We start from the raw sequence: 56,700 nt of genomic DNA on the forward strand, positions 1-56,700 counted from the left end.
ACGGCCAGGAGGCTGAAGTCGGTGAGGTTGTCGAGCTGTTGGAATGCGGTGGCGTACGTCTGAGCGGTCACCGAGGCAGTGGAGTCGATGCCGGGTGTGATAGCCGTGACAACTGTGTCTTTCGCCGCATCTCCGATCTGTACCGCGTCGGCATTGGCCGGCCTGCGCGGCGCCGTACCGTCCTGGTACCAGCCGAGCGCGTCCCCGAGCTTGAGCGCACCGGTCGCGTCGTCGGCAGTTGCGGGCTGCACGCGCACTGAGGATCCAGCGGAGTCTGTGCCCGACTCAAGGCGCAGCCTGACCTGTTTTCCTTCCTTCTGCACAGTGCACGTGAAGCCGCTGAAGGCAGCGTCGTCCGTCGTCGTCTTGTTCTTGGTCAGTGCCAGTTTCTGCACAGCGTCCTTGATGGCTGTCGCCACGTTCTCAAGATCGGTTGCGGAGCCGGCTTCAGGCGGGAGCGTTACGGACTGGAACCCGTCGCCGTCGAGATTGATCTGGAAGCTGACCTTGGACTGAAGTGGCAGGTCCGGGTGCGGGCCACCCATGTGCAGGCCTGACTGAGTGCTGGTGTTGCTGTCAAGCATTTGGGCGTCGATCAGGTTCGATTCGCGGGCGAGCACACTCCCGACGAATCGGGGGGCGGAAGGGTCGACGCTCAGGTTGTCGAACACCTCGACGGGTGCTTGGTCCCGGTAGTCCGTTGGAAGGACGGTTGGGTCCGCCTGTCTGCGGACGCTCACCTTGAACTCGTTGTGGGGGTTCTGGGTGCCGTCTTCGATCTGGAGGACCAGCGAGTTGCCCCACACACCCTTGTTCTTAGCCGAGAAGGTGACGCCCGGTACTGGCGACGCGTGGCGGTTGTTGACGGTGACGCTCGCCAGGGCTGCATCCGCAGGGAGAACGCGCACGATGTAGCACTGCCGCCCGCCGTTGTTGAAGTACTGGAAGACGCTGTGGGCCAGATGACTGCCGTCGATTACAGTGCCGTAGAGCCGTTGGAATTCGGTCCAACTGGTCACGCGGGTGGCCTCACTCGGACCCATTTCGGCCAAGCCCACAAAGGCCGCCGTCGAGGTACTGGCAACCTGGAGCGGTCGCACACCGCCGGAGACTTCCTCGACATACACGCCCGGATATGTCGGTGTCGGCATCCCATCTCCTCACGAGTCGATCAGCTGGATTCGAACGGAGGGCAGGGCCCGCCACTCAGACGACTACAGGACGCTGCCCATCTCGCGTCACCGATCCGTCACCGTCGCGTCAGCAGTCGGGGGGGCAGTACGAGACCACTTGACCTTCGGCTCGAATTCCGAGCTGTGCGCGCTGGCCGAGGTCTACGTGAGCGACAATGTGAAGCAGAAGTTCACGAAGAACTTCGTTGCGGCCTGGGGCAAAGCCATGAACGCCGCCGGTTCGGCCTGGTCTGAGCATCCTGATGTGACACCGGCGTCGCCCGGGCCAAGCCGTACGGGGCAGCCCGGGCGTTCGCGTTTTCGGGAATGCCGTCACCGAGGACTTGGCGGCGGACCGATCTCGACCACCAGTGCCACTCGGGCGCCGAGTTCGATACATGGTCGGGGTTGTCGCGCTCGGACAGGCCAGATGGAACGTCCGACAAAGCCTTGTCAGGGCTTCGACGGCACAGTCTTCAGCCATCCTTCCGACTCGAGCCGGGGCCAACCGATCGGGTCGGCCGTCCCTACGCAGCGCGGCGAGGAGGTGGCGTTGACGACCGTGATCTCAGCTTCATAGGCAGTGAGCGAGTCGCCGGTGGGCTTCTTCAGTTCGATCTTGTAGGTGATCTTGGCGAGCCGCAGGCTGCCCGGGTGCGCCCATGTCTCGGTCGTCATGATCACGTCCACGTCGGAGGCCTTCTGCGTGAACAGGTCGCTGATGGCCTGCTCAATGCCGCACTTCTGCAGCTCCTGATTGACCTCCTTGGGTGCGTAGCGAATGCCTCGCGCGCTCTCCGCCCCGGTGATATTGCCCTGGCTGTGCGCCCGCTCCCAGCCCGGCACGTTGACCTCCACGCTGGACGGCAGCAGATTCTCCGTGCCCCGTCGGCCCGATGGGCGGCCGACCCGGCTACGGATCACCGTGGCGCCATCGGCTGTGGTCCCCTCAAAGAGCACCTGTCCGCCAGCCGGGGCCGTGGTCTTCTTCGGGCTCCCTGCGCCGCCGCCCTTGGTCTGCAGCGTTTCCGGCGGCAGGTCCGGTATCACCATACCGTCCGGGGTGACCAGCCCCAGATTGAGCCCCGGCAGCTCTGGCGAGGCCAGCATCCGCCTGATCACGCCGGTGGTGCCCGTGCCGACCCGGTGCAGCAGGATGCCCACTACCACATCGACGGTGAGCTTCGTGACGGCGATGGCCAGGTGGTCGGCTGCAGAGTCGAAGTCGGATTCCGAGCTGGCGTTCAGAGCGGTCGACATGAATGCCGCAATGTGCCGGATGATCTCGAGCGCCTCCATGCCGCCCATCACCAGGCCAGCGACCACCAGGCCAGCGACCAGGACGTCGGCCACCCAACCAGCCGGGGTGAGCTGGGAGGCGACATAGACCGTGGTGAAGGCGGCCATCGCCGCGATTGACTCGGGCGTCTTCAGCTCCTGGAGCCTCGCCCTGTACTGGGGGCCTAGGTGCGGGTTCCTCAGCGTGGCGTCCAACGCCTTGACCAGTTTGTCGGCCGCCGACATGTCCGCCACCGTCGCGGGCCGGCCGACATCCCAAGGCGGCGGAGTGGCAGGGAACCGGCTCGTCCACGCCCGCTGCAAACCCTGCCGGATCGCCTCCGCGTCGTGCACCTCGGCCTGGCGGGAATGCGAGATCAGGGCCCGGAGAATCTCCTCGGAGACCTTCTCACCGGTCAGTGCGATCTGCTCGGGGGTCCTGCCGTCGAGCAGCCGGAACGAGCGGGCGACCGCCAGTGGCAGCAGCAGCGGTGCAAGCCCAACGTTCTCAAAGTAACCGGCGATGGACTCCGCGTCGCCGCCTCTGGCCCGCGGCACGGCTGCCAGCACCTCCTGCTGCTGGTCGCTTGGCAGACCGATCTCCGCCATCTTGTTCCTGAGCTGAAGCAGGTCGTCGGCCGTCGCTCTCCCCACCATGGCCCGGTCGGCGGCGACCAAGGCGATCTCGATCCGGGCCCGGCTGTGTGGCCCCAGTGAATCGGCGGCGGAGACGTTGGCGACCAGGTAAGTGTGCCAGGCGCGGCCAAGCCGGGTGAGCCGGGTGAGCATGCCCGCCATGCTCATGCCGTTGAGCATGGCGAAGGCGGTGCCGAACTCGCCCTCGGCCAGCTTGGCCTCAAGCCCGTCGCCGACCGCGGACCCGGGCCGACGGAGCAGCGCCTCCAGGTCGGCCCGCTGGTCGACGGGCAGTGCGGCGGCGTCCATCAGGAGCGCCAACTGCATTCGGTCACTGTCGGTCGGCCCCTTGGCCTGGAACTGCACGGCCCGGATCGCCGCCTCGATACGCTTCACGCCGGCGGGGCCCAGATGTGCCTCGTCCCCGGTCAGCCCGGTGAGCATGGCGGGTAGCAAATCCCGAGCTCGGGCGCGCTTCAGGATGGCGATCAGGGCGGTCATGCTCTGACCACCGAGCCAGCCGAGCGTCGCCGGAAGCTCCCCGGCCGCAGCCTGGTCGAGAGCAGGGTCACCGTAGGCAGCAGGCGGGTTGGGTGCTCGGGCCACGACGGGCGGGCTGAATCGCTGTTGCACTGTATGGGCCAGCTCGTGTGCCAGCAGCCGGGATCCGGCGAGCGTGAGGGGCTGGTACTGGCCACGGCCGAAGGCGATGTTTGAACCGAAGGTATAGGCGCGGGCCTGAAGGGCGTGGGCGGCGCTCATAGCTCCGGGCCCGGTGTGGACGAGCACGTCGCTGAGATCGAGTCCCAGGCGCGCCTCGTACGGTGCTCGTACGGAGAGCGGGAGGGAAAACCCCTCGCCTTCAACGCCCGCTCGCGCCGTCTCGACGGCCGCTCCCGGGACAGGCCCCGCGCCGACGGCCGGAGCGGGGGGAGGACCGCCGACGGCGAACCGGTCTGCGGCGTGCTCGGCTCCGATGTCGGACGCTGCGGGCACAGAGAGATCAGCCGCCCGTACGCGGCTCAGGTCGGTCCCGAACTCCTGCTCCAGCACGCGCTGCAGCTGCGTGGCGGGCTTTCCCAGAAGCTCCCTATCCCGCAGCGTGGCCTCGCGGTCCGCGCTGCGGGTCTTGCCGGCGAGCAGCTGACCGACGGCCGCATTACCCAGTAGCCGCGGCAGGCGGGCGGGGGTGGCTGGATGTGCCCGGACTATGTATTCGCCCCGCTCAGGCGTGCGACTGCGCTCCGGCAGCTTGGCGTATATGAGGGCCACGGCATTCTCCCTGGATCCCGCTCCGATCAAACGTTCGGTGTCTAGGTCGGCAGTACCTGGCGGAATGAGTCTGACGATGGGGGTTTTCGTGCAACGCGACGCATTCGTGTCCCCGGCTCACCGCAATACGGGGGGACCGCTTCCATGCCGGAACAAGAGTCTGCCTGCTCAGGCGACCCTGCGTGTCGATCGTGCTATCGCTGTGCTGGCTTGGTCCAGTCCAGATCGGCCCAGCGGCACGGCGTTGCCGGGTCAAGAAGTTTCGGATGGTATTCGGGGTTCCATTCCCGACGGAAGCGGATGCTCGCGTCAAGCAAGCCGTCCTTGGGTATGTGGCGCCGGCACGGAAGATCAGGTCCTCGCAGGCGCCGTCGGTGATCCACTTCAGGGTGATCATGGGGAGTAGGGGCCCATTGCTCTTGCATGGGAAGGTACCGCCGACGTCGGAGTGCACGTCGACGAACCAGACTTCCTGCCCCGTGTCGCACAGAGAAGCTGATCGGAGTGTTTCCGGAAACTCACGGAATGGGTATCGCTTTCCGTCTAGGGGCACAGCGTGCCGGATACAGGCGACGTTGGGGAGCTGACGGGCGTGAGGCCGCCGCAGGGAGTTCAGCCGGAGGACGTCTGCTGTCTTTACGATGCCGCAGACACTGAGGTAGGCGACGGGCAGCGCTTTGCGGGAGACCTGCTGTGGATCGTTGCGCTTGATATCCGGCCGCAGCGGCTCGTGCTCGGTACACCGACAGAAGGCGTGCGGGAAATAGGTCACTCCCTCTTCACCCTCGCGGATACCGGGAATGGCAGCGCACTTTGCCACCGCATAGGGGAAGAGATTTTTCGACCCTGATCTCATGAGGCCGGGCTCGTTGAGCATGCCGACCAGGGCACAGGCGGTGTAAGTGTTGCGGCTGAAACTGAAGACGTATACGCGAGCGCCGGGCTCCCAGTGCTGCATCAGGTAGGTGCAGGCCTCGGCAAGATTGCTCCGCGGGGCAGTACCGAAGGCGAGACCGGACAGCTGCGACATCCGACGATCGACTGGACCGCGAGTCTGGGCCGACGAGATGGTGCCGACGCTGGGGCCGTAGGGGGTCGGATCATCCACTTCCAGCATTCCGAACAGGTGTACGATTTTGGTGGGGCTCTTTGCGCCCGCCTGACTGCCCGCTCCGTCGAGGCAGCCGATGATTCTGCGCGGCATACCGACCTCCTCGGGTTACGCTCTACGATCTCCGAGCGCTCCCACGTACTCGGTGTGCGGCCAGCGGACCAGCTGAAGCTCAGGCTTTACGGCCTGCTCGCCACACGCCTGTTTCGCGTTGCCCCACCAGTCAGCGCCCGGGTTTCAACACCCCGACCAGAATGTGATCCTCACTCTTCGCAGATAGATCACGCTCCGATGTCCGATTTCGGGTGCCCGCACGTGTCCCTTGTATCAAGCGAAACCCACACCTTCCGATCCTGCAAAGGCTCACCATGCCTGGTAAGCCGGCCTGTCCAGCGATTAGCCCGGGCGTACATCCGGCGGTAGCGCCGAGTGAACCTGCATGCGCGGAGTAATAGCCGCTGGTCGGCTCGCAAATGATGCCGCCAGAGCCTCTCGAACACAGCCATTCGGAGGGTGGCGCCAAAGACTAGGCGTACCCCCTCCAACCTGCAGCGGAAGCCTTCAAGGACGGCTTTCGGCGATGTGACGTTCCGTTATCGCCGGATGTGAGCCAGACCCGAACGATTTGCAGTCCCCATGTCAGATGCGGGCTCGCGAGGCCTGGCAGCGATGGACGCGTGGCTGGAACGAGACCATCGACGCTAAGTCCCTCAGAAGTCCCTACTGAGGGGCGAGCCACCGAGATCAGCATGAAACCGCAGGTCACGCGCTTGATCGCCACGACAGGCCGCATGTACATTCCTTGCATGGTGGTCCGTACGGCGGCCCGGCAGCAGGTCACGGCGTGGCGGCCGCGCGTTCCCGGGGTCGTGGAGGTGTTCCACGCCCGTTTCACCGAGCACGCGTACCCGATGCACGTGCACGACGTGTGGACCCTGCTCATCGTCGACGACGGCGCGGTCCGCTACGACCTCGACCGGCACGAGCGCGGCACTCCCGGCGACACGGTGTCCCTGCTCCCGCCACGGGTCCCGCACAACGGCTCGCCCGCCACCTCCGACGGCTTCCGGAAGCGGGTCCTGTATCTGGACCTGACGCAGCTGGACGAGAGCTTCATCGGTCCGGCGGTCGACGCGCCCGACCTCGTCGACCCGCTGCTGCGGCGCCGCGTCGGGCAGTTGCACACCGCGCTCGCGGAGCCGGGGGACGAGCTGGAGGCGCAGAGCCGTCTCGCCCTCATCGGCGAACGGCTGCGCGGCCATCTGCGGCCCCGGCTCGTCACGCCCGCGCGGGGAGCCGATCCCGGTGTGGCGCACGGCCTGCGGGAGCTCCTCGACGCGCGTCTCGTCGAGGGAGTGACCCTGGAGGAGGCCGCCCGGCTGCTCCACGCCCACCCCGCCCATCTCGTACGGGCGTTCAGCGGCGCCTTCGGCATCGCGCCGCACCAGTACCTGACGGCCCGCCGGATCGACCGGGCCCGGCGTCTGCTGCTCGACGGGCGGCCGCCGGTCGAGGTGGCGGCCGCGACCGGGTTCTACGACCAGTCGCATCTGAACCGTTCGTTCAAGCGGATCGTGGGCACCACCCCGGGGCGCTTCGCCCGGACGCCCGGGAAACCGTCGCCCCTCTCGTGAACCGCCCCTCCCCAGGGGACCCGGCGGCCCGGGAACCCCTTCCCACCCCACGACGTTATACCCCCCGAGGGTATAGGGAGGAGAGGTTCCGTGACCACGAGAAAACTGACCGCGAGAAGACTGACCGCGCTCACCCCCGAGCAGGCACCCGGCCGCGCACGCGAGCTGCCGACCGACGTCGTCGAACGACACGGCTCCGTCGGCGAGACGGTGTCCACGATGGCGCACTCGCCCGCCAGGGCACGTCGTCCGACCCGCGCGAGGCCGCCCTCATCGGCCTCGCCCTGCGGGTCCTGGCCGAACCGGGTGCGCTCTCGGACGAGGACGTCGCCGGGGTGCGGGCGCACGGCTGGAGCGACCGGGTGATCGCCGAAGTGGTCGGCGTGGTCACCCTCAACCTCCTCACCGGCGCCTTCAACCTCCTCGCGGGCATCCAGCCGCGGCGCGAGGACTGACGGGCGACCGGCCCGGCATCGGGCGCCGCGAAGCCGACCACGACCCGCCGGACAGGCCCTCATGCTGCAACGGTGCTTGCCCCCACCCATCGGGCCGCAGAAACCTTCAGCCTCGGCCGATAGCCGGCCCCACTCCCCCCACACCCGCCAGCCGCCCACGGCGCGGAGGGCTATCCAGCCCCGCGCAGTCGCACCCGACGCCCACCAGAACCGGCCACCCCCAGGGCCCGGACCTGGAACACCCGCCGCATTCCGTGCCCATGGCGCCGACACTTGCTCTAGTTTGGTTCGCCTACCGATCAACGGGGGATCGTCACATGACCAAGGACGAGATCGCGCGCATCCGGACTGAACGACCGACCCCGGTCCTCGCGGCGCTCGCCGTCGAACGCGGCCTGGGCGACCGGGCCGCCACGCTCGCGACGAAACAAGGTTCCGCATGGAGGAAGTCGCGGGACTCGCGGCTCCACTTCTTCGCCGGGGACCTGATCGTGAAACTGTGCAGCCACCTCAGCCCCCGCGTGGAGGGTTGACCCCGCCACCGTGAAGCAGCTGACGGGGCAGGACCCCACCCACATCGGCCCCTACCGTCTGATAGCCCGCCTCGGCGAAGGAGGGATGGGCCTGGTCTACCTGGGCCGGTCCGACCTCGGCCGTACGGTCGCGGTGAAGGTCGTGCAGGCCGAGCATGCCCAGAACCCCGAGTTCCGCAGACGGTTCAGCCGCGAAGTCGCGGCGGCCAGGCGGGTGGGCGGCGAGTGGACGGCTGCCGTCCTGGACGCCGACACCGAGGCGGCCGTGCCCTGGGTTGCGACCCAGTACATACCCGGTCCCGACCTGGCCTCCGTGGTCGGCAGGGACTTCGGTCCCCTGCCCGAGCCCTCGGTCCGCACGCTCGCCAACCGCCTTGCCCTCGCCCTCCAAGCGGTGCACGAGGCGGGTCTGATCCATCGCGACCTGAAGCCCTCGAACGTCCTGGTGACCGTTGACGGCCCCCGGGTCATCGATTTCGGTATCGCGCGGGCACTCGACAGCACCGGCGGAGACAGCCTGCTCACCCGCACCGGCATGCTGATCGGTTCGCCCGGGTTCATGTCTCCCGAGCAGGCCCGGGGGCAGCGGCTCACGCCCGCCAGCGACATGTTCTGCCTGGGGGCCGTCCTCGTGTACGCGGCCACGGGCCGCCTTCTCTTCGGGGCCACGGACACCGGTCTGAACGCGCATCTGTTCCGGATCGCCGAGGAAGAGGCGGACCTCACCGGCGTGCCCGATGCGCTCCTCGGTCTGGTGCGCGCGTGCCTGGAAAAGGACCCGGCGAAGCGGCCCACGCCCGCACAGGTGGTCGCGTACACGTCCACCGACCTGGCCGCGGAATGGCTGCCCGGCCCGGTCCTGGCCCAACTCGGGCGTAAGGCGGCGGAGTTGCTGGACTTCGTTCCGCAGGTGCGGGACCCGCTGCCGGGCCCACTGCCGGACCCGCGGGCCGCGGCCGCGCTGTCCGTCGCTCCGCCGCAGCCGACGTCGTACCCCCTGTCGCCTGCCACCCCACCACCGGCGCCTCCACCGCACGGAGCCTCGCGGCCCCCCTCGCCCTCCGAGCCGGCCGACGACGACGCGGGCCCGCAGGCCGGGCGCGGCTGGGCGCTCGCGATGGGCATGCTGGCGCAGTTGGTCGTGCTGACGGACATGGCGGCTTTCTCGTTCCTGTCTCCCGCCCTCGTTCCCAGCCACCTCTCCCTGCAGTGGATGTTCGCCGGCTACGCCATGGCCTTCGGCGCCCTGCTGTTCGTCGGCGGACACCTCGCGGACCTCGTCGGCCGCAAGCCGACGCTGCTCATCGGCCTGGGCGGCTTCGCGGCGTGTGCCGCCGCGCTCACGATCTCGACCAGCCCCGGCGTACTGGTGGGCGGTCAGGTCCTCAAGGGTGCCTTCGCGGGCTTGATCACACCGGCTTCCCTTGCCCTGGTCGCCGGCCAGTTCACCATGCCGAAGGGGCGCAGAAGTGCCATCGGGCTCTACGCCGCCATCGGCGTGGGCGGTTCCCTGCTCTCCCGCTTCCTGTTGGTACCGCTCGACAGCGTGCTGTCCCCGGAAGCGCCCTCGCTCGTCACCCTTCCGACGGCTCTCCTCGCCCTCATCGGCACCGCCGTCCTGGTCCGCGACGCGTCCCGACGCCGGGAGCCCGCCCGCTTCGATCCGGTCGGCGCGCTGCTGAGCGCGTTCGGCATCGCCGCCCTCGTCCTCGCCTGCGCGGAGGCCACGTACACGGGCTGGAGCCCCTTTGCGGGGCTGTTCCTCGTGTGCGGCATCGCCTTGACCACGGGCTTCGCCCGGCGGCAGTCGAAGGCCCGGGGCACGATCCTGCCCGCCTGCCCGCGAGAGTCCCGCGACAGGCGGGGCGCTTCGCTCAGCCTGTTCCTGATCGGCCTCGCGCTGCCGGCCATGGACTTTCCCTTCGAGCGCTTCGTCTTCTCCGGCTACGAAGAGCCGCTCACCATCGCGGGATCCCTGCTGACCCTCGTCTCGTTCCTCGTCGGCGCCCTGGCGGTCTCCGCCCGGCTGCTGCCTCGCGTGGGGCCACGCGCTCTGCTGACGACAGGTCTCGTGATCTCGGCGGCCGGGCCGCTCCTCGAGCTCGCCGCAGGTGACAGCATCGCCCTCGGCATTCCCGGCATGGTCTGCGTCGGGATCGGGCTCGGAATCGCCGGCACGGTGCTCTACTCGACCGTGCTGAACGGCATCGCCGCACAGGACTCCGGCGGAAGGTCCGCCCTCGTCCTGGTGAGCCAGCACGTGGGCGCCGCGCTGGGATTCGCCCTGCTCTCCGGATTGCTTCCAGGACTCGGCCCGCACGAGCCGTCGAACCAGTACCTGGCGGCCGGGGCCCTGCTGGCAGCCGCGCTGATCGGCGGACTGACGATCAGGGCGAGGCCCTCGGACGAGGAGACAGGCAGCACACCGGCGCCGTTCCGGGCGCCCGGCTCCGCCCCCGCGACCCGGACGGCACCCGGCCGCACGGGCACGAGCGGACTGCTGCTCGTGAAGGACGGCCGCGTCGGACGCGTTCCCTGGGCGCGCAGCGGCTTGGACCTGGTGCATGAGGTCAGCCGCCTGCTCCAGGCCGAGGACCTCACGATGGTGAAGCTCGGCACGGACCTGACCCTCTGGCACGGCGCAGCGGGCACCGGGAGCCCCAACCCAGCCGCGAGCCGTCTCATGGCCGCGTACGGCTTCCAGGCGGTCACCGGGCCCGTGGTCGTGGCCGGCCGCTGCATCGGCCACGACCCGTTCCCGCTGGGCGCCGACGAGATCGACGGCGTGGCACGCCGTCTGGAGCACTGACGTGCCCTCGAGGTCCTGGACGACGTGCGCCAGTACGTCGTGGAGAATCTCGGCGACCCGAACGCGGTGCTGATCGTGGACGGCACCGGTTTCCTGCGCGGTGCTGATCATGGACGGCACCGGTTTCCTGCGCGGTGCTGATCGTGGACGGCACCGGTTTCCTGAAGAAGGGCGACCGCTCGGCAGGTGTCCAGCGGCAGTTCTCCGTCCGCCTGGGGGCTTGTTCCTGGATAACTGTCAGGGGTGATCTTTCTGGTGGTTCGCGCCAGGAAGGCGGACTCGGAGCTGTTCGAGGGTCCGGGCGGGCGACCCGGGCAGTGGTGTGACGACGATGCGGTGCAGGTCCAGGAGACGGTGACCGTCCTGGAACTGGTGGGAGCGGCCTCGGCCAGGGCATTCCCGTACGGCTCGAAGACTGCCACCAGGCGTTCGAAGCCGGCCCGTGGCATGCCGGTCAGGGCAGGGTCGCTGAGCATCTCGGTCGGGCCGGGATCGATCCGCCGGGCGGCCGGCAGTGCCTGCGGAGGTCGCGGTGGAACGGGGGCGAGGGTGTGGTTCCAGTCGCCGTGGAACGCGTCGGGCGTGATCGGCAGGGCCTGGAACTCGGCAGCGGTCACCGTAGAGCCCAGGCGGTAACTGCCGGTGTCCCACTCGGCGCCGATGGTCAGTGCGGTGCGTGTGGTCGTTGCCTGGACCCCGGCCGAACGGTCGCCCTTCTTCAGGAACCCGGTGTCGTCCACGATCAGCACCGCTTCCGGGTCGCCGAGGTGCTCGACCACGAACTCCCGCACATCGTCCAGAACCTCGTCGGCGTCCCAGTCGATCCGGTTCAGCAACCGGTGGATGCGATCCGGAGCTGCGTGCCCGGCCTCCTCCGCCAGCGTCCAGCCGTTCTTCCGCTCGAGCGGGGCGACAAGCCCCCGCATGTACGCAAGTGCCGTCTCACGCGGCTCCGACCTGGAGAAACGGGGCACAAACCGCTCGTGCAGAGCCTTCAGTTCACCAGCCCATGACCGGGCCTCAGCAAGTTCCCCACCCACGACCAGCCCGACGACCCACCTACCCAACCGTCACGACAAAGACCGTTGCAGTACTAGTCGTGCGCGCGGCGAGCCCTACCTGCTGACGCGGGAAACGGGTCGCGGATGACGGAGAGCCCGGACGGTCGGGGCCGGGGCCGGACGCGCCCGGACGGCTCGCGGGTGATCCCTCGTTCCCCCTTGGTTGTCGAGCGGGCATGGGCCGTCGATTCCAATCGGTTGCGGGTCCGGTTGTGGGGCGTGCCGAGTAGGGCCTGAGTGGTTTTCTAGTGGTTGGTGAGTTCCTCTGAGAGTGGCTTTCCCTACCTAGGCGGTGGGAAAAGCTGCGCGAACCGAAGGCGGAGTCCGGCCCGTCGGCTCCGCCGATCACTTCCGGAGGATCACATGAGTCCAGTTCGTGAGCGGTACACGGTGGCCGTCGTCGGTGCGGGGGCGGCCGGGGCGCTGACCGCCGTCCACCTCTGCGAGACGGCCACGCGCCGCCGGACCCCCATCGACCTGGTCCTGATCGACCCGGCCCCCGAAGCGGGCCGTGGCACCGCCTACTCCACGCGGGATCCCGGGCACTGGCTGAACGTGCCCGCGGGCGGTATGAGCTGCTATCCCGACGACCCCGGCCACTTCATGCGCTGGCTGTGCCGGCACGGGGAACCCGGCGTCACCGCAGGCGAGTTCTCGACCCGTTACCGGTACGGCGCCTACCTCGCCGACACCCTCGCCCAGGCCATCGTCCGCGCGCACGGCACCGTAGCCGTGCTTCGGCTCGCCGTTCGTGCCGAGCACATCGCCGGTGCGCCGGGGGGCGGGGTGGTCCTTCGGCTCGCCGACGGGACGCGGGTCGACGCCGACGCTGCGGTGCTGGCCACCGGTCCGGCCGCGCCGACCGCGGGCTGGGCGCCCGCGGAGCTGCGCACCGCCGACGGGTTCATCGCCACGCCCTGGGCCGTCGGTGCGCTGGACGGGCCCCTCGCCGACGACAGTGACGTCCTGCTCGTCGGCTCCGGGCTGACCTCCGTCGACCTCGCCCTTACGCTCGAACGTCCCGGCCGCACCGTGCACACCGTGTCCCGCAACGGCCTGCTGCCCCAGCCGCACACCCTGACCCCGGCCGCCCCCGTGCCCGCCCCCGAGGGCATCCACGACGCTCCGTACGAGCGGCTGCGCCGCATCGTCTACCGGCACGTCGCCCGCGCCGTGCGCCTGCACGGCGACTGGCGCCCCGCGCTCGACAGCCTGCGCCCGCACACCGCGCGCCTGTGGAGCCGCCTCACCCCCGAGGAGTGCGCCGAATTCCTGCGCCGCGACGGCGCGTTGTGGAACACCCACCGCCACCGCATGGCGCCCGCCACCGGCGAGTCCATCCTGCGCGCCCGCACCGCGCGCCGACTGGCGCTCCACGCCGGGACCGTCACCAGCGCCGCCGTCCGCGCCGACGGCTCGCTGGACGTGGGGCTCTCCGACGGGCGCGACCTGCACGTGGGCTGGGTCATCGACTGCACGGGGCCCGGCCCGGTGCTGGAAGACCCCCTGTGGCGGTCCCTGTTCGAGGCCGGCGCCGCGGTGCCGGGCCCGCTCGGCATGGGCGTCGCCACCCTCGACGGGCGCCTGCTCGACGGGCGGGGGGACACCGGCCTGCCCCTGTACACCCTGGGCGCCCCGCGCCGCGGTGAGCTGTGGGAGACCACCGCCATCCCCGAGATCCGTGTGCAGGCGGCGGCCCTGGCGCAGGACCTGCTCGCGCCGCTCGCACCGCGGCGCCGCACCACGCGCCGCCCGCTCGACGGGCACGGCCTCGCCCTGTCCACCCACGCCGAGGCGGCCGCCGCCTACCGCACCGGACTCGACCGGATCCTGAAGGTACGCGCCGGCGCCGAGGACTCCCTGACCCGCGCGGTCCGCCTCGACCCCGGCTTCGCCCTCGGCCACGCCGCCCTCGCCCTGCTGGGACACGAGTGCGGAGCCGCAGTCGACGTACCCAGGGCCCTGGCGGAGGCACAGCGCTGTGCGAAGGAGCGCGCGTGTGAACGCGAGCGCTCCTTCGTGGAGGTCGTCACCCGCCGCGTCCACGGGGGCGACGGCGACGCGGCCCTCGTACGGCATCTGGAGCACCACCCGGCTGACGCGCTCGCCCTCGCCGTGGCCGTGCCCACCATCGCCTTCTCCGGCGTCGACGACCTCGACGACGACTACGCGCTGCGCCTGGTCGAGGGGACCTCGGCGGCGTACGACGGCCACTGGTTCCACACCTCGCTGCTCGCGTTCCTGCGCCAGGAGCAGGGCCGTCTGCACGAGGCCGGCGAACTCGCCCACCGCGCCCTGGCCGTCGAGCCCGCCTCCGGGCACGCCGTGCACGCGCTCGCCCACGTCCACTACGAGAGCGGAGCGCACCGCGCGGGCCGCGACTGGCTGGAACGCTGGGTCGCCGGGCGGGGCCGCGGTGCCGTGCACCGGGCCCACTTCTCCTGGCACATCGCCCTGCACGAACTGGCCCTGGACGACCCGGCCGCCGTACGCAGGCGCTGGTTCACGCAGCTCGCCCCCGGCCGGGTGACCGGCGTACGGGCGCTGGTGGACTCGGGCTCGCTGCTGTGGCGGGCCCGGCTCAGCGACAGCTGGCGCGGTGACCTGCCCGCCGCGGACGTCTTGGACGCGGTGCAGGCGGAGGTCCTGGAGCGGCCCGCTACCGCCTTCACCGCCATGCACTGCGCCATCGCCCTCACCGCCGTCGGCGACCTGGCCGCCCTGCGCCGCCTGCGGGACCACGCGGCGGCGGCCGACGAGGTCCAGCGCGAGGTCATCGCCCCCCTGTGCGACGCGTTCGCCGCACTCGTCGAGGAACGCTTCCGCGAGGCCGCCCGCGGCCTCGACGCGCTCCTGCCCGTGCTGCGCCGGGTCGGCGGCAGCGCGGCGCAGCGCGAGGTCGTCGAGGAGACCCTTCTGTACGCGCTGACGGCGGACGGCCGCTGCGACGCGGCGGCCCGCCTCCTGGACGCCCGCCTGGAACGCACGCAGGCCCCCCGGGACCGCCGGATGCGGGCGGGCCTGCCGGCCTGAGTCCGGGGGCCTTGGTCCGGAACGGTTGGACCCGTCGCCGTGAGGGGCCGAGGTGGGCCGCCAGGGCGAGGGCGCTGAGGGTGAAGAGCAGGGCGTCCAGGGGGGACGTGGAGGGAGGGGACGTGGGCTGCGCCCAGGACCACCTGGGCCGAGGCCAGGGGGAGGAAGAGCGTGGCGAGGCGGGGGTGGGTGCGGGTGTGGTGGCGGTCCGGCGCGGGGGCGGAGTCGGGGTCGTCGGCGAGTGCGTGGCCACCGGGTCCTCGTGTTCGGGTGGGTGGCGTCCTGCGGGGTCAGGACACCGGGTGGCGGGTCAGGGTGTGACACGGGCATGGCGCTCGGTGTGGCGCACGTCACCCGGTCGGGTCAGTCCGGTCGCCGGGGGTGTGTGGACGGCTCGGTGCGGGGCGGATGCAGGGCGTCGCGCAGCAGCTTGAGCGCTTCGGCCTCCCTCCGCTCGCGCAGCAGCGGAGGGACGGTCGCCGCCACCATGCGGACGACGAACAGACGCGGCGGGATCCGTCCGCCGAGCAGGCTGCGCACCTGGCTCTTGGAGTACCCGACCTCGCCGGCCAGGACGGCGAGGGTCTTGCCCGAAGGTCCACTTGGCGGCGCAGCGTTTCCGCGAGCTGCCCTGCGTGCTCGTCGACCGGATGGACGGGTGCCCACCGCCGCCCGTGCCCCCTCCGGCGTGCCCGGCACCGGCCGGCTGTCCCGGACAACAGCCCCTCCGTCCGGAACCTACCTGCATTGTCCGGCCGGGACGGCCCGGACGAGGCGACTCCCGGCGATCGTCTGCCCGTCGGACGCGACCGGGCGGCCGGCCACCTCCGTGAAAGGCGGACCACGTCCTCTCCGCGGCCGCCGACGTCCTCGCCGCCGTAGGCGCCCTCCTGAGCGTCACCCTCGAAATCCGCCGTACCCGCCGGGACGCCCGCAGGCCCAGGCACGACGACGGACAGCCGGGGAGTGACGGCCCAGGGGCGGCGGCCCCCTAGTACTCCAGTGAGAGTTCTCCATTTGCGCTGGTCAGCGGCCTGGCGGCGAAAAGTGTAGCGGGGCTGGGGCATGGGTGGGGCGGTCTTTACCGCCCGCTCCCACCAACGAATGGCCACGCCGCATGCAGTGAGAGTGGCGGGCGTGTGCCTGATGGCGACGCCGCCACCACTACCACCGCCTCCTGGCAGCGCTTTTACGCCGACGCAGGGCGATCACCAGCACACTCCCGGCCCAGCTGCTGGGCGTCACCCGCACCCACCTCTCCCACCAGGTCCAGGACGGTCACCGTCTCCTAGATCTGCACCGCATCGTCGTCACACCACTGCCCGGGTCGCCCGCCCGGACCCTCGAACAGCCCCGAGTCCGCCTTCCTGGCGCGAACCACCAGAAAGATCAACCCTGACAGTCATCCAGAAACAAGCCCCCGGGCGGACGGAGAACTGCCAGGTCGGGGTCTTCCTCGCCTATGCCGCCGGCCGCGGCCACACATCACCCGAACCTGCCCAACCATCAGGAAAAACACCGTTGCAGTACTAAGCCCGCCGAGGGGCCGTGAAAGTGACGTCGGCGGCCGTGACGGTGGTCTCGGCGTCGCTCCCGAGGGCGTACGCCGCGACGCGGGAGACCGTCGCGGCCGGCACGGCCTCGCCGATGCCCGGCGCCGCCGGGATGTCCTGCGTCGCGTGGGCGTCGTGCGGGACGACGACCCGGTAGCCGAGGGCCAGGGCCGTACGGGCCGTCGCCTGCACGCACATCTCCGACATCACGCCGCAGACGACGACCGCCCGTACCCCCGCGCCGGTGAGCACGGCCTCCAACTCGGTCTCCTGGAAGCCGTCGTCGTGGGGTTTGCGGATCACGACCTCGGTCGGTCCGGGTTCCACCGGGTGGTGGAGCTCCCAGCCGGGCGTGTGCGGTTCGTCCTCGGCGCCGGGCGGCCCGTCGTTCTGCAGGTGGGCGATGAACGCCCCGTCCCGCCGGGCCCGGGCGATCAGGTCGGTCGTCCGGTCGACGAGGCGGACGGCGGCGGGCACGGCCCCGTCGCCGGTGACGAAGGCCGACTGCACGTCGACGACGACGAGGGCATCCACGGGCTGCGCGCGCTGGGTCATCCGGTCATCATCACGTCCACGGGCCCGGCCTGCCACGGGATTTCGGCCCGCCGGGGGCCCGGGAAAACCCCCGCGCGCACGCCCCGGGCCTGCGGATAGCCTCACGGGTCGGGAACAAGGGGAGGATCCGCATGACCGAGTCGACGACGTCCGAGTGGTGGGACCTGCTGCCGGACGGCATCCGCGGCGAGGTCGACGGGTACGTCCTCCAGGACCGCCGGCTCCAGGCGGTGCGGGTCGTCCTGGAGACGTGCCGGAGCCGTGGCCTGGGGCTCCACGAGGCGGAGAGGATCGTCCACGACCGGTACCTGCACCACGGCGACCGGATCGCGCGCACCCCGCTCAGCCCCCTCGACCCGGAGTCGCTGGCCGCCCGGGCCTCCGGCTGCCCCGGGCCCGTGGCCGCGATCGAGGCGATCTGGGACGGCGACACCGTCCACGACTGGTTCGTGATCCTCCTGGCCGTCTCCACCGAGCCCGCCGGCGAGCAGCACCTCGCGACGATCCACCGGGAGACGGCCGTACGGTACCTGGGCGAGGCGCGGGCCGCGGAGTCACGCCGTCCGGAGGCCGCGGCCGCCGAAGCGGCGGGCCGGGCGCTGGCCGAACACCTCTCGGTACCCTTCCACTTCGCGAGCCCCGACACCCCGGACGACGAGGCGCCCCGCTGGCGGCCGTGAGCCGCTGACGGGCCGGCTCCGGCGCCCCGTTCGAGCCGCAGCAGCGGAGCGGTCATACGGAGGAAGGCGAGGCCGCGCCTCCGGGGTCAACCGGTCGGTGACAAGTGGCCACCGGCGGGATCAGGGCTCCCGGCTCTCCACCCACTGCCAGAAATCGACCATCATCCGCTCGTACCGGATGCCGAACTCCAGCGCCTCGCGCTGCCCCCGCGTCAACAGCTCGCCGACGCCCCGCGCCAGCCCCTCGTACTCGTCCAGGGTCCTGCGGTGCTCGTCGATCTGGACCGGTGCGTGGACGCGCGGGCTGGCGCCGAACCACAGCTTGAGGATGCCCCGTTCGCGCGCCTCGACCGGGACGAAGGCGGGATCGGCCAGCCAGCCGCGCAGCGCCGCCGTCCCCGCCTCCGTGAGGCTCATCAGGCGCCGGTTGCGGCCGCCCGGCTGCCGCACCTCCGACAGCAGCCCCGCCTCCAGGAGCCGGTCGCACTGCGCGTACACCTGTGCGTGCGGCATGGACCAGAAGGGGGCCACCGTCCGCGCGGCCTCCGCCTTCACGTCGTACGGACTGGCCTCGCCCAGCTTGTCGATGATGCCGAGCACGAGGAAGGAGGGCGTGGTCAACCGGACTTCAGACATGCGGCGACCGTATCCTCTCCTCCAGAAGCTCCGGCTGCGCGACCGGACCCAGGCGGTGATCGCCGCCTACGAGACGGGTCTCGTCACGCCGGGCTCGGCCGGCAGCGGAACCACCGGCCCGGGCGGGACGGGCTGACCGACCGGCCGCGGCGGACCGAGGGGGTCCAACCGGGCCGCCGGGTCCGGCTGCCCGAGCGGATCCGGCAGACCGGCGACCGCGTCCTGCTCGTCGGGGAAGTCCGGTGGTCCCGGCTCGGGGTGGAGGACGTCGGTCAGCGCGGTCAGCCGGATGAGCCGCAGGATCCACGGCTGGTCGCACAGGAGCCGCCAGGGCGCACCGCGCCGGTGCATGCGCCCGGCGCAGTGGGCGAGGAGCCCCAGTCCCGTGGCGTCGCAGAAGGAGAGGCGCCGGATGTCGACGGTCAGGGCGTCGGACTCCCTGACGAGGGCGTCGAGCTCGGGCCGCAGGTGCCGCACCAGGACGAGGTCGAGCTCGCCCCGGAGGGCGGCGACCGTGAGGCCGCCGGTCGAGCGGACGACGAGGTACGGGTCGTGACGGGGAATCAGCTGCATCGGACGCTCCACAGGGTGGCTCCATGTGTCACGTCGAGCGTGGCCGCCCCCTTGCCGGGAGGGACGTTTCGCCTCGACCGCTGTCACCTGAACCGGTGAAGATCCTCCCCTCTTTCTCTCGTTCGGGCGCACGTGGCCCGGACGAGCGTCCGGGCCACGGCAGGCGACCGGAACCTCAGCCCGCGAACCGGGCCATCCACGCCTCGACCTCGGCCGAGGAGCGCGGCAGACCGGCCGACAGGTTCTCGTGGCCCTCCTCGGTGACGACCAGGTCGTCCTCGATCCGGACGCCGATGCCGCGCCACTCCTCGGGCACGGTCAGGTCGTCCGGCTGGAAGTACAGGCCGGGCTCGACCGTGAGCACCATGCCCGGCTCCAGGACGCCGTCGACGTACTCCTCCGTGCGGGCCTGCGCGCAGTCGTGGACGTCCAGACCGAGCATGTGGCCGGTGCCCGCCATGGTGAAGCGGCGCTGGAGGCCGAGCTCGTACGCGCGGTCGACGGGGCCCTCGATGAAGCCCCACTCGACGAGCCGGGCCGCCAGGTGGCGCTGGGACGCCTCGTGGAAGTCGCGGTACGGGGCGCCCGGCTTCACCGCGGCCATGCCCGCCTCCTGGGCCTCGTACACCGCGTCGTACACCTGGCGCTGGACCGGGGTGAAGGTGCCGCTGATGGGCAGCGTGCGGGTGACGTCGGCGGTGTAGAGGGAGTGCGTCTCCACGCCGGCGTCGAGGAGGAGCAGCTCGCCGGGGCGCACCGGGCCGTCGTTGTCCGTCCAGTGCATGATCGTGGCGTGGTCGCCGGCGGCACAGATCGAGCCGTAGCCGACGTGGTTGCCCTCCAGGCGGGCGCGGCGGAAGAAGGTGCCCTCGATCCACCGCTCGGACGAGGCGATCGCCCGGGAGAGTTCGGCGACGCAGTCGGTGAAGCCGCGCACGGTGGAGTCCACCGCCTTGCGCATCTCGCCGAGCTCCCACTCGTCCTTGACGAGGCGGAGCTCGCTGAGCGCGCCCTCCAGCTCGATGTCGCGCTCCTCGTCGGTGGTGACGGCGGCCTCCAGGGCCGGGTCGACGCCGCGGACGATCCGGGTCGGCAGGCCGGAGCCGGCGGCCAGGTCCTCGGTGATGGTGCGGACGTCTCGGCAGGGCAGCCCGAGGACGGTCGCGGACTCGGCGAGGGAGCGGCGGCGGCCCATCCACAGCTCGGCCGTGTAGCCGATCCAGAACTCGTCGTTGTCGCGGCTGTCGCGGGGCAGCTGGTAGCAGTAGGCGTCGTGGCCGCCGTCGGCGCGGGGCTCCAGGACGAGCGCGCCGTCGCGGGCCTGGTCGCCGGTCATGTGCACGTAGCCGGAGTACGGGCGGAACGGGTAGTTGTCGTCGTTGGAGCGGTACTTGAGGTTCCCCGAGGGGACGATCAGGCGCTCGCCGGGGAAGAGCGCGGAGAGCGCGGCGCGGCGGAGGGCCGCGTACGGCGCCTGCTCGGCCGGTTCGAGATCGTGCCGCTCGGTGTCCGCCCATCCCGTCCTCATCAGAGCGGAGAGCTCCTCGGAGACGCCGTTGTAGAGGCCGTTCTTGCGACCCTTCGCCACGTCCTGCACCTTCTTCCCAGTACGTTCTCGGCCGCCGCACGTCGACGGCACCCGGACGGTACTGCGCCGCGGGCCCGCCGGGTGCCTGGATCGGCCAGTGGCACGGATCGGCCACGCCCCGGGCGGCGGGGGCTGCCGGGGCGGGTCGATAATGCGGTCCATGGCGAACGCGAAGCTCGGTGAGGCGCTCCGGCTGCTCGGGATCGGCGACGAGGCCCGCCGGGTCTACATCCGACTTCTGGAGCTCGGTCCGGCGCCGCTGAGCGCCATCGGTTCCGCGGCCGGTCTCGACGGTGCGGAGCTGGCCACGGCGTACGGGGAACTCGTCGACGCGGGCCTGGCGAGTCCCGCCGGGCAGGACCCCGACCCGGTGGCTCCGGTGCCGCCCGCCGCGGGTCTGGAGATCCTGGGGCGGCACCGGGCGGCCGAGCTCGACGAGTCGCGGATCACCGTCGGCGGTGCCTTCGAGTCGTTCCGGCGGCAGCGGCTCGCCGCGTACCACGACGATCTCGTCGAGGTGGTGACGGGGGAAGCGGTGGGTCCCCGGATGCGGCACGCCTGGGCCAGCGCGCGCGAGGAGATCCGGCAGCTGGACTCTCCCCCGTACTTCCCGCTGCCGGGCGCCACCGACGACGCGCTGGCGACCCTGGCGCGCGGGGTGACCCAGCGGGTCGTCTACTCGCAGGCGTCGCTGGAGTATCCGGGGCAGCTGGAGGAGGCGATCGAGCCGTGCGTGGAGGCGGGCGAGCAGGCGCGGGTGCTGCCGTCGGTACCGGTGAAGCTGGTGATCATCGACGAGGCGTACGCCATGGTCTCGCTCTCCATCAAGGAGGCCGACGTGCACAACAGCATGCTGGTGGTGCAGCCGTGCGGCCTGCTGTCGGCGCTCGTGGCGCTGTTCGAGCAGGCCTGGCAGAGCGCGCTGCCGCTGCACGGCCGTTCCGTGCGGCCGGCCGGGCTGCTGCCGGCCGACCGCCGGCTGCTGCGGCTGCTCGCGGGCGGCGCGGGCGACGAGGTCATCGCCCGGGAGATCGGGGTCAGCCGCCGCACGCTCTTCCGCCGGATCCAGGTGCTCATGGCCCGGCTCGGCGCCACGAGCCGCTTCCAGATGGCGCTGCAGGCGCAGCGCCAGGGCTGGCTGTAGGGCCTCAGGCCAGGTGCCGCCGGAGGAAGGTGTGCACGAGGGCGCTGTTGTGGGCGGCCTGTTCGTTGTCCCCGGCGCCCGCATGGCCGCCGCCGGTGTTCTCGTGGAACAGCACGGGGTGGCCGAGTTCCCGTAGCCGCGCCGCCGTCTTGCGCGCGTGGCCGGGGTGGACGCGGTCGTCGCGGGTGGAGGTCATCAGGAGCACCGGCGGGTAGGTCCGGTCGGCGGCGAGCTGGTGGTACGGGGAGAGTTCGCGCAGGTGTGCGAGGTCGGCCGGGTCGTCGGGGTCGCCGTACTCTGCGATCCAGGACGCGCCCGCGAGGAGCTTGTGGAAGCGGGTCATGTCGAGCAGCGGGACCTGCGCGACGATCGCTCCGAAGAGCTCCGGGTACCGGGTGAGCATGGCGCCCATGAGCAGGCCGCCGTTGCTGCCTCCCGACGCGGCGAGCCGGTCCGGGGTGGTGACGCCCCGCGCGACGAGGTCCTCGGCGACGGCCGCGAAGTCCTCGAAGGCCCGCGGCCGCCGCGCGCCGAGCGCGGCCTGGTGCCAGTCCGGGCCGTACTCGCCGCCGCCCCGGATGTTCGCGATGACGTACGTGCCGCCGCCCTCCAGCCACGCCCGGCCGGTGACGGCGCCGTAGTAGGGGGTGAGGGAGACCTCGAAGCCGCCGTAGCCGTAGAGCAGGGTGGGGCCGGGGCCGGTGACGGCGTGGTCGGGGCCGATGACGAAGTAGGGCACGCGGGTGCCGTCGGGGGAGGTCGCGAAGTGCTGCTCCACCGTGAGGCCGGTGGTGTCGAAGCGGTCCGGGGCCTGCTTGAGGACCTCCGTGTCGGCGCCGATGTGCCCGCGGTGGAGGCTGGAGGGCTGGAGGAAGCCGGAGACGTCGAGGAAGTACTCGTCGGAGACGTCCGGGTCCGTGTCCACGACGCCGACGGCGGACAGCGGGGGGACGCCGACGAGCGGGGTGCGCGTCCAGCCGGCTCCGTCATGGCCCGGGGTGAGGACCTCGATGTGGGCGCTGACGTCCCGCATCGTCTCCAGGATCAGGTGGTGCCGGGTCCAGGAGTGCCCGGCGAGGGCCGTCCGCGCGTCCGGGGTGAAGAGCACCTCGGGGGTGCGGTCGCCCGCGAGGAAGGCGTCGAAGTCGAAGGCGAGGAGGGAGCCGGTGGGCTGCCCCAGCCAGTCGGACTTCAGGGTGACGAGCAGATGCCCGCGGTGGGCCTCGACGAGCGCGTCGTCGGGGACGTCGACACGTACGGTCGTGCCGTCGGGCTCCAGGAGGTACGTCTCGCTGCGGAAGAAGTCCAGCGAGCGGCCGACGAAGTCCCGCTCGAAGCCGGGGGTGGGGTCGTGGTACCCCCAGGCCGACACGTCGGTGTCCTCGGCCTCGTAGACGAGTTCGGACTCCTCGATCGGCGTGCCGCGCCGCCACCGCCGGACGGTGCGCGGATAGCCGGAGTCGGTGAGCGAGCCGGGTCCGGTGTCCGTGCCGACGAAGACGGTGTCGGCGTCGATCCACCCGATCCGCGTCTTCGCCTCCGGGACCGCGAAGCCGTCCGCGACGAACTCCCGGGCCTCCAGGTCGAATTCGCGGACCACGACGGCGTCGCCGCCGTCCCGGGAGAGCCGCACCAGGGCCCGGTCGTACGCGGGGCGGCGCACCCGGGCCCCGTCCCACACCCACTTCTCGCCCTCCGCGGCGGCGAGCGCGTCGACGTCGAGGAGGACCTCCCAGGCGGGTTCGTCCTTGCGGTACTGCTCCAGGGTCGTGCGCCGCCACACCCCGCGCACGTGCTCGGCGTCGCGCCAGAAGTTGTAGAGGTACGCGCCGCGCCGCACGGTGTACGGGATGCGGTCCGAGGCGTCGAGCACCTCCCTCAGGCGCGCCTTCAGCGGGGCGAACCCGTCGTCGGCGGCCAGCACGTCCGCCGTTTCGGCGTTCCGCTCGGCCACCCACGCGAGGGCGGCCTCGCCGGAGATGTCTTCCAGCCACAGGTACGGGTCGTCATCGCTCACCCCCGTATTGTGCAGGTTCGGCCGCGTCGGGGTGCGGCGCGTGCCGCAGGGAGGGCCGGAGCACCGCGGCGGCGAGGACACCGGCCGCCAGGCCGCAGGTCAGGGCGGCCGGGATGCCGTTGCCGAGGCCGGCGGAGAAGGAGAGGAGGCCCTGCTGGGGGCCCGCCCGGACCACCGCGATCCGCAGGAGCTGGCCCGCGAGGAGGCCGAGGAGCGTGGCGCAGACCGCGCCGGCCGCCATGGCCGGGAGCGTGGCCCGGGTCAGGAGCCCGGGGAGCCGGCGCAGGGCCCACCAGACGACGGCGAGGAGGAGGACGTCGGAGGCGCGGTAGAGGAGCCAGTCGAGGATCGGGCCGCCCGCCGGGACGTCCCAGGCGCCGAGCAGCAGCCACTGGCGCAGCAGGTCGCCGGGTTCGGAGAGGAGTCCGCCGGCCGGGGAGTACGTCTGGAGGGCTGCGGCGACCGGATGGTACGAGAGGACCACCACGGACAGTGCGATCACGGCGGTCCCCGCGGTGGCGGCCAGGCGCGCGGCGCGGGCCGGAACGTCCGTGCGGGGCAGCGGTCCCGCGCCCTCGGCGGTGATCCGTGCGACGAGGACGGTCGCTCCCGCCGCGACGAGTCCGACGGCCACGGGGAGCTGCTGTCCGCCGGCGATCACGTTCGACAGCTGGGGCAGGAAGCGGTAGCTCCCGTGCCCCGAGGAGGCGATGAGCCAGGGCGCGGACACGGTGAGCGCCAGGGTCCCGGCCGCGATGCCCCAGGTCCAGAGGGCGAGGAACGCCGCGGTGGTGCGCCCGCGCACCGGCGGCAGGCGGCGGACCAGGAGGAGGGCGCCCAGCACGAAGAACACGAGGACGGCGCCGTACCGGATCTGGAGCCCGGTCGTGTAAAGGCCATTGTAGTAGCCGCGGTTGTCGTCGCCGGTGTCCCCGACGTGGCCGGAGACCTGCGCGCCGGAGTCGAGGAAGGCCGGGGGATCGTACGACCAGGGGGCCAGCCAGCGCTGGAGCTCGGCGACCGGCTCGGCGCCGAGCGTCCCGCCGCTGCCCGGCAGGTGCAGCGCATCGGCGCTGGCCCCGGCCCACCACAGGAGTGCGGTGAGCAGCAGCCCGCCGACCAGTGCGGGTATCACCGCGCGTCGGTATGTCATGTCCTGTCCCCCGTCGTGAACGTGCCGTCCGCATGCTCCTGTCGGAGGCTAGGACAGGGTGATCACGGGCGGGGCACGGACTCGCGTCGGTTCGGCGGGCGAGGGCCGCGCCGGCCGGGACGGGAAGAACCGGACCCCCGCCCCGGTTGGTGGAAGCGTGAACGATTTCGGGTTCGAAGAGGTCAGGACGGTGGACGTCGTCGTCATCGGCGCCGGACAGGCGGGGCTCTCCGCCGCCTTCCACCTGCGGCGCACCGGCCTGGAGCCGGACCGGGACTTCGTCGTCCTGGACCACGCCCCCGAGCCGGGCGGCGCCTGGCAGTTCCGGTGGCCCTCCCTCACCTACGGCAAGGTGCACGGGATGCACGCGCTGCCCGGCATGGAGCTGACCGGGGCCGATCCCTCGCGTCCCTCCTCGGAGGTGATCGGCGCGTACTTCGACACGTACGAGCGGACGTTCGACCTGCGGGTCCACCGGCCCGTCGACGTCACGGCCGTCCGGGAGGGCGAGGGCGGCCGGCTCCGGGTCGAGACCTCGGAGGGCGTGTACGCGACCCGGGGCCTGATCAACGCGACGGGCACCTGGGACCGTCCGTTCTGGCCGCGTTACCCCGGGCAGGAGACCTTCCGGGGCCGTCAGCTGCACACCTCCGGCTATCCGGGCCCCGGGGAGTTCGCCGGGAAGCGGGTGCTCGTCGTGGGCGGCGGGGCCTCCGGCACCCAGCACCTCATGGAGATCGCCGAGGTCGCCGCGGAGACGTTCTGGGTGACCCGGCGCGAGCCCGTCTACCGCGAGGGTCCCTTCGGCGAGGTGGAGGGCCGCGCGGCCGTCGCGCTGGTCGAGGACCGGGTGCGGCGCGGACTGCCGCCGCAGAGCGTGGTCTCCGTCACCGGCCTTCCCCTGTCCGACGCGATCCGCGACGCACGTGCGCGCGGGATCCTGGACCGGCTGCCGATGTTCGACCGGATCACCCCGACCGGGGTGGCCTGGGGCGACGGCCGGACTGTCGACGTGGACGTCATCCTGTGGGCGACCGGTTTCCGGGCGGCGATCGACCATCTGGCGCCGCTGCGGCTGCGCGAGCCGGGTGGCGGCATCCGGGTGGAGGGCACGCGCGCGGTCCGCGACGAGCGCGTCCACCTCGTCGGCTACGGCCCCTCGGCCTCGACGATCGGTGCCAACCGGGCCGGGCGGACGGCCGTCTCCGACATCCGTCGCCTCCTCGGCCGCGGCCGGATCGCCGCACCGACCGCCTGAACCACGCGGCACTCCCGGTCTCCGCGCGGTCCCGCGCACGCGGCGGCGCCGCCGGCCCCCTGGGACGGGGGGCCGACGGCGCCGGGCACTGCGATCGTCAGACGAGCCAGCCCAGGAAGTGGAGGACGCCGGCGAGCAGGTTGGTGATGACGTTCATGGTGGTGCTTCTCCTCGTACAGGTACATCAGTGGGACGTGTGCGGTCGCGGTCTGCAGCCCGCCGCTCGCACTCCGTAATCTTCCGATGCCGTAAGGGAGTTGGGCAACGAATCCCGGAACGATCACACGTTCTGGGGAACAACCGCTCCCACGTTCGCCTGTTCGGTGCGGGCGTCCCGGCGGACCAGGGCCGCGTACCGTCCGTCCCGGGCGAGCAGCTCCTCGTGCGTCCCGCGCTCGGCGATCCCGCCCCCCTCCAGGACGACGATCTGGTCGGCGTCGCGGACGGTGGAGAGCCGGTGCGCGATGGTGATGGTGGTGCGCCCGGCCGACAGGGCGTCGATGGCGCGCTGCACCGCGTGCTCGGTCCGGGTGTCGAGGGCGCTGGTCGCCTCGTCGAGGATCAGCACCGGCGGATCGCGCAGGATGGTGCGAGCGATGGCCAGGCGCTGCTTCTCGCCGCCCGAGAAGCGGTAGCCGCGCTCGCCGACGAGGGTGTCGTACCCCTCGGGGAGCGAGGCGATGTGCTCGTGGATCTGGGCGGCGCGCGCGGCCGCCTCTATCTCCTCGTCGGTGGCGTCCGGCTTGGCGAAGCGGAGGTTGTCGGCGACGGAGGCGTGGAAGAGGTACGTCTCCTGGGAGACGACGCCGACGGCGCGGGCGAGGGTGTCGAAGTCCAGGTCGCGCACGTCGACCCCGTCGAGGGTGACGCGGCCGCCGGTGACATCGTACAGCCGGGGCACGAGGTAGCTGAGGGTGGACTTGCCGGAGCCGGTGGGACCGACGACGGCCAGGCTGCCGCCGGCGGGGACGGTCAGGTCGATGCCGGTCAGGGTCGGGCGGTCCTGCCCCTCGGGGTCGTAGTGGAACTCGACCTTCTCGAAGGAGACCTCGCCGCGGACCTCCGGAAGCCGGACCGGCTCGTCGGGCTCGGTGATGTCGACGGGCAGGTCGAGGTACTCGAAGATGCGCTGGAAGAGCGCGAGGGAGGTCTGCATCTGCACGCCGGTGGAGAGCAGGCTGACGGCGGGCCGGAAGAGGCCCTGCTGGAGCGAGACGAAGGCGACGAGCGTGCCGAGCGAGATCTCCGAGCCGCCCGGGCCCAGGGCGATGCCGGCGGCCCAGTAGATCAGGGCGGGCATGGCGGCCATGACGATGCCGATGGTGGACATCCGCCACCGCCCCGCCATGGAGGAGCGCACTTCGAGGTCGACGAGGCGCTCGGACTCCTCGGCGAAGGACCGGGTGAGCGAGTCGGCACGGCCCATGGTGCGGCCGAGCAGGATGCCGCTGACCGAGAGGGACTCGGTGACGGTCGCGGCCATGGCGGCCATCTGCTTCTGGCGCTGGGTGGTGATCTTCTTGCGCTCGCGGCCGACGCGCCTGCTGATCCAGACGAAGACCGGCAGCAGGAGCAGCGAGACGAGGGTGAGGCGCCAGTCGAGGGCGAGCATGGCGACGACGGTCGCGACGACGGCGGTGAGGTTGGAGACGAGGGAGGTGGCCGTGGAGGTCACCGTCGCCTGCATGCCGCCGATGTCGTTGGCGATGCGGGACTGGACCTCGCCGGTGCGCGTGCGCGTGAAGAAGGCGAGCGGCATCCGCTGGAGCTGCTCGTAGACCCCGGTGCGCAGGTCGTGCATGACGCGCTGGCCGACGGTGGTCGAGATGAGGGTCTGGAGCACGCTGAAGACGCTGGTCAGGACGGCCGTGGCGATCATGCCGAGGGCGAGCAGGCTGAGCAGCCCGGTGCGGCCCTGGGGGATCGCGGTGTCCAGGATCTCCCGGAGGAGGAACGGCGAGGCGACCGACACGAGCGAGGCGGCGCCGACCAGGAGGCCGACGAGCGCGAGGCGCGCGCGATAGGGGCGGAAGAGCCGCAGGATCCGCCGCACCTGGGCGGGCTCCTTGGGCTGGCCGGAGTCGCGGGGCGGAGGCGTCCAGTCGGACTGGTCGTGGGGGCGCATGGGCTCCTTCGAAGAGAGACGATCCATCGGAGCATAGCTCACTGTTACCTATACTCACAATGAACAAGGTCCTGATATTGTTCCCGCATGAGCACCTCCGACCCGCTGGCCAGGACCGACGCCGACGGGCTCCTCGCCGAGCAGCTGCTGCGGCTCACCCGGCGCCTGCACCGCATCCAGAAGCGCCATCTGGAGCCGGTGGGCATCACCCCCGCGCAGTCCCGGCTCCTGCGCACGGTCGCGCACTTCGGGGAGCCGCCCCGGATGGCCGACCTCGCGGCCCGCCTGGAGGTCGTCCCGAGGGCCGTGACCAGTCTCGTCGACGGACTGGAGGCGGGCGACCGGGTGCGCCGGGTGCCCGACCCGAGCAACCGCAGGGTGGTGCGGATCGAGCTCACCGACGCGGGACGCGCCACGCTGCGCGAGCTGCGCAGCGCGCGCCGGGCCGCCGCAGAGGACATCCTTGCTCCATTGACCGTCGAACAGCGCGAGGTGCTCGAGGGTCTGCTGTCCGCCCTGGTCGACCCCGGCCCGGAGCGCGGCTGCTGACCCGTGGGGCGCGGGGCCGCGCCGAAGGGGAGCCGTGACATGCCGCTGCTTGAGCCGAACCCGCAGGCCCTGCGTCCCGGTACGAAGCGGACCCCCGCCCCGGACCGCGTGCCGGAGCTCCAGGCGCGGGGCACGCCGCGGCGGCTGCGCGAGGAGCTCACCGAGCTCCTCGGGCCGGGGAAGGTCCTGTCGAAGATCTCCGACCTGGTGCGCTACGCCTCGGACGCGAGCCCGTACCGCTTCGTCCCGCAGGTCGTCGTGGTCGCCGAGGACATCGACGACATCTCCGCCGTCCTGTCGTACGCCCACGGCAAGGGCCGCGAGGTGGTCTTCCGGGCCGCCGGGACCAGCCTCAACGGACAGGCGCAGGGCGAGGACGTCCTCGTCGACGTGCGCCGCCACTGGGCGGGCGTCGAGGTCCTGGACGGCGGGGCCCGGGCGCGGATCCGGCCCGGCACCACGGTGGTGCGGGCGAACGCCGCGCTCGCCCCGTACGGGCGGGTCCTGGGGCCCGATCCGGCCAGCGCGGTCGCCTGCACGATCGGCGGCGTCGTCGCCAACAACGCCTCGGGGATGACGGCCGGCACCACCCGGAACTCGTACCGGACCGTCGCCTCCCTGACCCTGGTGCTGCCGAGCGGGACCGTGGTCGACACGGCGGACCCGGACGCCGACGAGGAGCTCGCGCGCGCCGAGCCGAGGCTGTGCGCGGAGCTGATGGCGCTGAAGGCGGAGATCGAGGCGGACCCCGCGCTGACCGCGCGGATCCGCGCCAAGCACACCATCAAGAACACCAACGGCTACCGGCTCGACGCCTTCCTCGACGGCGACACGCCGGTGCGGATCCTGCGCGGCCTGATGGTCGGCTCCGAGGGCACCCTCGGCTTCATCTCCGAGGTCGTCTTCGACACCCTGCCGCTGAACCGGGAGGTGTCCACGGCCCTGCTCCTCTTCCCCTCGCTGCCGGCCGCCGCCGCGGCCGTGCCCCTGTTCAACGAGGCCGGGGCGCTCGCCGTCGAGCTGATGGACGGCAACACGCTGCGGGCCTCGGTGAGGGTGGCGGGCGTGCCCGCCGACTGGGCGGAGCTGCCGAAGGAGACGGCGGCGCTCCTGGTCGAGTTCCGGGCCCCGGACACGGCGGCCCTGGAGGCGTACGAGCGGGCGGCGCAGGCCGTGCTCGCCGGCCTCGACCTGGTCGCCCCGGTGGCCTCCGTGGAGAACGCCTTCACCCGGGAACCGAAGCGGATCTCCGGCTACTGGAAGGCCCGCAGGGCCTTCGTGACGGCGGTCGGCGGCTCCCGCCCCTCCGGTACGACCCTGATCACCGAGGACTTCGCGGTGCCGCCGGAGCGGCTCGCGGAGGCCTGCGAGTCGCTGCTCGGCCTCCAGGCCCGGCACGGCTTCGACGCGGCCGTGGCCGGTCACGCGGCCCACGGCAACCTCCACTTCCTGCTCGCCTTCGACGCGGCCGACCCGTCCGACGTCCAGCGGTACGCGGCCTTCATGGACGAGTTCTGCAAGCTGACCGTGGAGCGCTTCGACGGCTCGCTGAAGGCGGAGCACGCCACCGGCCGCAACATCGCGCCCTTCCTGGAGCTGGAGTGGGGGACGCGGGCGACCGATCTGATGTGGCGGGTCAAGGAGGCCGTCGACCCCGCCGGGGTGCTCGCCCCCCGGATCGTCCTGGACCGCGACCCGCAGGCCCATCTGCGCGGTCTGAAGACGATCCCCACCGTGGAGCGGACCGCCGACCCCTGCATCGAGTGCGGCTTCTGCGAACCGACCTGCCCCAGCCACGACCTGACGACCACTCCGCGCCAGCGGATCGTGCTGCGCCGGGAGATGATGCGCCAGCCCGACGGCTCCCCCGTCGAGGCCCGGCTCCTGGAGTCGTACGGCTACGACGCCGTCGACACCTGCGCCGGCGACTCCACCTGCAAGCTGGCCTGCCCGGTCGGGATCGACACGGGGGCGCTCATGAAGGAGTTCCGGCACGAGCGGCACTCGCCGCGCGAGGAGCGGATCGCCGCCCTGGCCGCGCGGAACTTCCGCGCGGTGGAGGCCTCCGCACGGCTCGCGGTCGCCGCCGCGGACCGGATCGGCGACCGGGTCCTGGGGTCGCTGACGGGCCTCGCCCGCAGGGCCGTGCGCCCCGACCTCGTACCGGAGTGGCTGCCGGAGATCCCGGGCGCGGCGGCCCGGCGGCTGCCCCGCACCCACCGTCCGGCGGCGGTCGCCGTCTACTACCCGGCCTGTGTGAACCGCGTCTTCGGGGGTCCGGAGGGCGAGCGCGGGCCCTCGCTCCCGGAGGCCGTCGTCGCGGTGTCGGCACGGGCCGGGCGGCCGGTGTGGATCCCGGACGACGTGGCCGGCACGTGCTGCGCGACGATCTGGCACTCCAAGGGGTACGAGCGGGGCAACGAGGTGATGGCCAACCGGATCGTCGAGGCCGCCTGGGGGTGGACGGCCGGCGGGCGGCTGCCGCTCGTGGTGGACGCCTCCTCGTGCGCCCTCGGGATCGCGCACGAGGTGGTGCCGTACCTGACGGAGGACAACCGGGCGCTGCACGCCGAACTGACCGTGCTCGACTCGCTCGTGTGGGCGGCGGACGAGCTGCTCCCCCGGCTGGAGGTGCGGCGCCGCGTCGCCTCGGCCGTGGTCCATCCGACGTGCTCGATGCGGCACCTGGGCGACGAGGAGAAGCTCACCGTGCTCGCCGAGGCCTGCGCGGAGGAGGTCGTCGTCCCGGCCGACGCGGGCTGCTGCGCCTTCGCCGGGGACCGGGGCATGCTGCATCCGGAGCTGACGGCCTCGGCGACGGCCCGTGAGGCGGCCGAGGTCACGTCCAGGCCGTTCGACGCGCACCTCTCGGCCAACCGGATGTGCGAGATCGGGATGGACCGGGCGACGGGCCGGAGCTACGGATCGGTGCTCCTCGCGCTGGAACGCGCCACCCGACCCTGACTATCCGTCAATCTCCCTGCGGCCCCGGGCGGCCAGGGCCCCTCACCCCGTACGGTGAGGGGCCCTTCGTATGTTCGGGTGATCGTCCGCGGCCGGTGCGGCTCGACGGAGGAGCCTGAACAGTACAGTCCAACCACCCGTCAGCAGGGAGGTTCCATGGACGACCAGACACCGCGCCCCCCGAGCCGCCGCACGGTCCTCAGGAGCACCGCGGGAGCGGCCGGCGCCGGGCTCGGCGTCGCCACCGTGGGCGGGCAGACCGCCCGGGCCGCCACCGGATCCGCTCCCGCCGCACGGCCGGGGGCCGCGGCCGTGCCGCGGCGCCGGGGCGCGACCATGGCCGGGGTCCCGTTCGAGCGCCGTTCCACCGTCCGGATCGCCCTCGTCGGGCTCGGCAACCGCGGCGGCAGCATGATCGGCAACTACCTCGCCCTTCCCTGGGTCCGGGTGGTCGCCGTCTGCGACCCGGTGCGCGAGAAGGCCGAGCGGGCCGCCGCGGCCGTCGCCGCCGCCGGACAACCCGCCCCCGCCCTGTACACCCACGGCGAGGACGACTACGAGAACCTGCTCACCCGCACGGACATCGACTTCGTGCACGTGGCGACCCCCTGGGACAGCCACTTCGCGATCGCCAGATCGGCGATGCTGAACGGCAAGCACGTCGGCGTGGAGTGCCCGGTCGCGATGGAGCTCGCCGAGCTGTGGGAGCTGGTCGACCTGTCGGAGCAGACCCGCCGCCACTGCATGCAGCTGGAGAACTGCTGCTACGGGCGGAACGAGATGCGGGTGCTGCGGATGGCGCACGCCGGCAGGTTCGGGGAGCTGCTGCACGGCGCGGGGGCGTACAACCACGACCTGCGCGCCCTGATGTTCTCGCCGACGTACTACGAGGGGCCCTGGCGCCGGCTGTGGCACACGCGGATGCGCGGGGACCTCTACCCGAACCACGGCTTCGGGCCGGTCGCCAACTACATGGACGTCAACCGGGGCGACCGGGTGGTGAGCATCAGCAGCTTCGGCACCCCGGCGCTCGGGCTCGCCGAGTACCGCGCGGCGCACGTGCCGGCCGGCGACCCGAGCTGGAAGGAGACGTACATCGAGAGCGACCGGACGGTCAGCATGGTCCGGACGGCCAAGGGCCGGCTGATCCGCCTGGAGCACGACGTCTCCACCCCGCACCCGTACAGCAGGGTCAACAGCCTGGGCGGTACGCGGGGGGTCTTCGAGGACTACCCGGCCCGGATCTACCTGGAGCCGGACCACAAGGACGACGTGTGGGGCGACTTCTCGGCGTACGCGGACGAGTTCGACCACTGGCTGTGGAAGGAGCACGCCAATCCGCCGGGCGGCCACGGCGGCATGGACTACATCATGGTCCACCGCCTGATGCAGTGCCTCCAGCTGGGCCTTCCGCCGGACTTCGACGTGTACGACGCGGCCACCTGGACGGCTCCGGTGCCGCTGAGCCACGCCTCGATCAAGGCGAACGGCGCGCCGCAGAAGATCCCCGACTTCACGCGCGGCGAGTGGAAGAAGGCGCGCTCGGGCGTGGACTCGGCGAAGCCCGCCTGACCGGCCGGTGCCCGGCCCGGCTCTTCCGAGCGGGGCCGGGCACCGTCGTGTTCAGCAGCGCCGCAGGTCCTCGGTGACCGTGCCCTGGACGGACGTCAGGCTCCGGTCGTAGCAGCCGCCGGAGCCGTACAGGCGGTAGCGCTCGGTGCTGGTGCCGACCGCGTGCCGCTGCTCGCGGGGGACGCCGAGGTTGAAGGAGGCGTCGCCGGTGTACGTGTCGTCCAGGCGCGACCAGGACAGTCGCTTGCCGCCCCGGACGACGTCGACGGCGGCGCGGTCGCCGACGGTGAGGACGGTCCGCAGCCGGTTCGCGCCGTCGACGGAGATCTCGCCGTCCATGGTGTACGTGCGCCGGGTGCGGGTCGCGGTCCGGCCGACGGTCACGGTCTCGTCGTCGGTCCAGCGGGCGGTCAGCCCGTCGGGGTTCTCGTCGGCGCCCCAGCGGTGGGTGGAGCGGTGGTCGACGGTACGGGTGACGGTGGTCGCGACGCGGCCGTGCGAGGTGTTCAGGTGGCCGGCGACGGTGAGCGCGTCACCGCCCGTGGTCTCCAGGACGTCCGGCGAACCGGCGGTGTAGACGGCGGAGTTGCGCGGGGTGCCGAGCTCGTGCCGGTCCAGGGCGCCGGTGACGACCTCGCTGCCCTCGTCCTGCCAGAGCAGCACGTTGGTGGGGATGCTCCAGCCGGACTGCCCGGCGGGGACGCCGGCGACGGAGACCTCGACGCGATGGGCCGCGCCGTCGTTGAGCAGGGCCGCGAACGGCGTGAGGTCGTAGGTGATCGGCTGCACGTCGAAGGCGCGCGGCGCGGGCGTCACGTACCAGAGGAAGGGATTGGACCAGCCGCCGGTCCACACGTGCGGGAAGGGGGCCGCGATGCCGGCGAGCTTCCCGTCGACGGAGATCCGCACCTCCCGGTAGGGGCCGTCGGTGGCCTTGCAGGAGTAGGGGGCGGCGTCGGGGACGGTGAGGTACCAGAACTCCTCGCAGCCGCCGCCGGAGCCGGTGGCGTACACCTCGGCGAGGACGCGCTCGGTGTTGCGCGGGGTGGTGAGGGTGGCGCCGGTGAGCGGCACGACCCGGTCGGGGGTGCCGGCGGCGGGCTTCACGCGGCCCTCGGCGGTGTGGAAGGTGAGGGTCACGCGGACGTCGATGACACCGGTGTACGTCTCGTTGACGACGTTGCCGATGAGCATCTCGACGGGCTGCGGGCGGCTGAGCGTGTCGCGGTAGCGGGTGACGTCCTTCTCGACGGACCAGGTGATGCCGTCGGGAGAAGGCTCGGGGGTGGAGGTGCGCAGGAGCTCGACGCCGCCGAGGGCGAGGTGGCCGAGGCGGTCGTACTGGCGGCCCTTGACCTGTCCGTCGAGGCGCAGGACGACCTTGTTCCAGCGGGCGTCCGTGCCGCACTCCTTCGGCGGGGTGTAGCTCCCGCGGTACGGGGTGAAGTCGCGGAACCGGGCGGCGGCGAGGGTGACCTCGCAGGTGCGGGTTCCGGGGGTGGCGACGGGCGGGGCGGCGGTGACCGGGTCGTGCCAGTCGGTGGTGAACTCGGCGGGGGGCGTCGGGCCGTTCGGACCCTCGGCGGCGGCCGGGTGGGCGGTGAGGAGCGCGCCGGCGGCGAGCACCAGACCGCCGATCACGCGCGTGATCTTGAGTGATCTCATGGGGCGGAAGTGAAGCGTGGTCCTGCGGCGCGGTCCAGAGGGCGATGAGCGGACATGGCGCGATCTGTCCCCTGTGGGGAAAACGACGGCTGCTCCCGGCCGGAGAACCGAACCGACGGGGAATCGAACCTCGCACCGTTTCCACACCGTCGTCGCGCATCTCCGGCGCCCCCGGAAAAACCCCGAGCGGACCGGGCCGTCGTACGACGGCCCGGTCCGGCGCCGCTCAGTAGCCGATCGTGAAACGGCGCTGGACGAAGCGGGGCAGCTCCGCCTCGTCGACGATGGCCACGGCCGCGTCCTCCGCCGAGACGCGGCTGTGGCCGTCGGCGTCCCGGACCGGCCGGTCCTCGCCGATGCGGAAGCGGCCGGTGCGTTCACCGGGCGCGATGTCCTCGGCGGGACTGAAGTAGGTCCACCGGCGGTTCGAGGTGCGCAGCACGTTCAGGGCGTCCCGGTGGCCGCGTACCGCCGCCGCGTACTCACGGGGCAGGCCCACCGCGTCGAGGGTCTCGTGGAGTCGTTCCTCCGCGTCGGCGAGGACCACTCCGGGTTCGACCTCCAGGCTGCCCGCGCCGCCGATGACGATCAGCCGGGTCCTGGGGTGACTCTCCAGCGCCTTGAGCAGGGAGCGTGCCGCGGTGGCGTAGACGCCGGCGTCGGCGACGGAGCGGCTCACGGTGTCCGCGAGGTCGCGGGCGGCGTTCCCGGGCTGGAAGGTGCTGACGAGGACGTCGAGTCCGGGCAGGACGGCAGCGACGGCCTCGGGGTCGAGGACGTCGAGGCTCGCCCAGGCGATGTTCTCGCGGGTCTCCCCCGCCGCGGCCTCCGTGGCGTCGCGGCTGAAGGCCCTGATGTGGTGTCCGCGCTCCAGGGCTTCCGCGACGACGCAGCTGCCGATGGTTCCGGTGGCTCCGATGACTCCGATGTGCATGGCTCTCCCCTGTGGTCACACCTCTGACGTAACGCCGTGAGAAAACTATACGGCGTGAAGTACACGGCGTGCAGTTTTCGTACACCCACCAAGAAAGCAGTAAGGTGCCCGGATGACCGGGACTTCGGAAGCACGAACAGGGACCGCTCCGGCCGGACGCGGACGGCGTGAGCGGCTCCGGGCCGAGACCACCGCCGAGATCAAGGACACGGCCCTGCGCCTCATGGCCTCCGGCGGCCCCGACGCCATCACCCTGCGGGCCATCGCCCGCGAGATGGGCATGACGGCCAACGCGATCTACGGCTACTTCGCCACCCGCGACGACCTGGTCACCACGCTCATCGACGACGTGTACTCGGCACTCGCCGACTCCGTGGAGACGGCCTGGGCCGGCGCCCCCGCCGAGGACCCGGCCACCCGGATCCTGGCCTGGGCCCGCGCCTTCCGCGCCTGGGCCCTGACGAACCCCGAGGGCTTCCGGCTCGTCTACGGCGACCCCGTGCCCGGCTACCGCGCTCCCGAGGCGGGCCCCGCCCCGGACGCGGCCCGCCGGGTGTGCACCGGGCTCGCCGGGCTCGCCGCGGCGGCCTGGCCGTACGCCGAACCCCTCTACCGGGACAGCGCGTTCACCTGGTCCGACTTCGACGCCGGACTCCTCGACAAGGTGCGCCCCGCCTTCCCCGGCCTGCCGCCCGCCGGAGTCGCCCTGGCCCTGCGGCTCTGGGGCCATCTGCACGGCCTGGTGGCCCTGGAGGTGTACGGCCACCTGGGCCGCCAGACGACGAGCCCGGACAAGCTCTTCCAGGAGGAACTGACCCGCCTGGTGACGACCCTCGGCGTCCCGCGCACCGACAAGAAGAAGCCCGGCTAGAAGAAGCCGAGCGCCGAGGCTCCGCCGATGCCGCCCAGGACCATGAAGGCGGGCATCAGGACCTTGAGCTCGACCCAGCTGCCGGCGCGGAAGCGCATGGGCCGGGGAGGGCCGACGGGGTACCAGCGCTTGCGGCCGACGGGGATGGGCCACAGGATCGGGCAGCCCGAGACGGTCAGGGCGTCGCCGATGTCGTGCACGAGGGCGCCGAGGACGATCGGCAGGCCCAGCCACAGGTACTCCTGGCCGGAGCCGGTGAAGAACCAGTCCGAGCCGTTGCCGGGCTGGTCGAGGACGCCCGCGAGGATCCAGGCGCCGGCGGCGCCGAGCAGCCAGACCAGGACGTCGCTGGACATCCGGGCGGCCCGCCACAGCAGGCCTTCCACGGCGAGGACCAGGTGCACGAAGAGGATCGCGAGGACGGCCCAGCGGCCACCGGTGACCGCCGCGACGGAGGCCCCTGCGCCGGTCAGGACCGCCCAGAGCCAGGTGTGGGTCAGGGTCCGGTGCCCGCCGGACCTGCGCGGGTCCGCGGAGGAGCGGGTCGCCTTGTAGACGGCGTACGACAGCTTGTCGACGATCTCGCAGAGGCCCTTGGAGACCGGTCCGAAGGCGCGGGAGATGGTCGCCGACTTGTGGTCGAGGTCGGGCGCGAGGGCCGCGCCCGCGCAGATGAGCGCGCCAGCGACGAGAACGGGCCAGGGCATCGGGTGGTCGAAGGCGGCCGCGGCCGCTCCGACGCCCAGCCAGGCCGCCGCTCCGGACAGCGAGTGCGCCGGTCCCATCATGCCTGGCCGCCCCGTTTCTCCCCTGCCGGCGCTCAGTTGACGACCGGTCGACGGACGAGCCTACCGTCCGTGATCAAGGCGGCTGATGGCCGGTTCCCTCATCCGAGCGGAATGCGGGCAAGATGGGGGCGTGACCCTTATCGATCAGCTGCCGCCGACCGCCGACCCCGACGCCCTCTTCGAGGCCTTCTCCTCCTGGGCTGAGGACCGGGGCATCACGCTCTACCCGGCCCAGGAAGAGGCGCTGATCGAGGTCGTCTCCGGGGCCAACGTGATCCTTTCCACACCCACCGGATCGGGAAAGTCGCTGGTCGCGGCGGGGGCGCACTTCACCGCGCTCGCCCATGACCAGGTGACCTTCTACACCGCGCCGATCAAGGCGCTGGTGTCGGAGAAGTTCTTCGACCTGTGCAAGCTCTTCGGCACCGAGAACGTCGGCATGCTGACCGGCGACGCCTCCGTGAACGCGGACGCGCCGGTGATCTGCTGCACGGCGGAGGTGCTCGCCTCGATCGCGCTGCGGGACGGCAAGTACGCCGACATCGGCCAGGTCGTCATGGACGAGTTCCACTTCTACGCCGAGCAGGACCGCGGCTGGGCCTGGCAGATCCCGCTGCTCGAACTCCCGCAGGCGCAGTTCGTCCTCATGTCGGCGACGCTCGGCGACGTGTCCATGTTCGAGAAGGACCTGACCCGGCGGACCGGGCGGCCGACCTCGGTGGTCCGCTCGGCGACCCGGCCGGTGCCGCTGTCGTACGAGTACCGGCTCACGCCCATCACGGACACCCTGACCGAGCTCCTGGAGACCAAGCAGGCGCCCGTCTACATCGTGCACTTCACGCAGGCGCAGGCCGTCGAGCGCGCTCAGTCGCTGATGAGCATCAACATGTGCACGCGCGAGGAGAAGGACCAGATCGCCGAGCTGATCGGCAACTTCCGCTTCACCACCAAGTTCGGCCAGAACCTCTCGCGGTACGTGCGGCACGGCATCGGCGTGCACCACGCGGGCATGCTGCCGAAGTACCGGCGGCTGGTGGAGAAGCTGGCCCAGGCGGGCCTCCTGAAGGTGATCTGCGGGACCGACACCCTCGGCGTCGGGGTGAACGTGCCGATCCGCACGGTGCTCTTCACGGCCCTCACCAAGTACGACGGCAACCGGGTGCGCACGCTGCGCGCCCGCGAGTTCCACCAGATCGCGGGCCGGGCCGGCCGGGCCGGCTTCGACACGGCCGGTCTCGTGGTGGCGCAGGCCCCCGAGCACGTCATCGAGAACGAGAAGGCGCTCGCGAAGGCCGGCGACGACCCGAAGAAGCGCCGCAAGGTGGTCCGCAAGAAGGCCCCCGAGGGCTTCGTCGCCTGGAGCGACACCACCTTCGAGAAGCTGATCGCCGCCGAGCCGGAACCGCTGACCTCCCGCTTCAAGGTCACCAACATCATGCTGCTCTCGGTGATCGCCCGGCCGGGCAACGCCTTCGAGGCGATGCGCAAACTCCTGGAGGACAACCACGAGCCGCGCAAGGCGCAGCTGCGGCACATCCGCCGGGCCATCGCGATCTACCGCTCGCTGCTCGACGGCGGTGTGGTGGAGCAGCTGGACGAGCCGGACGCCGAGGGCCGCACGATCCGGCTGACGGTCGACCTCCAGCAGGACTTCGCACTCAACCAGCCGCTGTCGACCTTCGCCCTTGCCGCGTTCGACCTCCTTGACCCGGAGTCCCCCTCGTACGCCCTGGACATGGTGTCCGTCGTCGAGTCGACGCTGGACGACCCGCGCCAGATCCTCGCCGCCATGCAGAACAAGGCGCGCGGGGAGGCCGTCGGGCAGATGAAGGCGGACGGTGTCGAGTACGAGGAGCGGATGGAGCGGCTCCAGGACATCTCGTACCCGAAGCCGCTGGAGGAGCTGCTCTGGCACGCGTACAACGTCTACCGGAAGTCGCACCCGTGGGTCGGCGACCACCCGGTGTCGCCGAAGTCGGTCATCCGTGACATGTACGAACGGGCGCTGACCTTCACGGAGTTCACCTCCTGGTACGAGCTGGCGCGGACCGAGGGCATCGTCCTGCGGTACCTCGCGAGCGCGTACAAGGCGCTCGACCACACCATCCCGGACGACCTGAAGACCGAGGACCTGGAGGACCTGATCGCCTGGCTGGGCGAGATGGTGCGGCAGGTGGACTCCTCGCTGCTTGACGAGTGGGAGCAGCTGGCCAACCCTGAGGTCCAGACGGCCGAGGAGGCCCAGGAGAAGGCCGACCAGGTCAAGCCGGTCACGGCGAACGCCCGCGCGTTCCGGGTGCTGGTGCGCAACGCCATGTTCCGCCGGGTGGAGCTGGCCGCCCTCGACAACGTCGACGCGCTCGGCGAGCTGGACGCCGAGTCCGGCTGGGACGCGGACGCGTGGGGCGAGGCGATGGACGCGTACTGGGACGAGTACGACGACCTGGGGACGGGTCCGGACGCGCGCGGTCCGAAGCTGCTCGCGATCGAGGAGGACGCGGCGCACGGGCTGTGGCGCGTCCGGCAGACCTTCGCCGACCCGAACGGCGACCATGACTGGGGCATCAGCGCGGAGGTGGATCTCGCGGCCTCCGACGAGGAGGGCCGGGCGGTGGTCCGCGTGACGTCCGTCGGACAGCTGTAGAGGAGACGTGTGGTGACCAACCCCGCCGAGAGGCTCGTGGATCTGCTCGACCTGGAGCGGATCGAGGTCGACATCTTCCGCGGGCACAGCCCGCAGGAGTCGCTGCAACGGGTCTTCGGCGGCCAGGTCGCCGGGCAGGCCCTGGTGGCGGCCGGCCGGACCACGGAGGGCGACCGGCCGGTGCACTCGTTGCACGCCTATTTCCTGCGGCCCGGCCGGCCCGGGGTGCCGATCGTGTACCAGGTGGAGCGGGTGCGCGACGGCCGGTCGTTCACGACCCGCCGGGTCACCGCGATCCAGGAGGGGCGGACGATCTTCAATCTGACGGCCTCCTTCCACAAGCCGGAGGAGGGCGCCTTCGAGCACCAGCTGCCGCCGAGGCACCTGACCGACCCGGAGACCCTGCCGAACCTCGCGGACGAGATCCGGGAGCACCTGGGCGCGCTGCCGGAGGCCCTGGAGCGGATGGCCCGCCGACAGCCCTTCGACATCCGGTACGTGGACCGGCTGCGCTGGACGCAGGAGGAGGTCAAGGACGCGGACCCGCGCTCCGCGGTGTGGATGCGGGCCGTCGGTCCGCTGGGCGACGACCCGCTGGTCCACACCTGCGCCCTGACGTACGCCTCGGACATGACGCTCCTGGACGCGGTCCGGATCCCGGTCGAGCCGCTGTGGGGTCCGCGCGGCTTCGACATGGCCTCGCTGGACCACGCGATGTGGTTCCACCGGCCCTTCCGGGCGGACGAGTGGTTCCTGTACGACCAGGAGTCCCCGGTCGCCACGGGCGGCCGGGGACTCGCGCGGGGCCGGATCTACGACCGCGAGGGCAGGCTCCTGGTGTCGGTGGTCCAGGAGGGCCTGTTCAGGAAGCTGTAGCCCCTCCGGTCACTCGTACTCGGTGCCGCCCTTGCGGGTCAGGTAGGCCGGGCTGACCGCCTTGGCGATGGCCCGGCCGCCGGTGACCGGGCTGTACCGCTCGGTCGCGGGCCGGATGACGACGCCCTCCCGCAGATGGGTCTCCCGGCCGGAGACGGTCTCCCTGCCGCTCGCGTGCGCGAGGACCGCGTCCAGGTCGTACGGCCCGGAGTACAGCCGCGGGACGAGCGGGACCTCGCCGGGCTCCAGGACGTCGACCGGGTCGAGCCAGCGGACTTCTCCCCCGATCTCGGCGGACACGTCGAAGAGGGCGTAGCCGACGGTCTCGGAGCGGGCGTCGGCGCCGTAGGCGAGGTCCTGCACCCCGGAGCCGTACACCTCGCCGAAGAGCCCGACCCGCCGTGCTCCGAGGCGTTTCGCGAGCCGCTCGGCGACGCCGGCGAGGCCGTGGCCGTGGACGGCCCGCCAGTACAGGTTGCGCGGGTCCTCCCGGAGGGCGAGGCCCTTCGCCCCGAACCCCTTCGAGGAGACCTGCGTGCGTCCCTCCTCCGCGTGGTGCGTGAGCAGGCAGGCCGAGCCGTGGAGCTTCTCCGTCAGGACGACGGGCTCGCCGGGCTCGAACAGGTCCGGATAGCGCTGGAGGTTCTCGATGTCGACCCACGGCAGCAGGTCGGGCGCCACCTCCACGTCCCCGCTCATCGTCGGCGGTATCGGCGGCACCCACTTGGTGATCCCGAGCGCCTCCGCGAAGTCGGTGCCCTCGGCCGCGGCCCGCGCCAGGTCGGTGCCGGCGAGCGCGGCGGGGCGGCAGACGATCCCCTGCGACAGCTCCCCGCGCAGCCGTACGGCCTTCACCCGGTCCGCGTTCCCTCCGGCGAGCCGCCCGGTCAGTCCCAGCTCGTCGACGAGCGCGAGGGGCAGCACGGCCTGCTCGGGGATGTACACGGCGGCGTCGCCCGTCCGGTAGGCCCCCTTGGCGACGACGGCCCGGTAGAGCCCGACCTGGGCGAGTTCCAGGGCGTCGGCGTTCGGATGCGGATGGACGGTCAGGACTTCGGCGGTGACGCGCAGGGTGGACATGGTTCAGGACTCCGGGTGCTCGGGTTTCGGTTTCATCGCGGCTCACTGTGGCCGATCCGAATTCCCGTGGGCGATCGATTTGCCACCTGGTAGCGTCGCCGGGCTCGGGACCTACGGCTCCTCGTCCAGCCCCGGGAGGGTGTCCTGTGCCACCTCGTGGCGGCGGGTGCGGATGTCCGGGGGCGCCGGGTGGAGTTTGGCGTCGCAGGTGGGGCCCAGGCCGGTGCGGCGGGAGTCGGCGCCGGTCAGGGGGCGGCCGCAGAGGCGGCAGTACACCCGGCGAGGTCCTGTCTGAGCTGCGGAATCGATCGCGATTGCCAGTGGTTCGTCTGCCATGTTGAGATCAAACCTCATTCCGACGAGGAGCAGTCCATGAGTCTGTACGACATTCCGCTGAAGACACTGACCGGTGAGCCGGTCTCCCTGGCCGACTACCGCGACCGGGCCGTGCTGGTGGTGAACGTGGCCTCGAAGTGCGGGCTCACCCCGCAGTACGCGGGTCTGGAGCGGCTGCAGAAGGAGTACGGGGAGCGCGGCTTCACCGTGCTCGGGGTGCCCTGCAACCAGTTCGCGGGGCAGGAGCCCGGCAGCGCCGAGGAGATCGCGACCTTCTGTTCGGCGACGTACGGGGTGTCCTTCCCGCTCCTGGAGAAGACGGACGTCAACGGCGAGGGCCGCCACCCGCTCTACTCGGAGCTGGTGAAGGTCGCCGACGCCGAGGGCGAGGCCGGTGACGTGCAGTGGAACTTCGAGAAGTTCCTCATCGGCCGTGACGGCGGGGTCACCCGCTTCCGTCCACGCACCGAGCCGGAGGCCCCCGAGGTCGTGGCGGCGATCGAGGCCCAGCTTGCCTGACCTGGGGGTCGTCGAACGGCTGCGGGCCGCCGGGTGCGTCTTCGCCGAGGAGGAGGCGGAGATGCTCCTCTCGACCGCCGCCGGGCCCGCCGAGCTCGACCTGATGGTCGAGCGGCGGGCCTCCGGCCTGCCGCTGGAGCACGTGGTGGGCTGGGCCGGGTTCGCCGGGCTGCGGATCGAGGTCGACGGCGGGGTCTTCGTGCCCCGGCGGCGTACGGAGTTCCTCGTCGGCCACGCGGTGGAGCTGGCCCGGCCCGGCGCCGTCTGCGTCGACCTGTGCTGCGGCTCCGGCGCGGCGGGCGCCGTGCTGCTCGCGCGGGTCGAGGGGGTGGAGGTGCACGCCTCGGACATCGAGCCGGCGGCGGTGCGCTGCGCCCGGCGGAACGTCGAGCCGCGCGGCGGCCGGGTGTACGAGGGGGACCTCTTCGCGCCGCTGCCGCGGGAGCTGCGGGGCCGGGTCGAGGTCCTGGTCGCCAACGTGCCGTACGTACCGACCGAGGAGATCGGGCTCCTGCCGCCCGAGGCCCGCGACCACGAGCCGCTCGTCACGCTCGACGGCGGCGCGGACGGTCTCGACGTGCTGCGGCGGGTCGCCGGCGAGGCGCCGGAGTGGCTGGCGCCGGGCGGGCACCTGCTGGTGGAGACGAGCGAGCGGCAGGCGGAGTCGGCGCTCGCGGTGATGTCCGCGGCCGGTCTGGCGCCGCGGGTCGTCACCTCCGAGGAGTGGTGGGCGACGATCGTGGTCGCGACCCGGCCGTAGGACGGCGGAAGCGGCCCGCGCGGGCCGCTTCCCGGTCTGTCCTGATCGACAAGACGCCCCCTAGGCCGTCCTGGGCAGCAGGCGGCAGCGTGCCGGGCCCTCCTGTGTGAGGGTGATCGCGGAGCCGACCGGCACCTCGGTGTCGACGGCCTCCAGTCCGTACTTCTGGAGGATCATCGCGAGCGCGATCACCGACTCCAGCATCGAGAAGTGCTGGCCGATGCAGGCGCGCGGGCCGCCGCCGAAGGGGTACCAGGCGTACCGCGGTCGGGCGGCCTCCGCCTCGGGCGTGAAGCGGTCCGGGTCGAAGCGCTCGGGGTCCTCCCAGTAGGCGGGGTGCCGGTGGGTGACCCAGGAGGCGACGATGACGTCCGCGCCCGCCGGGATGGTGACGCCGCCGATCACGGTGGCGGCGACGGCGCGGCGGCCCGTGGCCGGTGCGGCGGGGAAGAGGCGCATGGCCTCCTTGAGCACCTGCGTGAGGTAGGGCAGCGCGTCGAGGTCGGCGGCGCCGGGGGTACGGCCTCCGAGGACCCGGTCGACCTCCTCGTGGGCCCGCTTCAGCACCTCCGGGTGGCGGGCGAGGAGGTGGAGGGCGAAGCCGAGGGTTGTGGCGGTGGTCTCGTGCCCGGCGAGCAGGAAGACGAGGACCTGCTCGCGCAGTTCGGTGGCGTCGAAGCTGCCGTCCTCGGCGCTCTCGGCCTCGACGAGCAGGGTGAGGAGGTCGTCGCCCTCGACGGAGCCCCGGCCGGAGCCGCGCCGCTCGGCGATGATCCGGTCGCAGACCTCGTACAGCGCCTGGTGGACGGCGGCGGCCCTGCGGTTGCCGGGGGTGGGCCAGTGGCGCGGGAGCTTGATCGGGGAGTAGCCGCGGCGGAGCACGTAGGCGCCGAGTTCGGGGAAGCAGCGCTCGACGATCTCGACGGCCGCGTCGACGTCGGTGCCGAAGAGGATGCGGGCGACCGCGCGCAGGGCGAGGCGGGTCATCTCGTGGAGGACGTCGACGGTCCCGGCGCCGCCGTCCTCCCACTCGCCGATGAGGGTGGTGACCTCGGCGGCGATGGCGGTCGCGTAGCTGTCGACGCGACGCTTGGTGAAGAGGGGCTGGACGAGTCGGCGCTGTCGGAGGTAGTCCTCGTCCTGGCTGGTCAGCAGGCCGTTGCCGAAGGACTCGCGGATCTCCTGGTAGAAGGCGTTGTCCTTGCGGAAGTTGGCGGATTCCCCGGCGAGGACCTGCTGGGCGCCCTCGGCGGAGAAGACGCCGTAGAAGGTGGCGCCGATCCCGGGCGGGCCCGCGGTCATCTTCACGACGTCGCCGTGCTCGCGCTGGGCGCGCAGGAAGGTGCCCAGCGAGTCCTTCCTGAGGTCGATCATGGAGCCGAGCAGCGGAAGTCCCGCGAGTTCGGGTGCTTCGGCACCTGTGGTGATGGCCATGAACGGTTCCCCTCGGTCGTCGCCTGCGAGCTGATTCTCCCTCAGGAGGTGACTCGCGGGTAGGGATGCCCGAACTACGGGCCGGATCTGGCCGGTCGGCTCGAAAGGGGCCGCTGTCAGTGGCGCCTGGGAGGCTCGTTCCCATGGAGCGACCCGAGCTGACGCTGCAACTGACCATCGACTGCGCCGATCCGCGGCGCCTGGTGCCCTTCTGGCTGGAGGCCCTGCGCTACGTCCCCGACCCGCCGCCCGCCGGCCACGCCACCTGGCGGGCGTACTGGGAGGCGATCGGCGTCCCGGAGGACGAGCTCGGCGAGGACGCCGGGGAGCTCCCGGAGTCCGTCGTCGACCCGAAGGGCGTGGGCCCCCGGGTCTGGTTCCAGCGCGTCCCGGAGCCCAAGGCCGTCAAGAACCGCGTCCACCTCGACCTGAAGGTCGGCGGCGGCCGCGAGGCCCCCCTCGCCCTCCGTCGCGCACGCGTGGACGGCGAGGTGGCCCGGCTGACGGCGCTCGGCGCGACCGTGCTGTACGCGATGGACGGGCCGAACGGCATGGACCACTACGCGGTGGTCCTCCAGGACCCGGAGGGCAACGAGTTCTGCGTCGTGTGAACGGTCGCCCTACTTCGCGAGCGCGCGGCTGATGACCATGCGCTGGATCTCGCTCGTGCCCTCGAAGATGGTGTAGATGGCCGCGTCGCGGTGCATGCGCTCCACCGGGTACTCGCGGGTGTAGCCGTTGCCGCCGAGGATCTGGATGGCCTGGGCGGTGACCTTCTTGGCGACCTCGCTCGCGTACAGCTTGGACATGGAGCCCTCGGCCGCGGTGAAGGGCTTGCCGGCGGTGGCCATCCAGGAGGCGCGCCAGACGAGGAGGCGGGCGGCGTCGATCTGGGTGGCCATGTCGGCGAGCTGGAAGGCGACGCCCTGGTTCTCGATGATCGGGCGGCCGAACTGGACCCGGGTCCTGGCGTAGTCGAGGGCGACCTCGTACGCGGCGCGGGCGGTGCCGACGGCCATGGCGCCGACGGCCGGGCGGGAGGCCTCGAAGGTGGCCATGGCGGCGTTCTTCACGCGCTCGCCGGACTTCGCCTTCTCGCGGGCGCGGGCGAGGCGCTCGTCCAGCTTGTCCTTGCCGCCGAGCAGGCAGGAGCCGGGGACGCGGACGTCCTCGAGGACGACCTCGGCGGTGTGGGAGGCGCGGATGCCGTGCTTCTGGAACTTCTGGCCCTGGGAGAGCCCGGGGGTGTTCGGCGGCACGATGAAGGAGGCGTGGCCCTTGGAGCCGAGCTCGGGGTCGACGACGGCGACGACCACGTGGACGTTGGCGATGCCGCCGTTGGTCGCCCAGGTCTTGGTGCCGTTGAGGACCCACTCGTCCTTGGCCTCGTCGTACACGGCGCGGGTGCGCATGGAGGCGACGTCCGAGCCGGCGTCGGGCTCGGAGGAGCAGAAGGCGGCGACCTTGATGTCGTTCGCGTCGCCGTACATCTGCGGGACCCAGGTGCCGATCTGCTCCTCGGTGCCGTTGGCGAGGACGCCGACGGCGGCGAGACCGGTGCCGACGATGGAGAGGGCGATGCCGGCGTCGCCCCAGAAGAGCTCCTCCATCGCCATCGGGATGCCGAGGCCGGTCGGGTCGAAGAACTGCTGGGCGTAGAAGTCGAGGGAGTAGATGCCGAGCTTGGCCGCTTCCTGGATGATCGGCCAGGGGGTCTCCTCACGCTCGTCCCACTCGGCGGCCGCGGGGCGCATCACATCGGCGGCGAAGCCGTGGAGCCAGTCGCGGACCTGCTTCTGGTCCTCGTTGAGTTCGAGCGTGAACTCGCCCATGTTCCCTCCCAGCATGACGTTACTTGCGGTAACAGTAGTCTGTTACCGGTGGGTAGGGGCTGTCAACCTGCGGTGGAGCGGTTCGGCCCGACCGACGGCGGATCCCGGGCGGGTGTTACGTTGCGAGAGCCTCACGAATCGCACGGGCGGGGAGACACGCGCATGGACATCGCACACCGGACCACCGACCAGCAGACGACCGCCGAGCAGCGGCGCCGCGAGCTGCTGGAGGCGGCGGACCGGGTGGTGCTCCGGGACGGCCCCCAGGCGTCCATGAACGCGATCGCGGCCGAGGCCGGCATCACCAAGCCGATCCTCTACCGCCACTTCGGCGACAAGGGCGGCCTCTACCGCGCCCTCGCCACCCGGCATACGGACGCGCTCCTCGCCTCGCTCCGGGCCTCGCTCGACGCGCCCGCCGACCGGCGCCGCCGCGTCGAGGCCACCCTCGACACGTACCTGGCGTCCATCGAGGCGATGCCCCAGGTCTACCGCTTCCTCATGCACCCGGCGGAGGAGCCGCACCAGACCGAGCAGGGCTTCGACGTCGGCCGCCACTCGGCCCCGCTGCTGCGCCGCATGGGCGAGGAGCTCGGTCAGGTCATCGCCGAGCGCGTCGACCTGGGACCGGCCGCCGAGGCCCAGGCCCGGATCTGGGGCCACGGCATCGTCGGCATGATGCACGCGGCCGGCGACTGGTGGCTCGGCGAGCGCCCCTGCTCCCGCGCGGACCTGGTCAAGAGCCTGGCCGACCTCCTGTGGGGCCGCCTCGCGGCGGCCGACGACCTCCCGGGCGGCCCCGGCTTCTAGGAGACCTCCAGCACGGAGGCCTGACCGCCCCACGGCTGCTTGCGGATCGTGCGCAGCAGGCGTGACCTGCGCCACCCCGTGACGTGGTCCGCGTAGACCCCGCCCTCCAGGTGGTCCGTCTCGTGCTGGAGGCAGCGGGCGAAGAAACCCGTCCCCTCGATCCGTATCGGGGTGCCGTCCAGACGTACGCCCTCCACCACCGCGCGGTCGAAGCGAGGGGTCGGCGCCTCCAGGCCCGGCAGGGAGAGACAGCCCTCGGGGCCCCGGACCACGTCGCCGTCCGCCTCCACCAGGCGCGGGTTCACCACATGGCCCAGGTGGCGGTTCTCCTCGTCGTCGGGGCAGTCGTACACGAACACCCGCAGGCCCACGCCGACCTGGTTCGCCGCCAGGCCCACGCCGTGCGCCGCGTACATCGTGGCGAACATGTCCTCGACGAGCCGGGCCAGTTCGGGCCCGAAGTCGGTGACGGGCGCGCAGGGGGTGTGCAGCACGGGGTCGCCGAGGAGCGTCATCGCTCGGACGAGGCCGGAACTGCCGGGGATGGGCCGGTTTCGCATGGCCGTAAGGGTACGGTCCCCGTGACCTCCCGGTTTCGGGCGGCCGCTCTACGGTGCCGCTGTTCGGGCTGCTGGCCGGATCTCGATAGGCTGAGCCCGGACCGACGCAAGGAGGAACAAGAACGATGTCAGGACACCCCGGTAATCCAGAGCCGCTGTCGCCGCGCGCCAAGCTGGCCGTGACGGCGGGCAAGGCCGCGGCCGCGGTGTCGCGTGCGGCGGGGCGCGGCAGCGGATCGGTGATCGGCGGCCGGGTGGCGCTGAAGCTCGACCCCGACCTGCTCGGCCGGCTCGCGCAGCATCTGGACGTCGTCCTGGTGTCGGCGACCAACGGCAAGACCACCACGACCCGGCTGATCGCGGAAGCCCTGCGCGCGGCCGGCCCCGTGGTCTCCAACGCCCTCGGCGCCAACATGCCCGCCGGCATCACCTCGGCGCTGGCCGGCGGCACGGACTCCAAGTTCGGTGTGATCGAGGTCGACGAGAAGTACCTCGCGGGCGTCGCCCGGGACACCACGCCCAAGGCGATCGCGCTGCTCAACCTCTCCCGCGACCAGCTCGACCGCGCGGCCGAGACCCGGATGCTCGCCGAGAAGTGGCGCGAGGGTCTCAACGGCACCAAGGCCGTGGTCATCGCCAACGCCGACGACCCGCTCATCGTGTGGGCCGCCTCCTCCTCCCCCAACGTGGTGTGGGTCGCCGCCGGCCAGGAGTGGAAGGACGACGCCTGGTCGTGCCCCGCCTGCGGCGGTGTGATGCAGCGTCCGGGCGACGACTGGTTCTGCGGCGAGTGCGGCTTCCGCCGTCCCGCGCCGAGCTGGGCGCTCAGCGGCGACCACGTGCTCGACCCGCACGGTTCGGCCTGGCCGATCCGCCTCCAGCTGCCCGGCCGCGCCAACAAGGCGAACGCCGCCACCTCGGCCGCCGTCGCCGCGGTCTTCGGGGTGCCGCCGCAGGTGGCCCTGGAGCGCATGTACCAGGTGCAGGCCGTCGCCGGGCGCTACGACGTGGTCTCCTTCCAGAACCGCGACCTGCGTCTGCTCCTCGCGAAGAACCCGGCCGGCTGGCTCGAAACGTTTTCCCTCATCGACGGGCCGCCCGCCCCGGTGATCCTCTCGGTCAACGCGCGGGGCGCCGACGGCACGGACACCTCCTGGCTGTGGGACGTGGACTACGGCCGGCTCGCCGGCCACCCGATCATGGTGATCGGCGACCGGAAGCTGGACCTCGCGGTCCGCCTGGAGGTCGCGGGCGTGGACTTCCGCGTCTGCGAGACGCTGGACGAGGCGGTCACGATGGCCCCGCCCGGACAGATCGAGCTGATCGCCAACTACACCGCCTTCCAGGACGTCCGCCGCCGCGTCGGCAACTGACCCGTAGAGGACTTTGCAGCATGAGTGACAGCAGCCTGCGCCTGGTCTGGGTCTACCCGGACCTGCTCAGCACCTACGGCGACCAGGGCAACGTCCTCGTCGTCCAGCGCCGTGCCGAACAGCGCGGCCTCAGCGTCGAGCGCGTCGACGTCCGCAGCGACCAGCCGGTGCCCACCTCGGGCGACATCTACCTGATCGGCGGCGGCGAGGACCGTCCGCAGCGGCTCGCGGCCGAGCGCCTGCGGCGGGACGGCGGCCTGAGCCGCGCCGCCTCCAACGGCGCGATCATCTTCTCGGTCTGCGCCGGGTACCAGATCCTGGGCCACGAGTTCATCAACGACCTCGGCGAGCGCGAGGCCGGCCTCGGGCTCATCGACGTGATCTCGACCCGCGGCGAGGGCGCCCGCTGCGTCGGCGACGTCCTCGCGGACATCGACCCGCGCCTGGGCCTCCCCCAGCTGACCGGCTTCGAGAACCACCAGGGCATCACCCATCTCGGCCCGACGGCCCGGCCGTTCGCCCGGACCGTCTTCGGCAACGGCAACGGGACCGGCGACGGCACCGAGGGCGCGTACAACGACACCGTCTTCGGTACGTACATGCACGGCCCCGTCATGGCCCGCAACCCGCAGATCGCGGACCTGCTCCTGAAGCTGGCCCTCGACGTGAACGCGCTGCCGCCGACCGACGACCGCTGGTACGAGGCGCTGCGCGCCGAGCGCATCGCGGCGGCCACGCAGCCCGCCTGAGTCACCCCGGGGCCGCCGCGGGTCCCTCGTACGAACGTACGTTGTCCACTGTGCGGACATCCGGTTCGGCCCCGCCACCCCTGCGGCGATAGGGTGGCGGGGATCCAGCCGGACGACGTGGTCCGGGAGTCGGCCCACGTTGCAAAGGTTTTTGGGCTATGCGCATTGGCGTGCTCACCTCCGGCGGAGACTGCCCCGGTCTGAACGCTGTCATCCGTTCCGTCGTGCACCGCGCCGTCGTCGACCACGGCGACGAGGTCATCGGCTTCCACGACGGGTGGAAGGGCCTCCTGGACTGCGACTACCGCAAGCTCGATCTCGACGCGGTGGGCGGCATCCTGGCCCGGGGCGGCACCATCCTCGGCTCCTCCCGGGTCCAGCCCGCGCACCTCGTCGACGGCGTCGAGCGTGCCAAGGGCCATGTCGCCGACCTCGGTCTCGACGCCATCATCCCGATCGGCGGCGAGGGCACCCTGAAGGCGGCGAACCTGCTCTCCGAGGCGGGGCTCCCGATCGTCGGCGTCCCGAAGACGATCGACAACGACATCGCCTCCACCGACGTCACCTTCGGCTTCGACACGGCCGTCACCGTCGCCACCGAGGCCCTCGACCGGCTGAAGACCACCGCCGAGTCGCACCAGCGGGTCCTCGTCGTCGAGGTGATGGGCCGCCACACCGGCTGGATAGCGCTGCACTCCGGCATGGCCGCCGGCGCGCACGCCGTGGTCGTCCCCGAGCGCCCCTTCGACATCGACGAGCTGACCTCCCGGGTCGGCGAGCGCTTCGAGGCCGGCAAGCGGTTCGCGATCGTGGTCGTCGCCGAGGGCGCGAAGCCGCGCGAGGGCTCGATGGACTTCAAGACCGCCGGCACCGACATCTACGGCCACGAGCGCTTCACCGGCATCGCCAACCAGCTCTCCGCCGAGCTGGAGCGGCGCCTCGGCAAGGAGGCCCGCCCGGTCATCCTCGGCCACGTCCAGCGCGGCGGCACGCCGACCGCGTACGACCGCGTCCTCGCCACTCGCTTCGGCTGGCACGCCGTCGAGGCGGCGCACCGCGGCGAGTTCGGCATGCTGACCGCGCTGCGCGGCACGGAGATCACGATGGTCCCGCTGGCCCAGGCCGTGGAGACCCTCAAGACGGTCCCGGCCGACCGGTACGCCGAGGCGGAGTGCGTGCTCTGACGACTCCCGTGCGTCACAACCGCCCCCGGTCGCGATCGCGGCCGGGGGCGGTTCTAGTCTGGTGCGGACAACAAGCGCGAATCGGGCTCCAGGAGTGTACGGATGGATCACAGCGGGCACGGCATGACCACGGATCTGCCGCCGTTCACGCTGGGGCGGGGCCTGGAGTTCTCCCCGGACCTCTTCTTCCTGGTCGGATGCCTGGCGGCGCTCGGTCTGTACGGCTGGGGCGTGGCGCGGCTGCGGCGGCGCGGTGACGCGTGGCCTGTCGGCCGGACGGTGCTCTTCGCCGTCGGCGTGCTGACGATCGCGCTGGTGATGTGCACCAAGCTCAACGACTACGGCATGGTCATGTTCAGCGTGCACATGGTGCAGCACATGGTGATCTCCATGCTGTCGCCGATCCTGCTGCTGCTCGGCGCGCCGGTGACCCTCGCGCTGCGGGCGCTGCCGGTGGCGGGCCGGGGCTCGCTCGGGCCGCGCGAGCTGCTCCTGAAGCTGCTGCACAGCCGGTACATGCGGGTGATCACGCACCCGGCGTTCACCATCTCCCTGTTCATCGCGAGCCTGTACGCGCTGTACTTCTCGCCGCTCTTCGACTTCCTGATGGGGTCGAAGGCCGGGCACCTCGGGATGATGGTGCACTTCCTGATGGTGGGCCTGGTCTTCTTCTGGCCGATCATGGGCGTGGACCCGGGACCGCACCGGCCCGGGTACGTGATGCGGATGCTGGAGCTGTTCGCGGGCATGCCGTTCCACGCGTTCTTCGGCATCGCGATGATGATGGCGACCCAGCCGCTGGTGAAGGCGTACGAGAACCCGCCGGCCTCGCTCGGCATCGACGCCCTCGCCGACCAGAACGCCGCCGGTGGCATCGCCTGGGCCTTCAGCGAGATCCCGTCCGTGCTGGTGCTGATCGCGTTGGTCTACCAGTGGTACCGCTCCGAGCAGCGGCAGGCCGTCCGCAAGGACCGGGCGGCCGACCGGGACGGCGACAAGGAGCTGGAGGCGTACAACGCGTATCTGGCCTCGCTGCAGGCGCGGAGCCGCTGACGTCAGGCCGTCCGGCGCACGCCGGAGTGTCCGGGGAGTAGCGCGCGCCCCTCTCGGGGGGTCACGATGGGCTGGACGGCTTGCGCGGCCCCGGTCGGGAGGAGGGCGGGCTGATGTCCGGTCCCACGAAGACGATGACGGTGCTCACCTGCGCGGCGCTGGTGCTGACGACGGCCTACACGGTGGCGCTCGGCAGCAGCGGCTGGCTCTGGTTCGGTCTGGTGGTCCTGGTGGTGGTGACGATCGGGATGGCGGCGGCGGACAGCTCCGTACCGCCGTCTCCCGGGTCCCGCCCGCCGGGCACCACGTCCTGACCGACGGGACACCCCCTACGCGCGCGGGGCCAGGACGATCCAGGTCTGGCCCGGGGCGAAGGGCAGGGGCGCTCCGGCCGGGGTGGTGAAGGTGGTGCCGGAGCCGGCGGAGGGGCGGGACCAGCGGGCCTCGTGGGCGCGCCCGTCGCGCAGGACGAGGGCGGTCCCGCTGCCGACGGTCTCGCTGTACGGGGAGACCGAGCCGAAGCGGTCGTGGAAGCGGGAGGGGCGGATCGTGACGTGCTGGACGACGACCGTCTTCGGAGTGAGCGGGCCCGTGTCGGTGGCGCGGGCCTCGCGGCCGTCCATGGCCACGTGCCAGGCGTGGCCGGCGGCGGACCAGGTGAAGGCGTAGCGGGCCGCCGGGTAGCGGACGGTCGAGGTGGTGACCGGGGTGCCGCCGGGCGGGGCGGGCCCGAAGCGGAAGCCGATGTCCCGGGCGTCGTCGGCCCCCGGTGCGGCGGCGAGGGCGCGGCCGGGGCGCAGGTAGAGGTTGTGCGGGGCGGGTCGGTCCGGTGAGCGCAGGAAGGCCCGGGGTGCGGTGGTCTCCGTGACGAGGTCGAGGGACGCGGCCCGGAGGAGCGGGGTGAGGGCGGACTGGGCGCCGGAGTAGGCGAGGGCCGGTCGGCCGTAGTCGGCGAGCAGGGCGATGTCGGATTCGCGGGCGCTGCGGACGGGGCCGGCGAGGGCGGGGAGGCGTGAGGAGTAGACGGCCATGAGCCGGGTGACTCCGCCCTCGACCTGTTCGACGTAGACGAGGTCGGCGGCGCCGAGTCCGGTGTGGGGACGGGCCGCCGGCACGTTGTCGATCTTCACGGTCAGGACGGGCGCGGGCTTCGCGGGAAGTCCGGTGAGGGGCGAGAGCCCGGTGGCGGGCGCGGTCGTCGGCGTGGGACGCGGCTGCGGCGGCGGGCCCGGGTCGGAGCAGCCGTACAGCCCGGCCGCCGTCAGCGCGCACAGCAGCGCGGTGAGGACGCGGCCGGGGCGCCTGGCTCCGCGCTCGCTCGTCATGTGACGCTCCCCCACCAGTGGACCACGGGCCCGTGCGGGGATACAACGGGCGTGACGGACGACGAACGGGGTCACGGGTGTTCTACCAGCTGATGAAGCACGTCCTGCTCGGGCCGCTCCTCAGGCTGCTGTTCCGGCCGAGGATCGAGGGGCTCGAGCACGTCCCCGAGGAGGGGGCCGCGATCGTCGCGGGCAATCACCTCTCCTTCTCCGACCACTTCCTGATGCCGGCCGTCCTGGACCGGCGGATCACCTTCCTGGCGAAACAGGAGTACTTCACGGGTCCCGGCCTCAAGGGCCGGCTGACGGCGGCCTTCTTCCGGGCCGCCGGGCAGATCCCGGTCGACCGGTCGGGGAAGGAGGCCGGCCGGGCGGCGATCCGGGAGGGGCTGGGCGTCCTCGGCCGGGGCGAGTTGCTCGGGATCTATCCGGAGGGGACGCGTTCGCACGACGGGCGGCTCTACAAGGGCAAGGTGGGGGTGGCGGTGATGGCGCTGACCGCGGGGGTCCCGGTGGTGCCGTGCGCGATGGTGGGGACCTTCGAGATCCAGCCGCCGGGGAAGGTCGTGCCGAGGATCCGCCGGGTCACCATCCGGTTCGGGGAGCCGCTGGACTTCTCCCGGTTCGCCGGGTCGGCGGGCGAGAGGGCGGTGGTCCGGGCGGTGACGGACGAGATCATGTACGCGATCCTGCGCCTGTCGGGCCAGGAGTACGTGGACGAGTACGCGGCGGTGGTGAAGGCCGCCGGGTCGCGTGGTGACGCACCGTCGGAATAGTTCCCGCGCGGGGAACGCCTAGGGCGGATCCGCGCACGGCGCAATCCCCTGGGCCACGGCCCCGGGTGCCCGTAGCGTCCCCCGCATGACCAAGGGAAACGCGTTCGTGCTGGGTGCGACGGGACAGGTGGGGCGGGCGGCCGTGCGGGCGCTCGTCGCGGACGGCTGGGAGGTGACGGCCGCCTCGCGGGGCGGCGCCGGGGACGGCAGGTGGCCGGACGGGGTCCGGTCGGTCCGGCTCGACCGGAACGAGGAGGGCGCGCTCGCGGCGGCCCTGGGCGACGGGTGCGACGTGCTCGTGGACATCGTCGCGTACGACGCCGGTCACGGCCGGCAGCTGACGGGCCTGGCCGACCGGATCGGTTCGGCGGTGGTGGTGTCGAGCGGCGCGGTGTACGAGGACGAGCGGGGGCGCGGCTTCGACACCCAGGACCGGCCGGACGGCTTCCCCGCCTACCCGGTGCCGCTCGCGGAGGGCTGGCGCACGGTCGCGCCCGGCGACACCACGTACAGCACGCGGAAGATCGCCCTGGAGCGGGAGTTGCTCGCGGCGGGCGACGCGCTGCCGGCGACGCTGCTCAGGGCGGGCGCCGTCCACGGGCCGTACTGCCCGGGGCCGCGCGAGCTGTGGTTCGTGAAGCGGGCGCTCGACGGACGGCCGGTGCGCGTGCTCGCGTACGGGGGGACGTCGCGGTTCCATCCGGCCCACGTCGACAACATCGCGGAGCTGGTCCGGCTCGCGGCGGCGAACCCCGGCAGCCGGGTGCTGAACGCCGCGGATCCGGAGGCGCCGACGGTGGCGGAGATCGGGGCGGCGATCGACGCGGTCATGGGGGCAAAGAGCGAGACGGTGCTGATGGAGGGGGCGCCGCAGGGCACCGTGGGGCTCACTCCGTGGACGTCGGAGCATCCCATTGTCTACGACATGACGGCGGCCGGGCGGGAGTTGGGGTACCGGCCGGTGGTGTCGTACGCGGAGTCGCTGCCGGAGACGGTCGAGTGGCTGGCCGGGCACCTGAAGGGGCGGGAGTGGCGGGACGCCTTCCCCGGCCTCGCGAAGTACCGGGTGGACTTCTTCGACTACGCGGCGGAGGACGCCTGGCTGGCGTCCCGGGCATGACGGAAGGGGCGACCGTCGGACGGCCGCCCCTCCCTTCACACTGTGCGGGGTGTTACGGCTTCGGGGTGGCGTGCGGCTCGCACGTCACGTCCTGGCCGTCCACCTTGCCGGTGAGCAGGTACGTGTCGACCCGCGAGTTGATGCACGGGTTCACCAGACCGGTGACGCCGTGCGAACCCGCGTCCTTCTCGGTGATGAGACGCGAGCCCTTGAAGCGCTTGTGCAGCTCGACCGCGCCGACGTACGGCGTCGCCGCGTCGCGCTCGGACTGGACGATGAGCACCGGCGGCAGGCCCTTGCCGGTCTTGACCTGGGTCGGCTTCTGCTGCGGCGCGGACCAGGTGGCGCACGGCAGGTTCATCCAGGCGTTCGCCCAGGTCATGAACGGGTACTGCGCGTGGAGGGCCGAGTTGTCCCGGTTCCACCGGTTCCAGTTGGTCGGCCACGCGGCGTCGGCGCACTCGACGGCGGTGTAGACGGCGTTGCCGTTCTCCGACGCGATGTTGCCGGCCGTGTCGGTGAGGTCCGCGGCGGCGCCGTCGATCAGCGGCTGCGGGTCACCCGCGGCGTACGCGCTCCAGGCCTCGGCCACGGGGGCCCAGGAGGAGTCGTAGTACGGGGCGCCCTGGAAGAAGCCGATGAGCTCGGCC

43 protein-coding genes and 6 pseudogenes (1 of these 49 only partly in view) are annotated in these 56,700 nt (G+C 72.0%); 26 read left to right on the top strand and 23 right to left on the bottom strand.

Annotated features, from left to right (window positions below; all coding sequences use genetic code 11):
• The 3 genes and pseudogenes from ABZ318_RS04880 to ABZ318_RS04890 form a co-directional block, all read right to left on the bottom strand.
• A pseudogene (locus ABZ318_RS04880) lies at positions 1-1,151 on the bottom strand (hypothetical protein); the annotation flags it as partial.
• Between the two features lie 474 nt (positions 1,152-1,625).
• Positions 1,626-4,358 (bottom strand): DUF4157 domain-containing protein, encoded by a 2,733-nt coding sequence (locus tag ABZ318_RS04885; protein ID WP_356901079.1) that lies wholly within the window; start codon positions 4,356-4,358, stop codon positions 1,626-1,628.
• Positions 4,312-5,562 (bottom strand): DUF2235 domain-containing protein, encoded by a 1,251-nt coding sequence (locus tag ABZ318_RS04890; RefSeq protein WP_356901080.1) that lies wholly within the window; start codon positions 5,560-5,562, stop codon positions 4,312-4,314. Before ABZ318_RS04890 ends, ABZ318_RS04885 begins: the two co-directional genes overlap by 47 nt.
• A gap of 698 nt (positions 5,563-6,260) precedes the next feature.
• Between ABZ318_RS04890 and ABZ318_RS04895 the strand changes: the two genes are divergently transcribed.
• The 4 genes and pseudogenes from ABZ318_RS04895 to ABZ318_RS04910 all read left to right on the top strand — a co-directional run.
• Positions 6,261-7,103, top strand: a complete 843-nt coding sequence (locus ABZ318_RS04895) for an AraC family transcriptional regulator (protein WP_356901081.1) — start codon at positions 6,261-6,263, stop codon at positions 7,101-7,103.
• A 772-nt stretch (positions 7,104-7,875) separates the two neighbouring features.
• Entirely contained in the window at positions 7,876-8,091 is a 216-nt protein-coding gene (locus ABZ318_RS04900) for a hypothetical protein (protein ID WP_356901082.1), read from the top strand.
• A gap of 10 nt (positions 8,092-8,101) precedes the next feature.
• A complete protein-coding gene (locus ABZ318_RS04905; protein WP_356901083.1) occupies positions 8,102-10,900 on the top strand; it encodes a bifunctional serine/threonine protein kinase/MFS transporter in 2,799 nt (932 codons plus the stop codon).
• 12 nt (positions 10,901-10,912) lie between these two features.
• Positions 10,913-11,106 (top strand): annotated as a pseudogene (locus ABZ318_RS04910) (hypothetical protein); the annotation flags it as partial.
• Between the two features lie 128 nt (positions 11,107-11,234).
• Here the strand turns inward: ABZ318_RS04910 and ABZ318_RS04915 are convergent.
• Positions 11,235-11,595, bottom strand: a pseudogene (locus ABZ318_RS04915) (ISAzo13 family transposase); the annotation flags it as partial.
• A pseudogene (locus ABZ318_RS04920) lies at positions 11,590-11,940 on the bottom strand (transposase); the annotation flags it as partial. The pseudogenes ABZ318_RS04915 and ABZ318_RS04920, both read right to left, overlap by 6 nt.
• 384 nt (positions 11,941-12,324) lie before the next feature.
• Here ABZ318_RS04920 and ABZ318_RS04925 point away from each other — a divergent pair.
• Positions 12,325-14,994, top strand: a complete 2,670-nt coding sequence (locus tag ABZ318_RS04925) for an FAD/NAD(P)-binding protein (RefSeq protein WP_356901084.1) — start codon at positions 12,325-12,327, stop codon at positions 14,992-14,994.
• Positions 14,995-15,357: 363 nt separating this feature from the next.
• Here ABZ318_RS04925 and ABZ318_RS04930 read toward each other — a convergent pair whose 3' ends face one another.
• Together ABZ318_RS04930 and ABZ318_RS04935 are read right to left on the bottom strand one after the other, a co-directional pair.
• Positions 15,358-15,693 carry a helix-turn-helix domain-containing protein gene (locus ABZ318_RS04930; RefSeq protein WP_356901085.1) on the bottom strand — a complete coding sequence of 112 codons (336 nt, stop codon included), beginning with the start codon at positions 15,691-15,693 and terminating at the stop codon, positions 15,358-15,360.
• Positions 15,694-16,523: 830 nt separating this feature from the next.
• Positions 16,524-17,102, bottom strand: coding sequence for an isochorismatase family protein (locus tag ABZ318_RS04935; protein ID WP_356901086.1), 579 nt, complete (start codon positions 17,100-17,102; stop codon positions 16,524-16,526).
• 131 nt (positions 17,103-17,233) lie between these two features.
• On the opposite strand from ABZ318_RS04935, the gene ABZ318_RS04940 reads away from it, so the two are divergent.
• Positions 17,234-17,782, top strand: coding sequence for a hypothetical protein (locus ABZ318_RS04940; protein ID WP_356901087.1), 549 nt, complete (start codon positions 17,234-17,236; stop codon positions 17,780-17,782).
• Between the two features lie 120 nt (positions 17,783-17,902).
• Here ABZ318_RS04940 and ABZ318_RS04945 read toward each other — a convergent pair whose 3' ends face one another.
• Positions 17,903-18,418 carry a PadR family transcriptional regulator gene (locus tag ABZ318_RS04945; protein ID WP_356901088.1) on the bottom strand — a complete coding sequence of 172 codons (516 nt, stop codon included), beginning with the start codon at positions 18,416-18,418 and terminating at the stop codon, positions 17,903-17,905.
• Positions 18,419-18,434: 16 nt separating this feature from the next.
• Between ABZ318_RS04945 and ABZ318_RS04950 the strand changes: the two are divergent.
• Positions 18,435-18,515, top strand: a pseudogene (locus ABZ318_RS04950) (DNA-binding response regulator); the annotation flags it as partial.
• Here ABZ318_RS04950 and ABZ318_RS04955 read toward each other — a convergent pair.
• A complete protein-coding gene (locus ABZ318_RS04955) occupies positions 18,485-18,991 on the bottom strand; it encodes an STAS domain-containing protein (RefSeq protein ID WP_356901089.1) in 507 nt (168 codons plus the stop codon). The pseudogene ABZ318_RS04950 and the gene ABZ318_RS04955 overlap by 31 nt on opposite strands.
• A 175-nt stretch (positions 18,992-19,166) precedes the next feature.
• On the bottom strand, positions 19,167-20,579 hold the full coding sequence (locus ABZ318_RS04960) for an aminopeptidase P family protein (protein ID WP_356901090.1): 1,413 nt from the start codon (positions 20,577-20,579) through the stop codon (positions 19,167-19,169).
• Between the two features lie 160 nt (positions 20,580-20,739).
• Here ABZ318_RS04960 and ABZ318_RS04965 point away from each other — a divergent pair, with 160 nt between their 5' ends.
• Positions 20,740-21,723, top strand: coding sequence for a LuxR family transcriptional regulator (locus ABZ318_RS04965; RefSeq protein WP_356901091.1), 984 nt, complete (start codon positions 20,740-20,742; stop codon positions 21,721-21,723).
• A 4-nt stretch (positions 21,724-21,727) separates the two neighbouring features.
• Here ABZ318_RS04965 and ABZ318_RS04970 read toward each other — a convergent pair whose 3' ends face one another.
• The gene (locus tag ABZ318_RS04970) at positions 21,728-23,740 is read right to left on the bottom strand and encodes a prolyl oligopeptidase family serine peptidase (RefSeq protein ID WP_356901092.1); all 2,013 of its coding nucleotides are present in this window, start codon (positions 23,738-23,740) and stop codon (positions 21,728-21,730) included.
• A complete protein-coding gene (locus ABZ318_RS04975) occupies positions 23,730-24,893 on the bottom strand; it encodes a hypothetical protein (protein WP_356901093.1) in 1,164 nt (387 codons plus the stop codon). The genes ABZ318_RS04970 and ABZ318_RS04975 overlap by 11 nt, the downstream gene beginning before the upstream one ends.
• 157 nt (positions 24,894-25,050) lie before the next feature.
• On the opposite strand from ABZ318_RS04975, the gene ABZ318_RS04980 reads away from it, so the two are divergent.
• On the top strand, positions 25,051-26,151 hold the full coding sequence (locus ABZ318_RS04980) for an NAD(P)-binding domain-containing protein (protein WP_356901094.1): 1,101 nt from the start codon (positions 25,051-25,053) through the stop codon (positions 26,149-26,151).
• Positions 26,152-26,431: 280 nt separating this feature from the next.
• Here the strand turns inward: ABZ318_RS04980 and ABZ318_RS04985 are convergent, their stop codons facing one another.
• Positions 26,432-28,276 (bottom strand): ABC transporter ATP-binding protein, encoded by a 1,845-nt coding sequence (locus ABZ318_RS04985; RefSeq protein ID WP_356901095.1) that lies wholly within the window; start codon positions 28,274-28,276, stop codon positions 26,432-26,434.
• 87 nt (positions 28,277-28,363) lie between these two features.
• Between ABZ318_RS04985 and ABZ318_RS04990 the strand changes: the two genes are divergently transcribed.
• The 3 genes from ABZ318_RS04990 to ABZ318_RS05000 all read left to right on the top strand — a co-directional run bounded on the left by ABZ318_RS04990 (position 28,364) and on the right by ABZ318_RS05000 (position 33,361).
• Positions 28,364-28,825: a MarR family transcriptional regulator gene (locus tag ABZ318_RS04990; RefSeq protein ID WP_356901096.1), complete on the top strand. Its 462-nt coding sequence runs from the start codon at positions 28,364-28,366 to the stop codon at positions 28,823-28,825.
• Positions 28,826-28,864: 39 nt separating this feature from the next.
• The gene (locus tag ABZ318_RS04995) at positions 28,865-31,789 is read left to right on the top strand and encodes an FAD-binding and (Fe-S)-binding domain-containing protein (protein WP_356901097.1); all 2,925 of its coding nucleotides are present in this window, start codon (positions 28,865-28,867) and stop codon (positions 31,787-31,789) included.
• 156 nt (positions 31,790-31,945) lie between these two features.
• Positions 31,946-33,361 carry a Gfo/Idh/MocA family oxidoreductase gene (locus ABZ318_RS05000; RefSeq protein ID WP_356901098.1) on the top strand — a complete coding sequence of 472 codons (1,416 nt, stop codon included), beginning with the start codon at positions 31,946-31,948 and terminating at the stop codon, positions 33,359-33,361.
• Between the two features lie 51 nt (positions 33,362-33,412).
• On the opposite strand, the pseudogene ABZ318_RS05005 reads toward ABZ318_RS05000, so the two are convergent.
• Together ABZ318_RS05005 and ABZ318_RS05010 are read right to left on the bottom strand one after the other, a co-directional pair.
• A pseudogene (locus ABZ318_RS05005) lies at positions 33,413-34,918 on the bottom strand (peptide-N4-asparagine amidase); the annotation flags it as partial.
• A gap of 334 nt (positions 34,919-35,252) precedes the next feature.
• Entirely contained in the window at positions 35,253-35,960 is a 708-nt protein-coding gene (locus ABZ318_RS05010) for an NAD(P)H-binding protein (protein ID WP_356901099.1), read from the bottom strand.
• A gap of 112 nt (positions 35,961-36,072) precedes the next feature.
• Between ABZ318_RS05010 and ABZ318_RS05015 the strand changes: the two genes are divergently transcribed.
• Entirely contained in the window at positions 36,073-36,831 is a 759-nt protein-coding gene (locus ABZ318_RS05015) for a TetR/AcrR family transcriptional regulator (RefSeq protein WP_356901100.1), read from the top strand.
• Here ABZ318_RS05015 and ABZ318_RS05020 read toward each other — a convergent pair.
• Entirely contained in the window at positions 36,828-37,619 is a 792-nt protein-coding gene (locus ABZ318_RS05020) for a metal-dependent hydrolase (protein WP_356901101.1), read from the bottom strand. The genes ABZ318_RS05015 and ABZ318_RS05020 overlap by 4 nt on opposite strands.
• Before the next feature lie 85 nt (positions 37,620-37,704).
• Here ABZ318_RS05020 and ABZ318_RS05025 point away from each other — a divergent pair, with 85 nt between their 5' ends.
• Both ABZ318_RS05025 and ABZ318_RS05030 read left to right on the top strand, forming a co-directional pair.
• Positions 37,705-40,263, top strand: coding sequence for a DUF3516 domain-containing protein (locus ABZ318_RS05025; protein ID WP_356901102.1), 2,559 nt, complete (start codon positions 37,705-37,707; stop codon positions 40,261-40,263).
• A 12-nt stretch (positions 40,264-40,275) separates the two neighbouring features.
• Complete coding sequence (locus ABZ318_RS05030; RefSeq protein WP_356901103.1) at positions 40,276-41,139, top strand: acyl-CoA thioesterase II; 864 nt, start codon at positions 40,276-40,278, stop codon at positions 41,137-41,139.
• 9 nt (positions 41,140-41,148) lie between these two features.
• Here ABZ318_RS05030 and ABZ318_RS05035 read toward each other — a convergent pair whose 3' ends face one another.
• Positions 41,149-42,219, bottom strand: a complete 1,071-nt coding sequence (locus ABZ318_RS05035) for an RNA ligase (ATP) (protein WP_356901104.1) — start codon at positions 42,217-42,219, stop codon at positions 41,149-41,151.
• Positions 42,220-42,330: 111 nt separating this feature from the next.
• Positions 42,331-42,555, bottom strand: a complete 225-nt coding sequence (locus ABZ318_RS05040) for a DUF6011 domain-containing protein (RefSeq protein WP_356901105.1) — start codon at positions 42,553-42,555, stop codon at positions 42,331-42,333.
• A gap of 36 nt (positions 42,556-42,591) precedes the next feature.
• On the opposite strand from ABZ318_RS05040, the gene ABZ318_RS05045 reads away from it, so the two are divergent.
• Together ABZ318_RS05045 and ABZ318_RS05050 are read left to right on the top strand one after the other, a co-directional pair.
• Positions 42,592-43,074, top strand: coding sequence for a glutathione peroxidase (locus tag ABZ318_RS05045; RefSeq protein ID WP_356901106.1), 483 nt, complete (start codon positions 42,592-42,594; stop codon positions 43,072-43,074).
• Positions 43,067-43,834, top strand: a complete 768-nt coding sequence (locus ABZ318_RS05050) for a putative protein N(5)-glutamine methyltransferase (RefSeq protein WP_356901107.1) — start codon at positions 43,067-43,069, stop codon at positions 43,832-43,834. The genes ABZ318_RS05045 and ABZ318_RS05050 overlap by 8 nt, the downstream gene beginning before the upstream one ends.
• Before the next feature lie 60 nt (positions 43,835-43,894).
• Here ABZ318_RS05050 and ABZ318_RS05055 read toward each other — a convergent pair whose 3' ends face one another.
• Positions 43,895-45,268, bottom strand: a complete 1,374-nt coding sequence (locus ABZ318_RS05055) for a cytochrome P450 (RefSeq protein WP_356901108.1) — start codon at positions 45,266-45,268, stop codon at positions 43,895-43,897.
• Positions 45,269-45,411: 143 nt separating this feature from the next.
• Between ABZ318_RS05055 and ABZ318_RS05060 the strand changes: the two genes are divergently transcribed.
• A complete protein-coding gene (locus ABZ318_RS05060; protein WP_356901109.1) occupies positions 45,412-45,879 on the top strand; it encodes a VOC family protein in 468 nt (155 codons plus the stop codon).
• Positions 45,880-45,888: 9 nt separating this feature from the next.
• Here the strand turns inward: ABZ318_RS05060 and ABZ318_RS05065 are convergent, their stop codons facing one another.
• Positions 45,889-47,100 carry an acyl-CoA dehydrogenase family protein gene (locus ABZ318_RS05065; protein ID WP_030686130.1) on the bottom strand — a complete coding sequence of 404 codons (1,212 nt, stop codon included), beginning with the start codon at positions 47,098-47,100 and terminating at the stop codon, positions 45,889-45,891.
• Positions 47,101-47,262: 162 nt separating this feature from the next.
• Here ABZ318_RS05065 and ABZ318_RS05070 point away from each other — a divergent pair, with 162 nt between their 5' ends.
• The gene (locus ABZ318_RS05070) at positions 47,263-47,910 is read left to right on the top strand and encodes a TetR family transcriptional regulator (protein ID WP_356901110.1); all 648 of its coding nucleotides are present in this window, start codon (positions 47,263-47,265) and stop codon (positions 47,908-47,910) included.
• Here ABZ318_RS05070 and def read toward each other — a convergent pair.
• Complete coding sequence (gene def / locus ABZ318_RS05075) at positions 47,907-48,470, bottom strand: peptide deformylase (RefSeq protein WP_356901111.1); 564 nt, start codon at positions 48,468-48,470, stop codon at positions 47,907-47,909. The genes ABZ318_RS05070 and def overlap by 4 nt on opposite strands.
• A 125-nt stretch (positions 48,471-48,595) precedes the next feature.
• Here def and ABZ318_RS05080 point away from each other — a divergent pair, with 125 nt between their 5' ends.
• The 5 genes from ABZ318_RS05080 (at position 48,596) to ABZ318_RS05100 (ending at position 53,143) form a co-directional block, all read left to right on the top strand.
• Positions 48,596-49,843, top strand: coding sequence for a MurT ligase domain-containing protein (locus tag ABZ318_RS05080; protein ID WP_356901112.1), 1,248 nt, complete (start codon positions 48,596-48,598; stop codon positions 49,841-49,843).
• Between the two features lie 20 nt (positions 49,844-49,863).
• On the top strand, positions 49,864-50,592 hold the full coding sequence (locus ABZ318_RS05085; RefSeq protein ID WP_189803859.1) for a glutamine amidotransferase: 729 nt from the start codon (positions 49,864-49,866) through the stop codon (positions 50,590-50,592).
• Positions 50,593-50,750: 158 nt separating this feature from the next.
• Positions 50,751-51,776: a 6-phosphofructokinase gene (locus tag ABZ318_RS05090; protein ID WP_030686139.1), complete on the top strand. Its 1,026-nt coding sequence runs from the start codon at positions 50,751-50,753 to the stop codon at positions 51,774-51,776.
• A 102-nt stretch (positions 51,777-51,878) separates the two neighbouring features.
• Positions 51,879-52,829, top strand: a complete 951-nt coding sequence (locus ABZ318_RS05095) for a cytochrome c oxidase assembly protein (RefSeq protein WP_356901113.1) — start codon at positions 51,879-51,881, stop codon at positions 52,827-52,829.
• Between the two features lie 113 nt (positions 52,830-52,942).
• Entirely contained in the window at positions 52,943-53,143 is a 201-nt protein-coding gene (locus ABZ318_RS05100; protein ID WP_356901114.1) for a hypothetical protein, read from the top strand.
• A 15-nt stretch (positions 53,144-53,158) separates the two neighbouring features.
• On the opposite strand, the gene ABZ318_RS05105 is transcribed toward ABZ318_RS05100, so the two are convergent.
• A complete protein-coding gene (locus ABZ318_RS05105; protein ID WP_356901115.1) occupies positions 53,159-54,154 on the bottom strand; it encodes a DUF3048 domain-containing protein in 996 nt (331 codons plus the stop codon).
• 77 nt (positions 54,155-54,231) lie between these two features.
• Between ABZ318_RS05105 and ABZ318_RS05110 the strand changes: the two genes are divergently transcribed.
• Both ABZ318_RS05110 and ABZ318_RS05115 read left to right on the top strand, forming a co-directional pair.
• Positions 54,232-54,930 (top strand): lysophospholipid acyltransferase family protein, encoded by a 699-nt coding sequence (locus tag ABZ318_RS05110; protein ID WP_356901116.1) that lies wholly within the window; start codon positions 54,232-54,234, stop codon positions 54,928-54,930.
• 85 nt (positions 54,931-55,015) lie between these two features.
• Complete coding sequence (locus ABZ318_RS05115) at positions 55,016-56,050, top strand: NAD-dependent epimerase/dehydratase family protein (protein WP_356901117.1); 1,035 nt, start codon at positions 55,016-55,018, stop codon at positions 56,048-56,050.
• Positions 56,051-56,102: 52 nt separating this feature from the next.
• Here the strand turns inward: ABZ318_RS05115 and ABZ318_RS05120 are convergent, their stop codons facing one another.
• Positions 56,103-56,700 carry the final stretch of an alpha/beta hydrolase gene (locus ABZ318_RS05120; RefSeq protein ID WP_356901118.1) on the bottom strand. The gene runs 980 nt beyond the window's last position, so the window shows 598 of its 1,578 coding nt (coding positions 981-1,578); the start codon falls outside the window, past its right edge; its stop codon occupies positions 56,103-56,105.

It is taken from the genome of Streptomyces sp. NPDC006197 (assembly GCF_040613865.1).
Lineage (GTDB): Bacteria > Actinomycetota > Actinomycetes > Streptomycetales > Streptomycetaceae > Streptomyces.

What these genes read in the sequence shown, in the direction of transcription:
- ABZ318_RS04890 (WP_356901080.1), bottom strand. Translation starts at nt 5,562, where the DNA reads ATGCCGCGCAGAATCATCGGCTGCCTCGACGGAGCGGGCAGTCAGGCG.
- ABZ318_RS04895 (WP_356901081.1), top strand. Translation starts at nt 6,261, where the DNA reads ATGTACATTCCTTGCATGGTGGTCCGTACGGCGGCCCGGCAGCAGGTC.
- ABZ318_RS04900 (WP_356901082.1), top strand. Translation starts at nt 7,876, where the DNA reads ATGACCAAGGACGAGATCGCGCGCATCCGGACTGAACGACCGACCCCG.
- ABZ318_RS04925 (WP_356901084.1), top strand. Translation starts at nt 12,325, where the DNA reads ATGAGTCCAGTTCGTGAGCGGTACACGGTGGCCGTCGTCGGTGCGGGG.
- ABZ318_RS04935 (WP_356901086.1), bottom strand. Translation starts at nt 17,102, where the DNA reads ATGACCCAGCGCGCGCAGCCCGTGGATGCCCTCGTCGTCGTCGACGTG.
- ABZ318_RS04940 (WP_356901087.1), top strand. Translation starts at nt 17,234, where the DNA reads ATGACCGAGTCGACGACGTCCGAGTGGTGGGACCTGCTGCCGGACGGC.
- ABZ318_RS04945 (WP_356901088.1), bottom strand. Translation starts at nt 18,418, where the DNA reads ATGTCTGAAGTCCGGTTGACCACGCCCTCCTTCCTCGTGCTCGGCATC.
- ABZ318_RS04955 (WP_356901089.1), bottom strand. Translation starts at nt 18,991, where the DNA reads ATGCAGCTGATTCCCCGTCACGACCCGTACCTCGTCGTCCGCTCGACC.
- ABZ318_RS04965 (WP_356901091.1), top strand. Translation starts at nt 20,740, where the DNA reads ATGGCGAACGCGAAGCTCGGTGAGGCGCTCCGGCTGCTCGGGATCGGC.
- ABZ318_RS04975 (WP_356901093.1), bottom strand. Translation starts at nt 24,893, where the DNA reads ATGACATACCGACGCGCGGTGATACCCGCACTGGTCGGCGGGCTGCTG.
- ABZ318_RS04985 (WP_356901095.1), bottom strand. Translation starts at nt 28,276, where the DNA reads ATGCGCCCCCACGACCAGTCCGACTGGACGCCTCCGCCCCGCGACTCC.
- ABZ318_RS04990 (WP_356901096.1), top strand. Translation starts at nt 28,364, where the DNA reads ATGAGCACCTCCGACCCGCTGGCCAGGACCGACGCCGACGGGCTCCTC.
- ABZ318_RS04995 (WP_356901097.1), top strand. Translation starts at nt 28,865, where the DNA reads ATGCCGCTGCTTGAGCCGAACCCGCAGGCCCTGCGTCCCGGTACGAAG.
- ABZ318_RS05000 (WP_356901098.1), top strand. Translation starts at nt 31,946, where the DNA reads ATGGACGACCAGACACCGCGCCCCCCGAGCCGCCGCACGGTCCTCAGG.
- ABZ318_RS05010 (WP_356901099.1), bottom strand. Translation starts at nt 35,960, where the DNA reads ATGCACATCGGAGTCATCGGAGCCACCGGAACCATCGGCAGCTGCGTC.
- ABZ318_RS05015 (WP_356901100.1), top strand. Translation starts at nt 36,073, where the DNA reads ATGACCGGGACTTCGGAAGCACGAACAGGGACCGCTCCGGCCGGACGC.
- ABZ318_RS05020 (WP_356901101.1), bottom strand. Translation starts at nt 37,619, where the DNA reads ATGATGGGACCGGCGCACTCGCTGTCCGGAGCGGCGGCCTGGCTGGGC.
- ABZ318_RS05025 (WP_356901102.1), top strand. Translation starts at nt 37,705, where the DNA reads ATGGCCGGTTCCCTCATCCGAGCGGAATGCGGGCAAGATGGGGGCGTG.
- ABZ318_RS05035 (WP_356901104.1), bottom strand. Translation starts at nt 42,219, where the DNA reads ATGTCCACCCTGCGCGTCACCGCCGAAGTCCTGACCGTCCATCCGCAT.
- ABZ318_RS05040 (WP_356901105.1), bottom strand. Translation starts at nt 42,555, where the DNA reads ATGGCAGACGAACCACTGGCAATCGCGATCGATTCCGCAGCTCAGACA.
- ABZ318_RS05045 (WP_356901106.1), top strand. Translation starts at nt 42,592, where the DNA reads ATGAGTCTGTACGACATTCCGCTGAAGACACTGACCGGTGAGCCGGTC.
- ABZ318_RS05055 (WP_356901108.1), bottom strand. Translation starts at nt 45,268, where the DNA reads ATGGCCATCACCACAGGTGCCGAAGCACCCGAACTCGCGGGACTTCCG.
- ABZ318_RS05060 (WP_356901109.1), top strand. Translation starts at nt 45,412, where the DNA reads ATGGAGCGACCCGAGCTGACGCTGCAACTGACCATCGACTGCGCCGAT.
- ABZ318_RS05065 (WP_030686130.1), bottom strand. Translation starts at nt 47,100, where the DNA reads ATGGGCGAGTTCACGCTCGAACTCAACGAGGACCAGAAGCAGGTCCGC.
- ABZ318_RS05070 (WP_356901110.1), top strand. Translation starts at nt 47,263, where the DNA reads ATGGACATCGCACACCGGACCACCGACCAGCAGACGACCGCCGAGCAG.
- def (WP_356901111.1), bottom strand. Translation starts at nt 48,470, where the DNA reads ATGCGAAACCGGCCCATCCCCGGCAGTTCCGGCCTCGTCCGAGCGATG.
- ABZ318_RS05080 (WP_356901112.1), top strand. Translation starts at nt 48,596, where the DNA reads ATGTCAGGACACCCCGGTAATCCAGAGCCGCTGTCGCCGCGCGCCAAG.
- ABZ318_RS05085 (WP_189803859.1), top strand. Translation starts at nt 49,864, where the DNA reads ATGAGTGACAGCAGCCTGCGCCTGGTCTGGGTCTACCCGGACCTGCTC.
- ABZ318_RS05090 (WP_030686139.1), top strand. Translation starts at nt 50,751, where the DNA reads ATGCGCATTGGCGTGCTCACCTCCGGCGGAGACTGCCCCGGTCTGAAC.
- ABZ318_RS05095 (WP_356901113.1), top strand. Translation starts at nt 51,879, where the DNA reads ATGGATCACAGCGGGCACGGCATGACCACGGATCTGCCGCCGTTCACG.
- ABZ318_RS05100 (WP_356901114.1), top strand. Translation starts at nt 52,943, where the DNA reads ATGTCCGGTCCCACGAAGACGATGACGGTGCTCACCTGCGCGGCGCTG.
- ABZ318_RS05105 (WP_356901115.1), bottom strand. Translation starts at nt 54,154, where the DNA reads ATGACGAGCGAGCGCGGAGCCAGGCGCCCCGGCCGCGTCCTCACCGCG.
- ABZ318_RS05115 (WP_356901117.1), top strand. Translation starts at nt 55,016, where the DNA reads ATGACCAAGGGAAACGCGTTCGTGCTGGGTGCGACGGGACAGGTGGGG.